The following is a 57,671-nucleotide window of genomic DNA, read 5'->3' on the forward strand; positions in this document are numbered from 1 at the left end:
GTGTCTACTCATGGCCATAGCTCCTTTTATTTTCCTGTTATCGTCCAATCATTTACTAGTACAGGATCTTGTACTTTAAAGGATTATTGCGAAATGGAAGCGCTCATGAATGCCGGAAACATAAAATTATGTAGTGGTCATATTCAAAAGATTAGTAGCTCTGGAAAGCTGTCGGCTGAAGGGAAATTACAGTGCGGGAAGCTCGATGCTATTGGAATTGTAAAGGCTGCAGAAATAACGGCTGAGCATTTTCACTTAAAATTGTCAGGGGAGAGTGAAATTAACCTGTTAACGGCTAAAAATATTTCGGTAGAAAAGGATAGGGTAACACTACTTTCATTTTTGAAGAAAAAATTAAGTTGCCATACTATTAGCGGCAAACACTTGAAACTAGCTTATACAAAGGCAAAAATTGTGGAAGGTGAAGTTGTTATTGTAGGGGAACATTGCCATATTGAAACTCTATACTATTCAGATGACTACTCTGTTGCTTCTAACGCAAAGGTGCAACACATTATACGGAGGGAAAAAGAGTGATATTTCTAAAATGGCTACAAGCTTTTTTTTGTTCATTAGCACTGGTTGTATTATCGGTATTATACGCTGGCCTATTGTTAAGTGGCATTCTTTCCATACTAGCTGGCTTTTTAAGAACATTTGGATTTCATCAAATTAAGATGAGCATCTGGTATGGCGTAGAATTACCTGTTATAATCAGCATTCCTCTATCCTTGCTAGTAGCTATACTGCTGTTCTTTTGTGCAAAATATGTAAAACTTCCTATAACTTTTTGCTTCTCAAAGATTAAAAGTTAATACGAAAGAGCGTTAAAGGAACAGAACTTCAACGCTCTTCTACTAGCTTATTTTGCATGTCTTTACTACCTATCTGGAAGAGGGAACGCATGAAGTAAATTTTGCTATATTATGAGAGTTCTCCTTCAAGAAATTGAATCAGGTACATTTCTGGCCTAGCAAGGAATTCTGTAAAGCTACTTAAATCTGCATATACCTCATGCTCCAAATCGTAACACCCTACCTTTCCCTTTGGGTTCCAAACCAATTGCAAATCAGAGTACTGATCGATAGTGGCTGAAAGACGTAGCATTTTTTGACGGCCAATCTTCATCTCAATTGTATCCGTTAGTTTGAAAAAATCGATGTACTGAATATCATAATTATTGACTGCAAGCTTAAGATGTAATTGATTGCCTGTCAGAAAATGAAGTAGCTCCTTCGGTAATTTATATTTTTTTAATGCATCTTTTTTATTTTCTACCTGATGAAGCTCAGCAGGCTCTAGCTCTTTCAAATATTGAACTAATTCTAAATTTTTTACACTTACTGCAATGGTGTACGCTCTTTCTCCATCTTTCTCCTTCAATGATATATCTGCCCCCCGCTCGACCAAATACTTCACCATTGCTAGATGACCCATACGTGTTGCAACCGTTAATGGTGTCGGCTCATACGGATAAACCATATCGGGCTTTTGATCATTAATATCGACTCCCTGATCAAGTAAATAGGTAACCATATTTTTGTCATAATTTGATACTGCCTGACGTAATACTGCCCCACCATGCTGCTTTATATCAAGCCCGAGTTCATGAATAAGTGGGATATTTTTCTTATTGCCATAGTAGGCTTGCGAGTAGGCACCAGAACCCACACGATTATGTCCATCTAATTTTGCCCCATGTGCAACAATATAGCGAATTATATTTTCTTTACAATATCGAACAGCTCTTAAGAAAGAAGGATTTTGATCAACATTCAAATTAACATGATAGTCGATTAATAGCTTTACAACATCCAACTTTTCAGCAATCAGTGCTAGATCTAAAGGACTTAACGATATGTGTTTACTTAAAATAATCTCTTCTTCAATATCCCAGCCATTGACTTTTGCAGCCTGTAATGCAGCTATATTACTAGAATAGATATGCATCGCAATTTCCGGCATTGCCGGAAATGTTCCGATATCTTTTAATTTAATCATCCCACTTAGCTCCCTTCCTACGTTTATAAAAAAGTATAGAAAATAACACCCTATTAAACAACGGGGCATAATGCTTACAGTTTAATGCCATTCAATGAGCGTGGAAAAAGATTTATATTAAAAAGGGAAACTATTTATCAAAAATTTCCCAGGAAAAGATGACCACAAAAAAGCTCCTAATCGCTAAGGATTAAGAGCTCTTTAAACATCTATATAATTGATCTTTACTTCAAACGAAGTGCTTCATCTGTTGTTGCATTAATTTCTTTTAGAAGCTCTGGGTTTTCTGCTAATGATAAACCGTAAGAAGGAATCATTTCTTTAATCTTTGCTTCCCACTCTTTAATGTGTTGAGGGAAACATTTATTAATAACTTCTAGCATTACATGTACAGCTGTAGAAGCACCTGGTGAAGCTCCTAGTAAAGCAGCAATTGATCCATCGGCTGCACTTACAACCTCTGTACCAAATTGAAGCGTTCCTTTACCGCCTGCTTCTGTATCTTTAATAACTTGTACACGTTGACCAGCTACGATAATATCCCAATCATCACTCTTCGCATTTGGAATGAATTCACGTAATTCTTCCATACGTTGCTCTTTTGAAAGCATAAGCTGTTGGATTAGATATTTTGTTAATCCCATTTCTTTAACGCCTGCCGCTAATAAAGTTGTGATATTATGCGGTTTTACAGAGGCAAATAAATCCATATTTGAACCTGTTTTTAAGAATTTCGGTGAGAAACCTGCAAAAGGTCCAAATAGTAACGACTTCTTATTATCAATATAACGTGTATCAAGATGCGGAACTGACATTGGTGGGGCACCCACTTTTGCTTTTCCGTACACTTTTGCATGGTGCTGTTCAGCCACTTCTGGGTTATTACATGCTAAGAATAATCCACTAATCGGGAATCCACCAATATGTTTCCCTTCAGGAATACCTGATTTTTGTAGTAATTCTAGGCTACCTCCACCAGCTCCAAGGAAGACAAATTTTGCTGAATGATATTCCATTTTACAGCCGTCTAAATCATGCACTCGTACTTCCCATGAACCATCACTAGCTTGTTTTAAACTTTCAACACTATGATTGTAGTTAACATCCACGTCTTTTGCTTTTAAGTGGTCAATTAACATGCGTGTTAAAGCACCAAAGTTAACATCTGTACCAGTGTCAATTTTTGTTGCAGCAATGTCTTCACCAGCTGGACGATTTTCCATAATAAGTGGAATCCATTTTTTTAGTGTTTCAGGGTCATTTGAAAATTCCATTCCTTCAAATAAAGGATTTTGAATCATTGTCTCATGACGTTTTTTTAGAAACTCAACATTTTCTTTCCCTTGCACTAAGCTCATATGTGGTAAAGGCATAATGAAGTCTTGTGGATTATTGATCAGCTTATTGTTTACAAGATACGACCAAAATTGTCTTGAAACCTGGAACTGTTCATTAACATTAATCGCTTTTTTGATATCGATTGATCCGTCTTTTTTCTCTGAAGTGTAGTTCAGCTCACATAGTGCAGCATGTCCAGTTCCCGCATTGTTCAATTCGTGAGAACTTTCTTCGCCTGCTTTCTCAAGCTTCTCAAACACTGTAATTTTCCAATCTGGTGCTAATTCTTTAAGGATTGTTCCCAAAGTTGCACTCATGATTCCGGCACCAATTAAGATAACATCTGATTTTATTTGTCTGTTACTCATTTTTACCTTCCTTATATGTTAAGATTTGCAGAAAGGATGTAAGCACTCCTGCTTTAGAAGTACTGTAAGCCATGGAGCAACCCTCGGAGCACACCATTTCTGTATCAATTATTACCTTATTGCAGTTTATCACAATTAGTTCAAGAATAAAATATCAACTATTTATATGAGAGTTATCAGCTTTTTTCGAGCCTTTATCATCATAATTCAAGCAAAAAACTCACTTTTTATTAGACACAAAACTAGGATATTTTAAGTTTTATGGAATAACGGGCCTAAAAATGGTTGACATTTTCATAAAAAATATATTCTATTTTATTATTATATTTATATAGTAACATAAAAACTGACACGCGTCTCATATCAGAATGAGGCAGATTAACCTTCTATTGGGCTTTTTACATGCCAGCCATCTATACAAAAACCACCCATTTGTTGTAACACATAACTAACCAATGCCTCCAATGATTTCAACATCTGTTCAGCATTGTTCTCTTTCAGGGCATGCAGAAACATTTGTTTAAAGCGCTCATCAGGAAAGGCTGACTTCATATACTTTTGCAGATAGATAGGATCTACAAGATAGGAATGAATTTGATGAATAGGAATTGTATCGATTTGTAAAAACTGACTATACTCCATAAACAAAAAAGCTAATGCATTATGATAAACAAAGATAAAGTCTCCTTTCTCTTGCTCGTAACAATCTTTTACATTATCCAAAGCATCCCATAATCCATATTTTTGTATTTCTTGAACTGTTTTATCAATTGCTTCATAATTTTTCTCTAGCCATGCATCTGCCTCTAATTTCAATTCATTTATTATTCCAGTATAATCAAATAAAATTTGCCCTGTTTGAAATTGTACCATCGACATTGTCCTATGTTTTTTAAAATCATCTTGGAAATAGCGCCGAATTTGACCTGGTGGATTAGCAAAGTATTCGATCAGAAAGCCATCAATTATTTGATTACCCCTTTCTCGCCATGTCACATCATTCGATAAAATAATATGCACATCTATATCAGACCGTTCGGAAGGATTTCCTGTAACATAACTCCCACAAACTAACGCACCTACAACTTCATCTCTGCTCTGCCAATCGTTTAAAAAAAGTTCTAGTGCTTTTCTCCAATTTTTCAAGAACATCCACTTCCCATCTTTATTATGCATTTGTTTGTCGTATTCCATTAACAAAAACAGATACCTAGGATTTTTAATAATTGCTTAGACCTCCTTCAAATAGTGGGTAGAATAAAGAAGGAAAACGAAAAATCCTTCGAGAGTGAACTTCTGGAAGGATTTTGATATGGTCTTTAGCTATTAAAATAAATCAGATAAAAAACTTTGCATAGATGGTGGCAATAGTTGATAGAATAATCCCTCATATTTGATATCGAATATACCCGCAATGATAATGACAACCACTACTACTAATAAAAAGGCCTTCTTATTTTTAGAAATCCACTTCAATAGATTCCACTCCTCTAACTTTATAGTAAACATGTTAAGTATAGATGAGGATCATGCAAAATAGTAATACCTATTTATGAGTCTGTCACCTCAACCTACAATGCTACATAAATTAAATAAAGGAACAAGAATGATTTTAGAAGGGAATGGCTATGGTAAATTTTAAATCGTTTCGTGGTATCATCACACAAATTAGTGATTTTCCAGTGGGGCAAAATGGGGACAGAGATGGTTGTTATAAAATGATGAGTGTCGAAGATGGTGTAGGCGGAGTCGTCAACTTTGTCATTTCTCCTTCTACTTATTTTGTGAATCAAGAAGTTGTTACAACAGGTGAATGGATCACTGGATATTATGATGGGGATGCACCTGTACCTATGATTTATCCACCGCAATATCGTGCATTAATTGTAGTAAAAGAAAGTAACCTTCAACATGTAAAGGTAGATTTTTTTAATCAACAATTGGTGAGCAGCGATGGGCAATTACAATTAAACCTTACTCCTTCAAGCGTTATATCACTTAAAAATGGGCAACCGTTTACAAAAAGTCCTGCTAATCGAAACCTAATTGTTATTTATGGTCCTACTACTAGAAGTATACCTGCCCAAACTACTCCATACGAGATTGTCGTTTGGTGTTAAGAAAAAGTTTGACGGCCTAAGTCCATTCACTTGGACTTAAGCCGTTTTTGGTTGTTACTGACCCGACATATTTTCTTTCATTTCATGTAGCTGCTGCTTGATCTGCTCTAGATAATCTTTATTTTGCTGCACTGTATCCAAATGTTCACCATATTGCTCTGCATTAAGACGCGCATTTTCTGCATGTTTGATTTGGTCAAATGCATGCTCGATAGCCATTTCCTCAGGATGTGATTTTGCATGCTTTAACATACGATCTGCCTTTTGCACCGAGTTACTAAATAATGTACTTGGATGATCCTGTTTCCAACTTGTGTCTGAGTGTTTTGCCAATCTATTCTCTTCCCTTCCTAAAAAAGTTTTCATTGCTCAACTGTAGTATTATGAAATGTTTAGAAAATATGTATGGAAAGTATATTAAAAAACACAATATTTCCCAGGCTATAAGTGAAGAACTAAGGAACCTACCCTAGTTCTTCTCATTGTGTTGAATAGTTGTCAAATATAAACTAGTGCCATGCAGTACGCTCACTGACTGGTTGTTTGATACCTGTTTTCCCTTTAGTTTCAGCAAAATTATTAACCTGAGCTGAAGATGTATCAAGTTCAAATTCCGAACCAAACTCTTCCTGGAGCATTTGTCGAGGTTGGTTTGTTATGCTTGCACTTCTCGTTTCTTTTACTTTTGCATTTTTACGATTTGTATTCATATTTGACATAACCATCCTCCACTAATTATTTGAAAAGCTTTAAAACATATATGTGTTTTAAGAACTTCTCACTGTAAAGTTTGTCCATGTTAAAAGAAAGCATGTGCCATAAATACAAAGTATTATTGTAGAAGCTCTTTCCTCGATGTCTCATTGTTATTCCTTTTATGTTGCTTGCAATCTTATTTTCTTTCTGATTATAATACTTGTATACAAGTATACTTATGATAAAAAAGGTGATAGTATGAGCGAATCTAAGGATTATTTATATCCTCAAAAATGGCTTTCTAAGGCATCAACTGGCGACCGTGTAGCTTATGAGCTTAGAATGCGTATTATTTCAGGATTAATTGAAAGCGGTACCATTCTTTCAGAAAACAAATTAGCAGCCGATTTTGAAGTAAGTCGTTCACCCATTCGTGAAGCCTTAAGGACATTGGCATCTGAAAACATCATCAGACTTGAGAAAATGGGCGCTGTTGTCATTGGTTTGTCGGAGAAGGAAATAGAAGAAATATATGATGTTCGTTTGCTGATTGAGACATTTGTGTTTGAACGTCTTATCAAGATGGATACAACTAACCTAACACTGGAACTTAGCAAAACATTAGAAATGATGAAGGTTGCCATCAAATATAATGATGCAGATGAATTTTCTTATCAAGACGTTATGTTCCATGAAGCTATTATTCGCTCCATTGGACATTCCTATATCGCGATGATCTGGAATAATTTGAAACCAGTAATGGAAGGGTTAATACTATTATCCATGCGCATGCGCTTTATTGAAAAATACGATGATTTCACTCGTATTGTGAAAAATCATGAGCTATATATAGATGCTATCCGAGCTAAAGATCGAAAGCTCATGATTAAGTCTTTACATGACAATTTTGACGATGTTCAAGGGACTGTGGAAGACCTATGGAGGTCACAGCAAATGCTATCAAAAGGGGTTGAGTCACACGATGACTAACTATATGTTAGGTGTGGATATAGGGACTACTAGCACAAAAGCTGTATTATTCAGCGAGCAAGGTGAAGTAATTCAACAAGAAAATATCGGGTATCCACTATATACACCTGATATTTCTACAGCGGAGCAAAATCCAGAAGAGATTTATCAGGCTGTACTACAAGCAATGTCAAATATTATGAAGGTCCATTCGGGCAAACCATTATTATTTGTATCCTTTAGTAGTGCCATGCATAGTGTAATCGCTATAGACGAAAATGACCAACCGTTAACTCCTGTCATTACTTGGGCGGATAATCGTAGTGAGGCGTGGGCACATAAAATTAAGAATGAATGGAATGGACATGAAATTTATAAAAGAACGGGGACCCCTATCCATCCAATGTCCCCACTAAGTAAAATTACATGGCTTGTAAAGGAACACCCTGAACTAGCTAGTAAAACAAAAAAATATATTGGCATTAAAGAATATATTTTTAAAAAGTTCTTCAACGAATATGTCGTAGATTATTCATTAGCCTCCTCTATGGGAATGATGAATCTTCACACTTTAGATTGGGATGAAGAAGCTTTATCAGTAGCTGGAATTACAAGTGCACAATTATCAACGCTCGTACCAACAACTAAATATTTCACTAACTGTAATCCAATTTTAGCTGAGCACATTGGCATTGAGCCACAAACACCTTTTGTAATTGGTGCAAGTGATGGTGTACTTTCAAATTTAGGAGTTAACGCCATTAGAGAAGGCGAAATTGCCGTTACAATTGGGACAAGTGGTGCCATTCGTACGATTATTAGTAAACCCAAAACGGATGTCAAAGGAAGAATTTTTTGTTATGCCTTAACAGAAAACCATTGGGTTATTGGGGGCCCCGTAAACAACGGTGGCATGGTTCTTCGTTGGATTCGTGATGAGTTTGCCTCTTCTGAGATTGAAACGGCTAAAAGATTAGGCATTGATCCGTACGACGTGTTAACGAAAATTGCTGAACGTGTAAGACCCGGTGCTGATGGACTACTGTTCCATCCCTACTTATCAGGTGAGCGCGCTCCTCTATGGAATCCAGATGTACGTGGTTCATTTTTTGGTTTAACCATGTCACATAAAAAGGAGCATATGATACGTGCTGCTCTTGAAGGGGTTATCTACAATTTATATACCGTGTACTTAGCATTACTTGAATGTATGGAAAGCCCCGTTACACGCATTCAAGCAACAGGTGGTTTTTCACGATCAGAGATTTGGCGACAAATGATGGCTGATATTTTTGAATCAGAGGTAGTAGTACCTGAAAGCTATGAAAGTTCCTGCCTTGGTGCATGTATTTTAGGCTTATATGCAATTGGCAAAATTGATTCCTTTGAAGTGGTAGCTGATATGATTGGTGACACTTATAAACATACACCTTTAGAAGAGGCAGCAAAAGAATATAGACAGCTACTTCCTATTTTCATACGTTTATCAAGGGTATTAGCAGACGATTATGCGTCTATTTCTCAATACCAAAGGAGCTTAATAAAGCCTGACTAAAAAGGAGGAAAATATATGCCTTTAGTTATTGTAGGTATTGGTATTATTGCGCTGTTAATTTTAATAATGATCTTTAAATTAAATACGTTTATCTCTTTAATCATTGTTTCATTTGGTGTCGCCTTAGTTCTTGGAATACCTGTAGATAGTATTGTGAAAACGATTGAAACCGGATTAGGCGGTACACTAGGTCACTTGGCATTAATATTTGGACTTGGCGCAATGCTAGGTAAGTTAATAGCTGATTCAGGGGGCGCACAGCGCATTGCTATGACCCTTGTGAACAAATTTGGAGAAAAAAATATTCAATGGGCGGTTGTTGCGGCATCCTTTATTATCGGAATTGCCCTTTTCTTTGAGGTAGGGCTAGTCCTATTAATACCTATTGTTTTCGCTATTTCGAGACAATTGAAGGTTTCTATCTTGTATCTAGGTATTCCGATGACAGCTGCTTTATCGGTCACACATGGATTTTTGCCCCCACATCCAGGTCCTACGGTGATTGCAGGTGAATATGGGGCAAACATCGGCGAAGTATTACTTTATGGTTTTATTATCGCCGTTCCAACTGTTATTTTAGCTGGGCCATTATTTACAAAGGTAGCTAAAAAATTAGTGCCTGAATCATTCAATAAAACTGGAAATATTGCCTCTTTAGGAGAGCAAAAGACTTTTGAGCTGGAGGATACTCCTAGCTTTGGTATAAGTGTCTTCACTGCATTGTTACCCGTTATTTTAATGTCCATCGCTACTATAATTACGCTGCTTCAAAAAACAATAGGCTTCGAAGATAACAGCTTATTAGCAGGAATCCGCTTCATTGGAGAGGCTGGTACTGCCATGTTAATTTCCTTATTAGTAGCTGTTTATACGATGGGTATAGCAAGAAAAATTCCAATTAAGCAAGTAATGGAATCATGTACAACAGCAATCTCGCATATTGGCATGATGCTGCTGATTATTGGCGGTGGTGGTGCCTTCAAACAAGTATTAATCGATGGTGGCGTTGGTGATTATGTAGCTGAACTATTCCATGGAACTACCTTATCACCCATACTATTAGCATGGATTATTGCTGCTATTTTACGCATTTCATTGGGGTCAGCTACGGTTGCCGCTTTAACAACAGCTGGGCTAGTAATCCCTATGTTAGGCCAACATGATGTGAACCTTGCATTGGTGGTTCTTGCGACAGGTGCGGGAAGCTTAATTGCTTCCCATGTTAATGATGCTGGATTTTGGATGTTTAAGGAATACTTCGGGTTAAGTATGAAAGAAACGTTTGCCACATGGACGTTGCTAGAAACAATTGTATCTGTAGCTGGTCTAGGATTTATTTTATTACTAAGTTTATTTGTTTAAAAAATGGAAAAGAAGGAGCGAGCATAAATGTTAAATACAATAGGCGTTATTGGTTTAGGTGTTATGGGCAGTAATATCGCCTTAAACATGGCTAATAAGGGCGAGCAAGTAGCAGTTTATAACTATACACGTGATCTAACAGACAAACTTTTACAAAAGGTCGAAGGACAAGCGCTTACTCCTTACTATGAAATAGAAGATTTTGTGCTTTCTTTAGAAAAACCAAGAAAGATCTTTTTAATGGTGACTGCTGGTAAAGCCATTGATTCAGTCATTGCTTCCTTAGTGCCTTTCCTTGAAACAGGCGATATCATTATGGACGGTGGTAACTCTCACTATCAAGATACAGAGCGTAGACATGATGAACTGATGGCTCGAGGTATTGGCTATTTAGGCATTGGCATTTCAGGTGGTGAGGTTGGAGCATTGACAGGTCCTTCTATCATGCCTGGTGGCAATCGAGAGGTCTACGAAAAGGTGGCTCCTATTCTTACGAAGATTGCAGCGCAATTTAAAGGCAATTCATGCTGTACGTATATGGGGCCTAAAGGTGCAGGTCATTTTGTCAAAATGGTCCACAATGGAATCGAGTACGCTGATATGCAGCTTATTGCAGAGGCCTATACTTTTTTAAGAAAAAATGTAGGATTATCTGTTGAGGAAATTGCTGAAATCTTTGAAACATGGAATCAAGGGGAATTAAAAAGCTATTTAATTGAAATTACAGCTGAAATTTTACGAAAAAAAGATGATGTCACAGGCTTACCTCTAATCGATATGATTCTTGATAAAGCTGGTCAAAAAGGAACTGGCAAATGGACGAGTATGCAATCCATCGATAATGGTATTCCAACATCGATAATTACAGAGGCTTTATTCGCTCGCTATATTTCATCATTAAAAGAAGAACGAGTTCATGCAGAAGCAGTATTAGCAGGTCCAAGCAGTACACAGCCAAATCTAGATAAAGATGTGTGGGTAGAATATGTCAGACAAGCCCTCTATATGGGGAAAATCTGTGCCTATGCACAAGGGTTTACACAATATAAAATGACCTCCGAGCTCTATAATTGGAACTTACCATTAAAGGATATTGCGCTCATTTTCCGTAGTGGGTGCATTATACGTGCAGAGTTTTTAAATGTGATAAGCGATGCTTATCACAAACAACCTACACTCGCCAACCTATTAATAGCTCCTTACTTTGCAGAAAAAACAAAGGACTATCAAAGTGGATTGAGAAAAATTGTATGTGAGGGTATACAGGCAGGGAATGCATTCCCATGCTTAAGTGCCTCGCTCACATATTATGATAGTTATCGGACTCGTTCATCTAATGCTAACCTGTTACAGGCACAGCGCGATTATTTTGGTGCTCATACATATGAGCGAACTGATTTAGCAGGTGTGTTCCACACAGATTGGTAAATAAAAAGCTAAAATATACATCATCGTATCATGATTGTATATTTTAGCTTTTTCATTATCTCTATACACATGTACTCGATTACGTTCTGCTTGTTTTGCTGAGTACTGTGCTTTATTTGCTTTGTTTAAGAGTTGATATAATGTCTCTTCCCCATTTGTACCTTCAGCAACCCCAAAGCTAATCGTAGTCTTAAGCGGTTGTAGCTCCATACTTTGATGATTCATATCCACTAGCACCACTGTAAATGGGGATGACGTCCCTTTCGCCTCACCATACGCTTGATTACATTGTTGAAAAAACACACAGCGAGCCTGTTTTTCTAACATTTTTTAGTAAGAACCAGCACAAACTCCTACCTCTTCACCACGCTCTCCCATGTAACGGGAATCGCTGCCCTGTTACCTCAAGTTTTTACCTTCGCAAAGCGCATACCGAACATAAATCTTGTTAATGGTGGGATTATCTTATTACAGGCTGGATCAAATTGTATTAATCTATAGCTTTCATCTAATACGATAACGCCATCATTGATACTATGAAATATAGCATCCTTAGCAACCGGCATTCCTCTAAATAAGCATGAGGAATAAATAGACCAAAAGGGGGAAGTCCAGAAAATAAACAAATGCTGTTATAATGGGAATCAACTGCCCACACATTAACGCAATTAATGGTGGTCGATAGGACCTAGCTGTTTCCTTCCAATGGGTCAGTACTAATAAAAGTACTAACCAACATGCTGGAAAAAGTAAATATGCCATGAATGATATCCATTTCCGGGTGAATATAAGGAGATCCTAAAACAGGGTCAATTTCAAAAAACTCGATAATGAAGATGATGGATATCATTTGTAGCAACGATTACTAAACTAATAGAAGGTATAACAAAAATTCCCATGAGCTCTTTTGTGGATGTATTTATCACAGCTACCACCCAAAAATTTAAGAAGTCAGGAGGGCAATATGACTAATAAGGACAGCCTAGATATCATCTTTTCAGATCCAATCGAAAGCCCTTCCCACCCCTTTTATCATAAGCAAATTGTGTTTACAGGTGCTCTTTCCAAGATGACTCGTTCAGAAGCAGCTAAACACGTAAAGGCTTGTGGTGGATTTTTACAAGGCACCGTTACACAGCAAACCGATTTTATTATCCTTGGAGACAAACGTCGTGGCATCAGTACTAAACAACGTAAAGCCGAGCAACTCATTAACCTTGGTCAGGATATTCAAATACTTATAGAAAGCGATTTTTTATGGATTATTTCAATGCCAAAGGTAGTTGAAAAATAAAAAAGAGTATGTGCGAGTTAATCGACATACTCTTTAATCCTAATTGATTTAGCCTTTTTAACTTTTATGAAAGGAATTACTTATTTACTTTAGGTGCTGGGTAATTAAAGCCCTTCATATCTACTTCTACTTTTTTCATTTGCTGATCTTCTAATGGTTTATCTGTAGCATCTCGCTCAGCAGCAACAATGGCATCCACCGTTTCCATTCCTTCAATTACTTTCCCAAAAGCAGCATATTCGCCATCTAGATTTGTTGTCTCTTTTACCATAATAAAAAATTGTGATCCTGCAGAGTTTGGATCTTGCGAGCGAGCCATTGAAATAACACCACGTTCGTGTTTCAGGCTATTGTCCCAACCGTTTGAGGAAAACTCGCCATCAATTGAATAGTCAGGTCCACCTGTACCATTACCTGAAGGGTCTCCACCTTGAATCATAAAATCAGGAATAACGCGATGGAATATAAGACCATCATAAAATCCTTCTTCCACTAATGAAATAAAGTTAGCTACAGTATTTGGTGCTACGGTAGGCTCTAATTCAATAACAATTTTTTCATCATTGCTCATCGTAATAGTGACAATCGGATTTTCTTTCACCTTTGATGCGTAATCCACCGTTTCTGTTTTCTTACTGTCCTTTGCTGTACCACAGCCCGTCAATACAAACATAATTGCTAGTAATGATAACACTACATAAATACCTTTATTACGTGTATACATCTTTTCAACTCCTCTTATTTACCATCAATTCATTATAAAACTATCCCATAGTTAACCACAATCAATCACACATCATGTCAGGACGATCTCTTGTTACAAACTCACACCTGTTAATTAAAATACGTTTTGAATAATATAGCATTCTAATAATCAGAATATTAAATTAGCAAAGGGATGAATGCTCATTTGTATAGAGGAATTTTTAATGGTCTGTAGAATAAAATTAGGAAGCACTCTAATGTTGTATTAATTCCCATGTTTGGAAAAATACTCTGAGGAGGATTCATTCTGATAGATGAAAGCAAATAGTAATAATAATATGTTACTATTCTTCATTAAGTTATGACGACCGTTTTAGAAACTGGCCCTTTATTTTCCCCTGACAATTCACAATTTACATGTACAAGCTGTTTGCATTTTTTTGGATGGAACATTTACTTTTCATTCCTAGTAAAAACCTAATAGATCATTATCGTCACTGTAGAATGTGTTTAATTTTAATCAAAGGATTCTAGTCCTACATAAAAAGAGTAATGGCTAAAATCGCAACATACTCTTAAGGAATTTTAACTAATTTATACATTTTTTACCTACCTGTTTATTACTACTGTAAAATACAATAATAAGACATTCGATACGAATAAAGCAAAAATTTAACATTTTTTCTACAGGACAATGACAAAAAATTGGGGGTTCATTTACATGTCTATAGAACAAACGAGATATTCTCGACTGGCCAATATAACGAAAATGATAAACATGAAGTTGGATTTACGTGAAGTATTGGAGCAGGTAACAATCGCAATATCTGAAGAAATCGTCAACTGTGATTCAGTGGGAATTTATTTGCCACAAGAAGATGGAACATTCAGAGGATATGTAGGAAAACCAGAGGTGATTAACGGCTGGACATTAAATATGCATGTCATTGAAACCGAAATAGATTTGCTGGCAAAGGAAGTGATTGAAACAAAGAAAACAATCTATATTCCTGATACTTCAAGAGATAATCGCCCTGACCCTAGAGCCGTTGAAGGATTTCATATTAAATCTTTATTAGCACTTCCTATTTCCTTTGAACAAGAGTTATTTGGCCTTGTTTTTTTATTTGATTATGGAATTCCAATGAATTTAACTGAGGAAGAAATTCAAACGGTTGAAGCCTATGTAAATATGGCTGCGGTTGCCATTCAAAACGCAAACAACTTAACTTATAAAGAGCATCTTATAAATGAAAAGCAGTTACTGCTCGATGTTACACGTGATTTATCCATGTGCTCTTCACTACAGGAGAGCCTTGATAAATGCTTTTTCTACTTAGAAAAGGTTTTAGATAATAAAAATATAGGTGTTCACTTATTAGATCCTTTAGCAGAAAAAAGTATTAAACCGGCTAAGTTGAGTAAGGATAGCGATTGGACCGAAGAGAATTGGCTTAAAACACATAACAAAATACAAATTGATGAGAGCAATGATTCTGTCATGCAGGAGGTTTTTGAAACGAAAAAAGCCATTCTTATTCCAAATGTATTTGAAGATGACAGGCCAAATCATGAAGTTTGTCGTAATTTCGGCATAAATGGTTTAGTGATGTTTCCTTTGATTTCAATGGGTGAAATTTTAGGACAAATTTCCATTGTTAATCTTGAAAATAAACCATTTTTCTATTCAGAGACTCAATTACAATTAGCTCAGTCCATTGTTGATACTACTGCGTCTGCATTATCTAATCAGTTATATATGGAAAAACAAGAGATTATAATCGAGGAGAGAACATCGGAAGTAAGAGACAAAAATAAAGAGCTTGAACGTGTTGTCGCTGAGTTACAGCAACTTAGCCGTGAAAAAGAGTTAATTCTCAACTCGGCAGGTGAGGGCATTTTCGGATTAGATCTTGACCGAAACATTACGTTTTGCAATCCAGCCGGTGCGCTCATGCTGGGGTATGAAACAGATAGAGATTTGATTGGAAAATCAGTTGAAATTATTATGAGTGGTTGTGAGGCAGAGGTCAACATTCCTGTTTCACCCTTTTTAAATACAAATTTTAACAGCTACGAAGTGTTTTTTAGAAAAGATCATACCTACTTCCCCGTCGAATACGTCACTTCTTTTATAAAAGAAGGCGATAAGGTCGTAGGCGAAGTGATTACATTTAAAGATATAACGCAAAGAAAGCAATTAGAAGAAAAAATTAAATACCATGCCTATTTCGATAGTTTAACGGATTTGCCCAATAGGGTTCTTTTATTAGACAGACTAACGCAGGGACTGAAGTATGCAAAAGTAAATGGTGAAAAATTAGCTGTGCTCTACTTGGATTTAGATCGTTTCAAGTTAGTAAATGATTCGTTAGGTCATAGTTATGGAGATTTATTGCTTCAAAGTGTTGCCAAACGTTTAAGTGCCTGCGTCCCAGAAGATGCAACTGTATCAAGGCAAGGTGGGGATGAGTTTACAATCTATTTACCTAATATTAAGTGTGAGAATGACATTTTAAAAGTTATAAATTGTATCAATGCTTCTTTCTCTCAACCATTTAATTTGATTGACAATGAAATATATATTAAAACAAGTATTGGTATAAGTTTATTTCCTGAAAACGGCGATACTACAGACACGTTAATCAAAAATGCAGACACAGCTATGTACAAATCAAAAGAAACGCCAGGTACTAGCTACCATTTCTTTAGTGAAGGAATGGATACAAGGACTTTTGAGAGTATCAAACTTGAGAATGATTTATATAAGGCTTTAGAGCGTGATGAATTGATGATCTTCTATCAGCCTCAAATAAATTATAAAACAAATAAAATTAAGGGTGTAGAAGCTTTATTAAGGTGGAATCATCGAGAACATGGCATGATTACCCCCGATAAGTTTATTCCACTTGCTGAAGAAACAGGATTAATCGTCCCGATAGGTGAATGGGTTCTTAAGGAAGCATGCAAGCAATTAAAAGAATGGCATAATCAAGGATTTCCTTTAATCAGTATGTCTGTGAATTTATCTGTCCATCAGTTCGAACAGAATAATTTATTTTCTATTATTGAAAATGTTTTACATGAAGCCGATCTGTCTCCTGAATATTTACAGCTAGAGCTCACAGAAAATCTAATTGTAAAAAATACAGAGGTAACCTTAAAAACGATGAAACAATTGAAGGGACTTGGGGTTAATTTAGCTATTGATGATTTCGGTACAGGTTATTCATCTTTAGGATATTTAAAAAATTTACCAATTTCCACATTAAAAATTGATAAATCCTTTGTACAAGAAATGTTAACGGATGATGCAGCAGCTATTACAAATACAATCATTACCCTAGCTCAAAATTTGAAACTGGAGGTTATTGCTGAAGGAGTCGAAACAAAAGAACAAGCGGACTATTTATTGGTACAAAATTGTCATTTAATGCAAGGATATTTTTTCAGTAAGCCTATGAAAGCTGGAGAAATTATGAAAAAATATTTCTGTTAGCCTATTACATTATTATGCAAAGGGGAAATGATGATGAAAGCAGCTCGCACAGTCTTAGAGTATTTAAAAAATAGTGGTGTGCAGTATATTTTTGGTATTCCAGCAGGCTCAGTCAATGCATTTTTTGATGAACTCAATGATATGAGTGAATTAACACCTATTGTCACAAAACATGAAGGAGCAGCATCCTATATGGCTGCAGCTTATGCAAAATACTCCAATCATTTGAGTGTTTGTATTGGTTGTAGTGGCCCTGGAGGAACAAATCTAGTAACAGGTGCCGCAAATGCTATGCGGGAGCATTTACCGGTTTTATTTTTAACCGGTGCTGTTCCTGTTAACACGATCGGTTTAAATGCCTCTCAAGAGTTAGATGCTGAACCAATCTTTCGTCCAGTTACTAAATATAGCGTAACGGTTAAAGAATCGAAGGATTTACTCAAAGAAATAGTAAAAGCCACAGAAATTGCCCTATCTGGCGTGCCAGGTCCTGTACATATTGCTATACCAATAGATATTCAACATGAAACAATTTCACATGTAGAAATACCAGCTCCACCAAAAAGAACAGCCATTGTTCCTGAAATAGATACCATTAAAAATGTAGCTGAAGAGCTATTAGCAAGAAGAAGTGGCTATATTTTGGTAGGGCAAGGCGTAAAAAACTCTGTTGAACAATTACTAGAGTTAGCAGAAATTCTAAATTGGCCAATTATAACAACACCACAGGCAAAAGGGTATATTCCAGAGGATCATCCTCTCCTAGTTGGTGTTTTCGGCTTTGCGGGTCACGAGGCTGCCTCAGAATTAATAGCTGATGGCGATGGGCAAGTATTATTAATTGTCGGTTCAAGTTTAGGTGAAACAGCCACGAATAACTACAACTTAAATCTTACTAAAAATCGTTTTTCGATACAGATGGACTTTGATCAATCCGTGTTCAACCGAAAATATGAGATTGACTTACCTGTGCTAGGTGATATCAATGTGAGTTTACTATTGCTTATTGAAGAACTACGAGCTAACGGTCTAGCAAAAACTCCATTTAAGGTTAAAGAAAATAAAGAGATTTATAAAGAAGTCACAGGGGAATATAACACGAAAAATGTATTGTTAACTATTCAAAAATATTTACCTTCCTCCACAAGGTACGCTATTGATATTGGTGAATTTATGTCCTATGTCATTCATCATATGAAAGTAGTAGATTATGATACGTTTAATATTAATGTCCATTTTGGAGCAATGGGAAGTGGGATTGGATCTGCCATTGGTTCAAAGTTAGCCGAACCTGAACGTCCTGTTGCATGTATTACAGGAGATGGTTGCTTTTTCATGCATGGGATGGAGATTTTAACAGCAAAAGAATATAATCTACCCATATTATTTATTGTCATGAATAATGCTCGTTTAGGGATGGTATACCATGGACATGCTTTACAGTTTAAGCGCACTCACCCATCCTTTGAGCAGCATCCCATTAATATTAGTGCTATGGCTTCAGCGATGGATATACCAAGCTTCCAAGTAACTGAGCTACAAGACCTTCATCATGATATGCTTCATCACCTAATGAATTTAAATGGTCCAGCTGTATTGGAAGTAGTTTTAACTGACAATAATACACCTCCCATGGGCGATCGAGTTAAATTTTTATCCTCTTTTGGAAAATAAACGTTATCACTAATGAAGAAAAGTCATATAGTTGGATGAATACATCCTCTATATGACCTTTTTGATTTATAAATGCGAGAATGACTGTTGAATGACTCCGAGTATTGCTCCCATTGTTTTTCCTTTAAAAGCATCTGAAACTGCTTCACCCGTGGGATTGGAGAAATAGTAGCTATCCATTGTATCATCGAAATAATATCCGATACTTGCTAGTTCATGTGTTAAATTAGTTGGTAACTCCTTAAGTCCAGTTTGTTCAAAAAAATAATTTGTAGAATAGACTTTCACATCTATATCTCCAGCTCCCGTATGTACGACAAATAAATCTTTTTCATGCTGAACAATCCATTGACCCTTTGAATATAAAGATATTCTTGCTCCTTCTAATGAGGATATGGCATCTAAATTAACACCAAACATTTCATTTAGAATACTCCGAACCCTTGCCCCTGTTATATCTCCCGCATATTGTTGTAGAAAGGAGTCTATTACCTCTCTTCCTGAGAATGCAGAGGTTCCTACCATCTCTTTATTTACAATAGGAGTTTCATCTAAATTAATCTTATAAATTAAATCTACAACATGCCAAATATCGGTACTACTAGCCTTTCCTTTATAAGTATCTAAATACTGATCCATCATTTCTGACTTCTTCATCTTCCGGTCCTCCCATAAAAACTATTCTATTGCTTCTCACATGTGTACCACTACGAGCTTTCATGAAATAAACTATAAAATATTTTAAATTGCACGCACATGTCTTTAATAAATCACAATTCCTTTATCTAGAGCGGATTGATTTTGTACCGGGTTTCCTAAAATATAAAGCTTTTTCAAATTGGGTAGATTCACTAAAGGCTCTATGTTTGAAATAGCGTTGTTTTCTAAATGAAGAACCTCAATTTGTTGCCAACTCTCCATAAAATTCAACGATTGTAATGAACTATCCTGTAAAGTAAATGAACGTAGAGCTGAAAAACCAGCAAAGAAAGGCATCACCTTATCATCCTCATGCACCCAATCACCATTACCTACTCGCATCGATACATCATTTAAAGTTAAATGCAACAGCACGCTGTTCGTTAATGGATGTTCACTATTAAATTGAAAATTACATTTTGAACAATTTAATGTTTTTACATGTTTTAGATTGAATAGTTCACTCGTTTCTTCATCAAAAAATGTCTCGTCTAAATGTAGTGTTTGCAAATTGGGTAAGCCATTTAAAGAGCTAATCTCTGTAAAAACCCCATACTCTTTCGCCGTCAGTTGTTCTAGCATTGGGTATTTAAGTAATTCTGCACCATTTAATGTCGAATCCTTTCCACTTATATAGACAGTCAAATCTTTTAAACTAGGTGCCTCTAGCTTTGGTATAAAAGAACCTGTAATTTCAGCCTTCTTCAAATGGGGGGCTACAATCGGTGATGTATCGCCATAATAATCAGTTACCGTTAACTCCGTTAGTAATGTTAGACTGTTCACAATATCAAGTAATTCCAATTGACCCGGAGAAGATAAACGTAGCTTTGTTAAAGATGATTTATTTCTTAATTTTTCTAAATTGGCGATGTTCATATATTCAAGATCAAGTGATTGTAGATTAGGCATGTTTTGTATAAAATCAAGTGTTTTTAAATTTCTTACCGATGTAAGCTTCAATTTCTGTAATTGATTCAGTGAATAAAAAGAGCTAAAATCTGTCGCCTCACTAATATCGATTGTTAATGATTCTAAATTCGTTAAAGTAGACAGCCAATTTAAATCATTGGTGAATTTTAATGACAGAGATTTTAGCGGCAATTTATTTAGAAGCGGGAAATCTGTGACCTCCTCCGTCATATACGATATTTCTAGGGATTGAAGATTAGGAAACTCTAACAATAAGGCAAGTTCATTATTATTTCGAATTTGGATAGAGAGTTCTGAAACCATTGATTTATCGCTAAAGTATTCCGCAATTTTACTAAAAGATTCATTAAAGCTTCCTGTATAGCTTTTCAAGTTTTTCAAATGTCGAAAGCTTACTTTTTCACTTTGCGATATTTCATAATCATTCATCAGCTTCAATACAGTCAATCCAGTAAATGCTTCGAAATCCTTTTGTTCAATTTTTTGCGTATTTAATAACTTATCCTGCATAGTATAGGTCACAATTTCTGCTTCCTTATTTGTAAACGGATCGTCCAGACTGTAATCAAAATGCCATTGTTCCTCCGAAAAATAGGCAGCCAAATAACGAATACTTGCGATTTCCTCTTTACTTGGCATTACTTCCCCCTTTTCAAAAACATCCTTTAAAAAGTGTAGTAGAACCTCACTTTCAGGTATTGTTCGTACAGATGTTACTCCATAATTTCCTTCTTCTTTTTGATTATTGGTTAAAAGTAAATAAGCAAAAAATATACATAGAAAGACAATCGGTATAAGAAGAAGTGCTTTTAAATTCGTTTTTGGTCGTATCGTAGTATGAGGAGCAGTTGTCCCATAATAGTTATTAATCGTTTGATCTACATAGTAGACTTTATTTTCTTTTAACATTATTTCAGTATCACAATACGGACATTTGAATGATTGCCCCTCTTTAAATTCAATTTTCCCATTACAATTAGGACAATGTAATGTCACAAATTCCACTGGCAATCCTCCTCCCTGCTCTATTTCCAATTAAGCTTAGTGGTCTGAAAAATAAATGTCAATATTTCTTATAAATACTAATTACATCCCCCTTTAGATTAACAATAAAAATGCTGTGAAGACCTACATTTAATCCTCACTAATTTAAAATAGAGCATCTCTGAAGTTTCTCGTATTAGGCTAGGCCATTTAATTGTGAAGAAATAAAGGAAATATGTTATCTTTTTGCAAGGTAGTATTTTGGAAAGAGAGGATATTCATCAATGAACGAAAATAATTTCTGGCTTGATTTACCACGGCCATTTTTCATTTTAGCACCTATGGAGGATGTGACAGATGTTGTATTTCGTCATGTCATTAGTGAGGCAGGTCGTCCCGACGTATTTTTCACGGAATTCACCAATACGACAAGCTATTGTCATCCAGACGGTATGGATAGCGTTCGTAACCGCTTAGCTTTCACAGAAGATGAACAGCCGATGGTTGCCCATATTTGGGGAGACACCCCTGAACATTTCCGTCAAATGAGTATCGGCATGAAAGAGCTGGGCTTTAAAGGTATCGATATTAATATGGGTTGCCCCGTCGATAATGTGGCTGAGCGAGGTAAAGGAGCCGGCTTAATACTTCATCCTGCATTAGCATCAGAGATTATCCAAGCCGCTAAAGCTGGTGGTTTACCTGTTAGCGTAAAAACAAGACTTGGTTTTACAGATGTAGCAGAGTGGCGTGAGTGGCTCACTCATATTTTAAAACAAAACATCGCTAATCTTTCTATTCATCTACGTACCCGAGAAGAAATGAGCAAGGTCCCTGCACATTGGGAATTGATTGCGGATATTAAAAAACTACGGGATGACATTGCTCCTGAAACTTTGCTAACGATCAACGGAGATATTCCTGACCGAGTAACAGGTTTAAAATTAGCTGAGCAATATGGTATCGATGGGATAATGATTGGGAGAGGTGTGTTTTCAAATCCATATGCCTTTGAACAAGATCCAAAAGAGCATAGTGCTGAAGAATACCTGAACTTGCTATACCTTCACCTTGATCTTCATGATCAATATTCCAAGGAATTTGAAACTCGTTCATTTAAAGCTTTACAACGCTTCTTTAAAATATATGTGCGTGGCTTCAAGGGAGCTAGTCAATTACGCATTCAATTAATCAATGCCCATTCAACTGACGAAGTACGAGAACTACTTGCAGCCTTCACTAGAAACGAATTAACAAAGTAACCCTCATAATAAAGGAGACTGGCTATTGCAAGCCAATCTCCTTTTTGGTTGCTTTGTCATATACTTCATTACATTTTAGAAGACTTCAATTGCTCTTCTAAACTTTCTTTTTGGATCATCTCCTTATTGTCACTATGAATCCTTTTCATCCCCTCAAAAAATGAATACTCACTCCTTAAATATTGTTCTAACTCTCCTTTATCGTGCGGAAGCTTTGTTAAGTAATACTTTGAGCTATCGATCCTTTTTTGAATTTCTTGTAGATTTTGTGTTGTTAATCCGTGACCAGGTATATGGGTTGTGATGGCATGAGTGAGTAAAATCTTTTCAGCCTTATTAATTGTATTTACATAATCCTTATAGCTGCTGAATATGAATGGAAATTCAACATCCGACAAGTAATCGCCGGAAACAAAAAACCCATATGGCTCTATCACTGTAAATAAACCATCATCCGTATGACCAGGGGCTTGATAAAAGGTCATCGTAATTGAATCCAACTCTAATGTATAACCATCCTCAGAAATGACAATATCAACTGAAGGGTATACTGGGGAATAACTCCTATGTAAATAATACTTTTGATCAAATTGATGAATTTTTTGAATGCTTTCTGCTTTATTCAAATTGTCAGCAAATCGTTTAGAGGCAATTACCTTGGCCTCTGGAAACGCTCCTGAACCAATTATATGGTCAAAGTCGCTATGTGTATAAATAATATATAGTTGCTTGTTACCTTGAATGTTATTTATAAAATCTTGAATTTCTTGAATTTCGCTAGGCAACCAATTAGGATCTGTCATAATGATTGCTTCATTCGTTTGAATGATTGCCGAAGTAGTCATATATAATGCACTTTGAAAAACTGTCATAGTATTGTTTTGGAATTGAATCATCTTGAACCTTCCTTTTCCCTTCTAAAGGTAGTATTTTTGAGTGAATATGGCAGATATTGAACAAGATTGCTTTATGTAAAGGTTCGTGCAAATTTAGTATATTCCTCCTTCATTGAAAATGGAGGTAGCAGGCATAATGTTTAACAATACTTGATGTAGCTTTTAAAATCAGTAGCTTTATCGAAAGTGTAAATCCAATAATCTCGTGATTTTTCTTGTAAAAATATTATGATATGATGTTTAGGTTGTTTATCTACTCTGTGACACATGTATATTCATCTAAGAAAGAGGTATCTATGCACCACACACAATTATCCAAGCGACATTGGTTACTTATTTTAACACTTACTTCATTAACATTTGTGCTGGGGACAAGCGAATTTGTAATTGTCGGAATCTTGACTGATATTTCTTCAAGTCTAGAAATGACGAATGCAAAAGCAGGCACACTCGTTTCTGCATTTGCCATTACATTTGCCGTTGCTACACCACTGGTGATGTCCGCAACAAGTCACTTTCCAAAGCGTAAATGGATGCTGTTTTTGATAGCATCTTTCATTGTCTTTAATGCTTTGTGCATTATTTCTACGAACTACATTATGCTACTGATACTTCGTATTATGACAGCAATTGTAACGGGCGTATTAATTTCTCTAGCCATGATTGTTGCAAGCGAAACCATGCCAATTAACAAACGGGGACTTGCTATATCATTCGTTTTCGGCGGTTTCACACTGGCAAATGTCGTGGGGGTACCGATTGGTATTGTCATTTCCAACTCGTATGGATGGAATGCCGCCTTCATGTTAACCACTCTACTGGGAGGGGTTGCGTTTATGGCATCCTTTTTTGCCTTACCAAATGGACTCAGTCAAGTACGGAGCTCCATACGGGATCAGTTTTCTCTCATACTCAAGCCGCGTATTTTAATGGCCTTTTTCATTCCTGCCCTAGGATTTGGTGCAACATATACAGTCTTTACGTACCTTGTTCCTATTTTGAAGGGGATGGGGGCCCCACATAATTCCATTAGTTTTATTCTTTTTGGCTATGGGTTTATTTCGATATTCAGCAATATACTCGCTGGTAAAATTGCCAATCACAATCCTATCGGTCGCCTTCGGTTTGTTTTTCTCCTGCAGGCAATTGTTCTAATATGCTTATTTTGGACCACCAATCAATTTATTTTAGGACTAGCTAACATAGGCTTAATGTCGCTAATGGCTATCCTGTTAACAACATCTACTCAGCTTTATTTAATTGATCTCGCTGAAATTTACCAGCCAAGTGCTAAAGGATTAGCCGCTTCACTAATGCCTGTAGCAAGTAACGTAGGAATTGCCTTTGGTTCTGCATTAGGCGGCATCGTCTATCATCAAGGGAATTTAATGAATGTAACATGGGTCGGTGGACTCGTTGCAGTCTGTGCAAGCCTGCTAACATTTTTTAGTCATCACTTAGATCAAAAACAATGATACACTTCATCCTGCACTAATAACTAGCGATTAAATAATCGCTAGTTTTTTTATTTCAAGATTACACTCTATAAAGATTCCCCTTCCAGCGCTCCTTCAAATGGTATCCCTCCTTTTCTCTAAATTACTACACAATCGACAGTACTTTGGTAGGATTATCCAGGTAAAATGTATTAGCATTTCTCATTTGAAAGTTATAACCTTTTATTCCATTACTAGGAAAAAAGATTCAATCTATCATTCATAAAATGATACTAATTATCAATATTTCAGAATATTTAAATATTCCGATATTCGAATTAGTTAGATTGTGATAAATTGGAAATATCACACTAAACAGAAAAGTGTGACAATTAAGGGTAGGGGAGGAAATGCGATTTGAAAAATTTTAAGTTTATGAAGTTTTTAAGTAGTATTCTAGTTTTCGTTATGGTGCTCTCTTTATTGGTTCCATTGTCGAGTGCTAGTGCTGAAGATTCGAAACCATTCAAACCGGATAGTCAAAATGAAAGTATTATCCAACTAAAAGCAGCTATTGCGGAACAGCTAAGCCTGTCTAAAGATGGTCCAACTCTTCACGAAAGCTTAGAAAATGTATCAGGCAATCAACAGGTTCCAGTCATTGTCCATTTATCTGAAAAGCCTGTTGCATTAGAGCAGGGAATAAGCGAAATCAATGGGGAAAAATTCTCTAAGGCTCAAGCAAAAGAAGTTCGCTCCAATGTAAAAGTACAACAAGCACAAGTAAAAAAAGAGTTAGCTACTAAAAAGGTACAGCTGACTCAAGGATACACATTTGATACTGTTTTAAACGGTTTTGCGGCAACTGTAAAAGCAAACGATCTTCCGAAACTGCTTACAGTAGAAGGCATTACATTAATCGAACCTGATGTTATTGTTCACGCATCCGAAGAGGATACGGCGAAATCATCAGAACTTATTAAAGAAGACCTATTAGAAGCTCAAATGAATACAAGTAATTCTTTTCTTGGCATCGAAGAGCTTTGGAAGGAAGGACTTGAAGGACAAGGAATAAAAGTAGCCGTGTTAGATACTGGTATTGATGTAGATCACCCTGAGTTTGCTGGAATTTATAAAGGTGGAAAAAACTTTATTCCAAATTCATCTACTTATACGAAGCCTCGGGCAGATAATGATGCATCAGAAACATCGCCTTCAGAGCGTCCAGCTGGGACACCTGAATTTAATGAAAAAGGAAGCGCGTTCTATACTTCTCACGGTACACATGTTGCTGGAACAATTGCAGCAATCGGTGCTAACGAATACGGCATTAAAGGGATTGCTCCAAAAGTAGACCTTTATGCTTACCGTGTTCTTGGAGCATATGGAAGTGGTGCTACATCTGGTATTGTTAAAGCAATTGAAACGGCTGTCATTGAAAAAATGGACATTATCAACCTTTCACTTGGCGGTGGAGCTAACACTGAAACAGATGCTGGTTCATTTGCTATAAATAATGCAATGATAGCTGGAACAATCGGAGTAGTTGCAACAGGGAACTCTGGTCCAAATCGAGGAACAATGGGCACTCCTGCAACCGCTCGCCTAGGAATCGCTGTTGGTAACACAACAAATCCAGAAACAATGTACAACGGGGAAGTGAAAGTTACAGTTGGCAACTACAACTTAACTAAACAGCTTCCATTAATGGGGACTACTTTCGGGAAAAATGTAGCTACACAACTTCAAGGAGAATTTGATCTAGTTGCTGTTCCTGGAAATGGAGAAGTAAAAGACTTTGAAGGAATTGATGTAAACGGTAAAGTGGCATTAATTTCGCGTGGCAGTATCGCCTTCGTTGATAAAATTGCAAATGCAAAGGCAAATGGAGCTGTCGCAACTATTATTCATAACTTTGCAGGTGGATCAAATGCACCGGACATTTCGGGCACATTCCTTGGTGATGCATTCGAATATCTACCAACATTTGATATGTCCCAAACGGATGGCAATGCAATTCGCGCTGCATTAGCAGGCGGAAAAGGCAAAGTAAGCTTTAGTAAATTTGCTTCCACAAAGACACTAGGAGATGATGTAAACTCTTCTAGTTCACGTGGACCATCTACTCCAAACTTTGATATTAAACCGGATGTAAGTGCACCTGGTACAAATATTATGTCAACGATTCCAATGTATAAAAAGGATTTCCCAGATGCGGATTATGCGGAAGCTTATGGTCGCAAAACAGGAACTTCTATGGCAACTCCTCATATCGCAGGTATTGTGGCATTAGTTAAACAAGCCAATCCTAATTGGAATGCGTTTGATGTAAAAGTGGCATTGTCTAATACAGCACAGGTATTAGATAAAACAAAATACGATGTGTTTTCTCAAGGTGCTGGGCGTGTCAATGCGTATGCTGCAGCTCATCCAGAAATTCTTGCTTATGCACTTGATAGCGCAATTCTAGATGGAACGGGTGCAGTTACAGAAAACTTGAAAGGTACAGTTACTTTCGGTCCACAATCAATTAAGGATCAGGATATTTCTGTAACGAAACAAGTTTTAGTAAAAGACATTAAAGGAAACGGTGGCAATTATAACGTATCCGTTGATGTGACCAAAACATTTGGTGATGCAACTGTTACAGTAGATCAACCAACATTTAACCTAAACGGTGAGCAAATTTTAAATATTACATTAACTGCTTCACAAGCTACGGCGCCAAACGGCTCTGAAATACTAGGATATATTTACATTAATGGAGGAGATACAGAAATCTCATTACCATTCGCTGCTGACCTTGGCGGTGAGGCAGTAACGGAAATTAAAGATTATAAGATTACAGAAACAGACCTATCCTTTAACGGAGATGGCGTGAAAGACTCAGCGGTCCTTTCATTCACATTAACTGGAGATGTAACAACTAACTATATCGAGCTTTGGGATATTATGAATCCTGAAGGTGGAGAATACGGAGACGGCTATATTGGTTATCTCCATGCAGGTACAGCGCTAGGAAAAGGCTCTTATACACTGAATGTTGGTGGGCAGTACAAACCATGGGGATCAGAACCTGCCACAAAGATTCCAGATGGTCTATATACAATTGACTTCACTGGTCTTGCAGCATCAGGTCAAGTTTCCGGTTATGTTGGACCTATTGTCGTGAAAACGACTAAACCAGAAATTACGGGTTCAGTGGCTGAAGGTGTCGCTACAGGACAAGTAACAGATAAATATATCGACTACAATGAAGAGTTAGCTTTATATGATTTAAATTACAATTTAAATGATAAATTAAAAGCTTCCTATATTGCGACGGTAAATGGCCAAGTAAAAGCGCCAGTTGCTTTTGAGTTAAATCAAGATGGTAGCTTTACATTCCCAGTAACAGCGGAAACTAATGCTGTCTCAGTAGTAATTACGGATGCTGCCGGGAATGTTGGTGAAGCAAAAATATATGAAAAAGAGATAGTAGAACCTGTAGTTACCCTGTCTGTAAATCCAACTGAGCTAGACCTAACAGTTGGGGAAACTGCACAGCTTAAGGTAACGGAAACCTCTACACCTGCAGAAGGTGATGCAACGGAGGAAGACGTAACGTCAAAAGCTACGTATGCTGTTGAGGATAAAAATGTTGCAACAGTAGCAAATGGATTAGTAACTGCCGTAGGTAAAGGCACAACTACAATTACTATTTCATACGGTGAAAATACTGTTACGTTAAATGTTACAGTTGAAGAACCTGTTGTAGTAGAACCAAACGTAACACTAGAAATTGACCAAGCACAGGTTGAAACTAGTATCGGTAAAGAAGTTACCGTTAAGATTACTGAAGTAACTACTGTCAATGGTCAAACAACAGTAAAAGATGTTACCAAGCTTGCAACCTACGAAGTAGCGAATGATCAAATAGCTACTGTCAGAGCAGGCATTGTAAAAGGAAAAGGTCCAGGGACTACGACAATTACGGTAACGTATGGTGACCACACACTAACATTTGATGTGTTAGTTGAAAAGCCAGGCAATGGCAATGGCAATGGTAACGGCAATGGCAATGGCAATGGCAATGGCAATGGCAATGGCAATGGCAATGGCAATGGTAACGGCAATGGCAATGGCAATGGCAATGGCAATGGCAATGGTAATGGTAACGGTAATGGCAATGGCAATGGCAATGGTAATGGTAATGGCAATGGCAATGGTAATGGTAATGGTAACGGTAATGGTAACGGTAATGGTAACGGTAATGGTAACGGTAATGGTAATGGTAATGGTAATGGTAATGGCAACGGTAACGGTAACGGTAACGGTAACGGCAATGGTAATGGTAATGGTAATGGTAATGGTAATGGTAATGGTAACGGCAATGGTAATGGTAATGGTAATGGTAACGGCAATGGTAACGGTAATGGTAATGGTAATGGTAATGGTAATGGTAATGGTAACGGCAATGGTAATGGTAATGGTAACGGCAATGGTAACGGCAATGGTAACGGTAACGGCAATGGTAACGGTAACGGTAACGGCAATGGTAACGGTAACGGTAACGGTAACGGCAATGGTAACGGCAATGGTAACGGTAACGGCAATAAAAATAATCTTGAAGTTACAAAACTTGAGCCATAATTCACCTCCATTCAAACAAAAAGGGAAATTGCTCTATGCAATTTCTCTTTTTAATTTCTTATAAGGACATGCTTACTATGACTTATTCTTATAGATGCTCTCACTAAATACTTTAAATCAATCCAAAATAGCATCATTTATTGTAGATGCTTTTTCGTTTTCAACATAATGCATATATACATACCGTACTTACTTATGATATGGTTCATCATATTTAGTGTAATGGTGGTTTTATTTAACTCTCTACCTCTCCCAAATTAATGTCATCTGTTGTAAATGTATAAACATTATCATATTTAGCCCTTAACGAATCAGGTATCTTCATTACAAAAATAGGATCATTTAATAGTAGCAATATTATTGCAATATAAATGCCATGAACGAAATCAAATTAACACCTCCTTGTTCTTTTTCTCAGAAAAATCTATGTTACGATGACTTTACATTAACAACTAAGAACGCACATGGAGGATTAATGAATGCTTAAAAAAATAATTTCAATTGTACCAGTTGCAATGCTTTCGGCAACTTTAGGTGCTAATGTTCAAGCCGCAACAATTACCGTACAAAAAGGAGATACTCTTTGGGATTTATCTCGTGCACATAATACTTCTGTAGAAAATATCAAAACATTGAATCATATTACTACTAACCTTATTCAACCTGGCGATGTCCTTACCATTGCACAACAATATACCGTTAAGCAAGGTGATACACTATGGGACATAGCTCTAAATCATCAAGTCACTGTTTCCCAAATTAAAGAATGGAACCAGTTACATACAGACCTCATTCATCCGGGTTTACATCTATCTATTATTGATGGGACAAAAACTAATACAGCTATAACTGACAAACCAATAAAGCCTGCAAAGGAAACTACAACTTCAGTAACAAATCATAAAACTGCAATGGAGAGTAAACCTGAAGAAACTGTTTCATCAACAAGTAAAACAGCTTCAAAGGATCGTGTCCCAGAAGTGACCGCTCCATCAACAAATAATACTGCTCCAAAAGAGAATACGCCTGAAGCAATTGCGCCCCCATCAAATACTACTGCTTCAAAGGAACTTATAGTAGAAGCTTCGGCCTATACGGCCTCATGTGAAGGATGTTCCGGTATTACTGCTACTGGAATTAACCTTAAAACAAACCCCCATGCGAAGGTCATCTCAGTTGACCCAACTGTCATTCCACTGGGTAGTAAAGTTTATGTGGAAGGCTACGGTGAAGCAATCGCAGGAGATACTGGCGGTGCCATTAATGGAAATCGAATCGATGTCTTTTTTCCTTCTCAACAAGATGCCATTAATTTTGGAGTGAAGCAATTAAAGGTCACAATATTAGACTAGCTTAACCAGCCTAATAAACAGCGAATGTTAAATTGTTAGAAGATGAGAATGATGGGTATAAGTTATCCATTAACTTACAGATTAATCGTAAAAATATTGAAATTAACAAATTGAAACATTATGCCACTAGAGAAATGGACCCTGAAGTATTGTTCTACAGGGTCTATATTTCGTTCATTTGTACATATCATCAAATAAAAAATGTAAAAGTTTAATACATTTCCCGTAAAACATAAGCCGCTCTATAAAAACTTAATACATATGACTTTTAACTATTTAATAGGTTTATACCTGCATATTGATAGAAAAATGAATGGAGTTGATAGCTTGGGAAAGTTCGACCCAGAAAAACTATTCGTTCAATATAGGCATGGTATAACTACAATGAAACCTGTCATTCCAAGACGTTATACACTTACTCACTCAGATGATACTGGCGATCTATTTTTAACGATAGGAAATGAGTATGCTTGGGATAAAGTGAATACTAAGATGAGAGATGAGGTCTTAGGTGAGTGGATTACTAATGGGGAATGCTTTTATTTCTATTTATATTTATATATAGAACAAGGAGAATACAATCAAAATGCAGCTGCAAAACGCAATGAAATATTTAGGCGTGAGTTACCACTTGCACTAACAGCCATTCGATATGGAGATAGATCACTATTTAATCAATACCCTAAACTTGATAGCGCTCATATTATCGTGAACTTTATATCCACTTATCCTCAATTTGCTAGGCAAGAGAATTGGGGTACATTCAGTAGTTATAGCAATCATTGAAGAAAACTCGCTATATTGATTTCCACCAACACAAGAAAAAGGACATAAAGGCGAAAAACAATGATAAATAAAATTAAACCACCTAAAACGCTGACATCCCAACGCTCTAGGTGGTCTTTTCAAAACCGATCTTACTTATGATACGGTTCACCGTAACAAGGATAAGTGAGGTTTTTATTTGAGTTACATTAGTTTCTTATTTTATAGACAAGTTTTTCTTATTTTTGTCCTCATTCAGACATAAACAACTCCAATTATCAGTAATAGCAAAGAGTTTACGATTAAACTGTTAGTACAGATCCATCTATTCAATCTACTACACTACTTGCTCTAAGTGATTCATTAATAATATCAGTTACTGCTAAATATAAATTTTCTGGTTGTTCTGCAATTCGATGACAAAGGTACAAATACCACTCACTTCCATACGTTAAATAGACTCTACAACGATATTCCTTCGTTCTTAATTCATTGAGTAACTCTGGACGTACACCATACAGCATCTCTACTTCAACATTCGATTTATGAAGATATTGACGTCGCTCTATCTCTTGAATAAGCATTTCATCATGCGTGGCGATTGATATCGGGTGATTTGCATTCACTAACTGTTCAACATACTCAAGATAACGGCTATTCAGTTCTTCTGATCTGATCATGGCTATATCAACAGGCTCTTGAAAAGCCCCTTTTACAAGTCTTATTTTTCCTGGATATTGAATAAGTTCTTGTAAATCTACCTCTGTACGATAAAGATGAGCTTGTATAGTTATTCCAATATTTGTGTAGTTTTTTGCTATTTTTTTATAAAGAGTGAGAATATCACTTGTCTTAGAGGATTCTTCCATACTTATCATTAAAGTTATTCCATACCATTGAGCTTTTCGTGCGAGCTCTTCAAGGTACTGATAAGCAATCTCATCGTTAATAGAAAGGCCTATATGAGATAAATCAAATGATACAGTTTGTTTTAAAGACAATATCCCCATTTCCTCAATTACTTGTAGAATCTCATCCTTTGCCCTTTTACATTCCGATAAATCGGTTGTATTTTCCCCAATATATTCTATGGAGATATTATAATTATCCTCGAGATATTCACGTGCAACCGTGATGGCATCCTCTCTCTTTTCTCCTGTTACATATCTTTTTGCTGCTTTCCATAATAACGGATAGAGCTCTGTTGATTGTTGCACAGCATATTTCAAGCGCTCATCTCGTGCTGCGCTTTTTAAGGCTTGAATCACTAATTCTTCTGCTTTTTTCATATTTATTCCTCCTCTTGGATATTGATAAATACTTTATCATGATATAATTGGTTACTGTAGAACCACTTTAAGGAGATTTTAAAGGTACCACTTTTATATCGGAGGGATGAAAAATGTTATGGATACCTATTGATCGAGCATTAGATATTCCTTTAAATCGTCAAATCTATCAACAAATACGCGAAAAAATTTTACGTGGACACCTCCATGCAGGAGAAAAGCTAGCATCAACACGCGAGCTTTCAGTAGAATTGAAAGTATCAAGGAATGTCATTTTAGAAGCTTATGATCAGTTACTGGCCGAAGGGTTTTTAATTGCACGAAGAGGAGCCGGTACATTTGTTGCAGAGGGGGCGTTATTAACACAACAGACAAAGCCTTTTATTACAGATAAAGTAGGAGATTTGATAGCAGGGAAAGAAGTTATAAATTTTCGCTCGGGTATCCCTGCACTCAACTTGTTTCCTCGTAAAACATGGGCTAAGATAAGTCATCAACTTTGGCACGATAGTGAACCCTCCACTTTGGGATATGGGGTACCAGAGGGGCGCATAGAATTAAGGCAAACCCTTGCCTATTACCTATTAAAAACAAGAGGCGTTGAATGTCATCCAGAGCAAATTATCATTACATCTGGTGCTACACAAGCAATGATGCTTGTATCGAGATTGCTGTTATCACCTAATGATATAGCTATTATGGAAGATCCTATTACAAATGATATTCAAACCATCTTTAAGAACTCTGGTGCCACAATCTATCCAATACCGGTAGATGAATTGGGAATGAAAACGCCTCTATTACCCGACAATATGGACCCTAAACTAGTGTTTTTAACACCCTCTCACCAATTTCCATTAGGAAGTACATTACCAATTCAACGTAGAATTCAATTAATTGAGTATGCTAGAAAGAATCATTGCTTTTTAATTGAGGATGATTATGACAGTGAGTTTCGCTACGAAGGCCCACCTGTTAGCTCTTTGCAGGGCCTTGATCCAGAGCGTGTTCTCTACATCGGCTCTTTTAGTAAAATTCTCTCTCCGGCACTACGAATAGGATACATTGTCCTTCCAACACAGCTTATCGAAAAATGTCGCCAATTGAAATGGTTTACAGACTTACACACACCTTCCTTGGATCAACTTACCCTTTCTCGTTTTATCCAGGAGGGCTACATGGAAAGACATATCACAAAAATGAAAAAATTTTATAAAAGTCAACGTGATTTTCTTATACAATGCTTACAATTAACTTTTTCACATAAAGTAAAGATATTCGGCTACTCTACAGGTATGCATTTAATTGCAGAATTTGAGAAGATAGAATTTACGCAAAACTTATTACTGAAAATTGAACAATTTGGTGTAAAGGTTTACCCTGTAGAGGATCATACAATTAAAAAGGGAATTTATAATAACAGATTAATTATTGGCTATGGTCATTTACAAAAAAATGAAATTGAACTAGGCGTCACTAGACTATTTCAAGCCATCAATAATTAGGAGAATATCTATGTTAGCTTCTATTGAAAAACCATGAAATCGCCATGTCATATTTCAGTAGATGCCTTAGGATGATTCTCCCATGCCGCTGTAGATTATATTCATTTCAAAATAAAAAAGCTTAAGCTGAAATATCAGCTTAAGCAAAAACCGCCTTAACTTATTATGATAAGGTTCTCCGTAACCAGTCTAAGTGCGGTTTTAACTAGCAACCTACTTTACACGGAAACGGTCAACACTCTGTTTCAATTCATCCGCCAGCCCATAAAGCATAGCTGCAAAACTGGCTACCTCTTGCATGGCTGCAAGTTGTTCTTCTGATGAAGCGGCGATGTGAGCGGAATCGGCTGAAGAAGAATCTGCGATACCCTCCAGCACTGTTAGTGAAGCTGCAACTAACTCACTTCCTGATGACAGTTGTTCGGAAGCAGCAGAAACTTCGTCAATCTGATCGGACACTTTCTGAATCGACTCCACGATCGAACTAAATGTTTGCCCTGCCTTATTTGCAATGTGTGTACCTGCCTGGGCCTCTGTCATTGATTTATCCAAAGAAACCACTGTTTTACTCGTGTGATCGCTGATACCTTGGAGGATGTCAGTTATTTTCTCCGAAGAGGTTTTGGACCGTTCAGCGAGTATACGAATTTCTTGAGCCACAACGGCAAAACCTTTACCATGCTCACCTGCTCGCGATGCCTCAATCGATGCGTTAAGTGCAAGCAAATTGGTCTGATTAGCAATGCTACCTATTAATGTAACCATTTCACTAACTTGATCGCTTAATTTCTTCAGTCCATGGATTGCTTCGACCGATGTTTTCAAGTTTTGTTCAATTGTGCTCATTTGAGCAACTGTTGTTTCTATATCCTTCATTCCTGCATTTGCGCTATCTGCTGTAACCGAAGCCAATTCTGAGACGACGGAGGATGCATCTACGATTCTATGAATACCCATTCCCATTTCCTTCATTGATTGTTGACACTCATTAGTGTGACGAAGTTGTTCATCGAGCCCAACAGCAATGTTTTGAATGGCATCTGTGATTTCTTGTGTAGCTGTTTCGGTCTGGGCAGCGCTTTCTTGTAATTGTGAAGAAGATACAGCAACTTCATTCGAAGATTTTTGTATGTTATGGGTCAATACCCGAAGTCCGCTAATCATCTGATTAAATGAACTTGCAGCCTTACCAATCTCATTATCGTTCAGTACAGGAATTTCAACGGTTAAATCGCCTTTCGAAGCATGTTCAGACACTTCAGCTAAACGTGCAAGCGGGCGCAACATTTTACGAAGAATAAATACAACCAACCCGATTAACATAAGTACAAAAAAAATACCAACCGTGATATTCGTCCATAGAATCCGTTGAAGTTCCTTTTTAACAATCCCGTAATCGAAATCGACACCGAACAACGCAACTGGTTTCCCACTTTCGTCATTAATCGGCGCTAAATACGAGATGAAAGTTCCACCTTCATCAGTGTAAACATCAGTTAATGTGCTACCGTTTCTCATTGCATCTTCGTAATTTTTAAGAAATTCCGAATCTATTTCATATAACGTACCTAACTCTTCAGCATATTCACCTGGATCTCGACCATACTCTGAGTTATATAAGTATTCTTTACCATCCTTACTGATAATGTCCGGTGTTAATAAATAGACATCCACTACCATTTGATTAGATTTCATGGAGTTCAAACTATTGGGGAGTTCCTCGAATGGTTTTCCCTCCAATGGTTGATGCTCAAGAATTGCCTTCGTTGCTTCGGCAACAAGAGGTTCATTTTGTTGAGTTATAGATTTGAATACTTTTCCATATTCATCAAATTGGCGAAAGTACGCTCCACGTTGATCGCGTATGGACAGGGAAATCATTAATCCTATAACAATAATTATGAGGGCGGAGAGAAATAACGAGCTCGTCAATACTAAACTTCTAGATTTTTCTTTTTTAGAGAACTTAGTGTTCCTCCTGGTATTTAATAATTTTTTTCTTCCAATCAAGGGAAAACCCATTTTCATTACACCTTCTATTTTAGCTTTTATCTATAATAATACACATAGTTACGATTTAGATCCCTGCCTCATGCAAATATGTAATCCTTTTTATTGTGATGGAGGGCTTAATATTCATAGTAATACACTGTTTCAAATCAACCAGTTATACATAAATTATACAATTATAAAATATTTGGAGCAAAGTTTATTTTAGTTCCGCTTTATCCCCTGCTCATCAAAGTTAGCAGCAAAGGTATTGAGCTATATTATAAAATAATTTAAATTTTCTTAACTTGAATTTTAGCTGTCAGGGAAGAACCAGGGTTTTCATTACAATCGGATAAAATTTAATAATAATGGAGAATGTACTTTCATAATCTCTATGTGTCATAGCATCATACTTAGCAAAAGAAAATAAAAACAGCCCAACTAATCTCTTAGTTAGACTGTCATCTCACAGCTATTTTCAACTTTATTAATAATTAATCTTCAGTACTGTAGAATACCTCACTTACTTATGATATGGTTCTCCGTAACTGATGTAAGTGCGATTTTATACAAGTTTGATAGTTAATTCTATTAAATTTTCTTCATTACTTATTCTTGTCCCTCTACAAATTATTGCAACAGTAATTTGTCATCATTGATATCCAAGTGTTAAAAAAGTATTACTATTGAATTAACTCTATTTTAGAATAGATTTCTATTACTCGAAAAATCAATTAAGTAATCTTTGTTGATGCCCTATTTAATCAGCTTCAACGAGAAAACATTCTGCAAATTCTATATGATTTAAATTTTATTTCGCTAATAGTGAATATATATTGAAAACTAGGCTAATTACCTTAAAATTTTTAGGCAACGTACATACAATAATTTGATTGGATTAAAAAGGAGCGAATAAATGTCTATGAACAAACTTAAGTCGAGTAAGGGGCAGTTATGGTAAGCGTCGTTTCCTGTTTTCTATCCGATAATCAGGGGCTGCCACTTGAACCAAATTTACCTGGAAGCATCATTTATAAAGAATTAACTTCAGTAAATTCACGTTCTGAAAAATGTGTAGTTCTCCCAGATGGATCCCATGTCAAACTTCAACAAGTAAAGATTCTAATCAGTGGCTTTGTGACTATTGTATTGGATAACGGAACACAACATACAGAACCTTTTTCTGAAACAAAACTAATAGTGCTATGTGCACCTAATGACACACAAATTACCTGTTCATATACTGATTTTCATTGTTTCTCTCAAACCGTTTATTCTGATGACATCTTCCAAGGACTATTACTTTTTGTGGATTTTTGTTTATCGGTACAATCTTCATTTAACACTGTTATAAATATTACAACTCAATTTTGTAATCCAAGGGAAAATATATCAATTATCAAGACTATTCTTCCAGACCAATACCCTTTAATTTTACTTGATAAAGATCCAAAAACATCTACACCTCAACAAGATGAAAATCTATGTATAAAAGTCCCTAAAGTATATGATTGGGTTACCACACCAATTAAAATTCCACAGATTAATATCCCCTTTTCTTGTGTATACGAAGTAGCGCTCACTACTGGTCCTTGTAATGGGATTGCCGTAGGAGATTTTATTTGTAAACCTTGTACAGGTATGTGTGAAGAGACTTTAATTTGTAGTAATCAAAGTTGTACATTATTTTTAACTAGTATTTCTACCGACTGTATGTTTTGCCCTATAGGTGGAATTATTCTCTCATCAGACTTTGTTTGTACTACACCAAGTGGACGTGTACTTAATGTTAATTCAGGTAAGTACTATAACGACATTCAACCAGCGATTAATGACGCTGCAACTGATAATACTCTTATTGTTTTTCCAGGGACCTTTGTTGAAGCTACTCCTATTACTGTAAGTAAGCCGCTAACAATTACAGGTCTTTCCGCACTAAATACAGTTGTTGAGTTTCCAAATCCACCAGTAGAATCGAATCTGTATATAACTGCAGATAATGTAACTATTAAAAATCTTCATTTTATTAGCCCGACCATTACAGCTGCTGATGATGTATCGTTATTGAGAATAGAACATGCTCCTGGAAATGGTCTATATGATAATATTACGTTTGATAACGTAATTATTGAAGGAGGACCAAAGCGTCTCGCCATTATCAATGCTTCAAATATTTCCATTATAAATTCAACGTTTATTCATACAGGTACTCGTCACGCAATAGAATTAAGAAGCGGAACAGGCACGATGAATATCTCTGGCAACACTTTTTCAGGTGGACCCAATAGCCAAGACGCTATTATATTTCAAGTTGACACACCTACAGACACTTTTAGCGATGCCACTTATATTATCCAAAATAACAACATGACACGATTTTCTCATTTCGTATTATTTAACCTGGCAGCTAGCCAGAATATCTCTATAAATGTATCCCATAATACTGTTAACCAACTAGATCGACCTGGACCGACCATTACATTTATTCCTCCTACAGATCCCTATACTTTTTCAACAATTACACCTATTCTCATTGAAAATAATCAAATTACAAACCCAAATCCTCCTATCGATAATATAGACCCGTTTTCAGTATCAAGTAACCTATCCGTTTATGTAGACTACACCTACACACTTGGGTTGCCGACATCCATCCCAGCAAATGGCCAGATACAAGTCTATAACAACAGTTTTAATGTCGCCTTACCATGGGGATTGGTAGCACCTCTCCCATTTGTTTATGATGTCGTTTTTCCAAGTGATCCAGTTGGTTATAATACAACTTTTGCACCTGGAACCATATCATTAAGTGCTTTTGATCTTATGGGTAATGTCTCAACAGCTATTGTATGATAGATTCATTAATATAGGCCTTTCAATGAAGGAAAGATTGGTCCTCTTGTTGATATACACTTTCTTTTAAATAGTTTTCTCCGTTGAAAAACCGCACTTACTTATGATACGGTTCACCGCACTATATTAACTGGGGGTTTTAAGAAATATTAAAATATTGTTTTTCAATCTTATTTCTTTTTTCTCTAACTAAATGTATATATCCTGAAATCTTTGCTCCTATACTCATCATACCGTTTAACTTTCTTAGAATTAGCTCCGACTCTGATTTAAAAACCGATAAATGATTAGAATCTATCGTTGTTACACACTTTTGGGTATTAAACATTTCATATAACTCATTCGTGATAGAATTAATTTGTCCATAAATATCCCAATCTACTTCTGCAGATTTGACTTGTAAATTTTTATTATCAAAAAGTTCTTTTGTTTTAAGTAATTCAACTTGTATCTGAGTAAATTTTTCATATGTATATTCAGAGCCAATTTCACCCAAAATATTTTTTATTTGTTCATAATTTGGTTTTATCCCTTTCTTATAAAAATTATTATCTAATTTTTCATTTACCAATAGAGCATATTCATGAACATCTATGGTATTAATTTTTTCCTCAATATATTCTGCTAGAATATCTAACTCTTTATGTAAAGTTGTAAGATTTAATTCTATCTCCCATAAAATTTTAATTGTATTTAAATTTTTATTTTTCACTTCTTCTTCTTTTCGCGTTGTTTCTTGCTGATTAAACTGTACCTTATTAAATTGAAGAGTTAAAAATACACCAGCTAGTGTTAATAGACCTCCTATTATTGTTCCATAAAAACCTATCCAATTACCAATATCACCTTGAACATATCCAGGAAATATTTCTAATGACATTATGGTGTTTGTAAATATTGCCAACATAAAGATAGATATGATACCTAGAATAATTGCTAATATTACTTTCATTATCAAATACTTTATCTCCTTTGTACTAAATTAGACAATCTTCATTAGTATAGTATTTTATTAATAATTAAAAAGGATATATGAAAGATATACTCTCATACATCCTTTATAAATAATACTTTACACTACTGATTCAAAGATTGGATCCAATTTAATTAAATTTGTTTTTTCTATGCCCCTCTTATTCATTTGGTATTCTCTCAGGCGCCAATAATTCAATTTTTTCTAGTGTACTATCTACACCATATCCATAAAATCCCCAGCTACTTACATCACACAATTAATCACCTCTCATAAAAATTTGCAAACCACAGTATATAAAAAAAACAATTTACCGGAAAGTACATTTCCAATAAATTGTTTAAAACCGCACTTACTTATGATACGGTTCACCGTGATATAGCTAAGTGCGGTTAATTTTTATAAGACGAATTACAATACGGATGCGCTAATTGACCATTCTCAACTTCTCCAGTACCTCCGTCTTGCTTTCGAATCTTGTGATCAATTGTAATCGAATTCATATGTAAATATCCTTTACAAATTGCACATTTAGTAGCATTTTTAAGAGCCTCTACAATAAACACACTGGATTTCCTACCATCTGAAAATCTATCACTTAAGACTTCTTCTTTTGTCATAACTTCTTTAGAGAGATAGCTAAACTCTTTAGAATTCACTATATTTGTCATAGTTTCCTCAATACTATACCCATTAGAGAGATTCTCCACAATTTGAATATAATATTGCGTTATAAATTTATGTCCTTTTGTAGATTGTCTATATCTTCTAACAATACTCTGAACTAAATATTCATAATATATCATAATATCTTCGAAATTTTCTCTAATTTCAATAAATTTATTAAAGCTATTATTTTGATCTAAGTACTTTATAAAACCTAAAATAGCATAATATGATGCAATTTTATGCATACCTCTTAAATTATAAAAATAAACAACTGGATGTAATCCCAATGAAGATGGATGTATAGAATTTATTCGTCTCACTATTTTTCTACATTCTTTTAAATACCTAATTGTTATTTCTCCAGTTTCATCTTTGGATAATTCCTCATTTTCTTTCAATCCATTGGCAATGTTAATCGTTTCTAAAATCAATTGTTGTCCTTGATCAGATAGCAACGGTCCACCTATAGGTAAATTTAATGTTTTTATTGGCGTTTTATATTCGGGTAAAAAAAGAATTTCATTTATTTCTTTTGCAATCTTATATATCTCATCCTGAACATCTTTTGGAAATTTTGACCAATAATTATGTCCTTTTCCACTTCGAACTATTGCTCTAGCAGCTAAACCATTAGGTAAATTTCTAGATTTTATTAACTTTATTTCTGTTGGACTAATTGGTGTGCCTTGTTGATTTATTCTAAAGAAAGATTCTTCTGCGCTCGATGAATTCCCTTCAACCCATTGTAATTGTATAGCTAAAGAACCTAAATTTTTTGCTCGCTTGTTTTTTTCCTCATCTTCTATAGGATTTCTAGTAATACTTTTCAATTCCTGATAACTTCCTATATTCTCATTTATAAGCACTCTAGTTCTTTCAGCTGCTTTTAATTGTTCTTTAGGAATATCATTATCAAAAAATTCTCTAGATATTGATCCATCTCCATAATCATCATTTACCCAAGCTGCTAACGCACTTATTCTATGAGAGCCATCAATAGCGAAAATATGATTAGACATACTTTTCCATAAAATAACACTCGGGATTAGTTCTCCGTCTACAAAACTAAGGATAAGTTGATGAATTTTTTCAGGTGTCCATTCATTAGTTTCTCTTTGGAAATCTGGTTTTTTTATCGCTGAATACATAAAAGAATTATAATCTAAATCATTTACGGACATAGTTAAAACATTTCTTGTAACAGCAACTCCACTTTCATCTTTCAAATCAAAATCTTGTCTAGGTATTAGAGCATCTAAAACAACTTTAGTAACCATATTTACAACACCTCAATATTTTTTAGTTAATTAAACTTTTTACAATAAAGAACAAAATATAAAGTATAAACCAACTATAATTTATATAGAAAACTTAATCAAATATAATAAAACAAATGGTGCCTTCACAAAAGTACATACACATAATTGCAGGATAAATCTTCAAAACCGCACTTACTTATGGTACGGTTCTCCTTACCGTAGAAACTGGTGATTTATATTTCTAAAATCTATTTATATATTGTACAATAATTGGGAATAAGTTGAAATTAAGTAAATTAGTACGGACTATCTAGCACTATTAATACAGGGGTGAATTTTGAATGTATATTTTACATCCGCCATTTTTTAAAGAAGAATACGGATTAAGTTTTGGTGAGTCTTGGGAGATTTTTTGTTTAAAACTTTTAAAAATTCATTATAAATCCAATGAAATAGAAAAAAGAAACCCACCAGAAAGTGGTATTGATTTATTTTATCCAAAAGAAAAAATAGCATTTCAATGTAAAAGTATTGCAGATAATAATGGAAAATTTCATTACACTAATGCTAAAAAATCCTTGGAAGATGCATTGAAAATTCAAAAAGAACTAGGTTGGGAAAAATTTATTTTATGTATCAATGGTGAAATTAACGGTAATCAAATAAAAAAATTAAAAGAAATATACGAAAATATTGAGATATACAGTAAATATTTTTGGATTCATATTTGTGAAAATCATCCTGAAACTATTCAAAATAACTTTAAAAAAATTATAGATGTCCCATCTTCTTATCAAACTAATAAACTTAAACATATTTCTCGAATTCCTGAAGAAATAAAGAGTGTAATGAAAAATAAGGGTGATTGCTTTCCAATTTGGATTTACTTAAATCAAAAAGATCTATTGATTCCCGTTGATATATACTCAAATATGACGGTAGGTAATTTACAAAACATAATAAAGAACTTATTGGGTATTACTGAAAAGACTTTTATTCATACTTCAGAAGTCCAAGTAATTTGCGAACTATATTATCAAGGGAATTTTATTGAAGATAATAATATGCTATTAAAAAAACTTCATATCCAGCCATATGATATAGTTTCTCTAAATTTAAAAATCGAACTTCCTGATATTGGAATATCCTCACTAATGTTAGATGAAGTTGAAAATATAATATCTACATATTTATTAGAAAGAGAACGTTTTCTTTTAAATTCAATTAAATCATATATCGAAAGAGGTTATTGATGAACAAAATTGATAAGTTAATGCTTATATCAGGGGTTACAGACTTTGCATTTTATAACTACAAAACTTTCCCTGAAATAAATTGTTACAGTTACTATAAACAGTATGTTCAATGTATAAATAATATTGTTAGATATGAATCCTTCTCTCAATATAAATATCGAAAACTAAATTTCCAATTTATTAATCGTTTTGATGTCAATGGATGTGCATTTTTGAAAAATGGTGAAGATTATATATATATTAATGAAGGAGCTCTATTTAAAGTTTATAGTACTTTTAACGAATTAGTTATAAACGGGGCTTTTTCAGATTATACATATATAAAACAAATTGTAAATAGTCAAGTTTATTTAAATAATGAAGATATAACCGAACAACAATTTACTTTTAATATTCCTACTGATTTTAATGCAAAATTATTAGCCGAATATTTAAGTATGTTTGCAATGAAATTTATCGTTTTGCATGAATTAGGACATCATATAAATGGACATTTGTTATATTTAGAAAACCAATATGGAATTAATATTTTGGATACAAAATTAAACGACAAAAAAATACCTAATTTGTTAATAAAAACTCTTGAAATGGATGCGGATGCATTTGCTATTAGTCAATTAGTGAGAGAATTTAAAGATATCATCTTGAATGATAACGAACTTTCTGCATTACCCATGCCTAATGAAATTAAAATTGGGATTTTAATTTTTTCCTTACATATCTTATTTATTATATTAGAAGAGGAATCAAAATCTGAAAATAATTCTGATAAGTATATGCCAAGAAAAATGAGATATATGCATAACCTTTCATGTTTAACAACAAATTTAGAAATTCAATATCCTGAATTTCTAAATTCAATTGATTTTTTTTCTATAGCCTCTTATTACTTAAAAAAATCTGAAAGTTTATATCATAAGGTTTTTAATTTCGATAACAAACTAATTAATGAAATAGAAGAAATCATTGATGCGTATACAGATTTTAATGAAGTAAAAAATACTTGGAATTTAATTTATGATGATTTAAAAAAATTCGCTAGAATTCCCATATCATTTAAATACAATATGAAGAATTAAAAATTTATATCACTAGTTTAAGCGTCTCAAATCATAATTATAAAATACGGTATAATACTTTCATTATTTAAATACCGTAAATCGAATTGTTAATTATATAGCAAAGTGCCTAACTCTAATTAGAGCTGGCACTTTGCTATCCTTATCTGAAAACCTCCTCTATTTATGGTACGGTTCACCCTTCATAATTCTAAAGCTTCGATAAACCTGCTCTACGAGTACGAGCTTCATGAGCTGGTGGGGTAAGGTCATTTTGCCGAAGGATTGTTGCTCGTCGGCTCTTTTTAGGACGTCTTCGTGTAGGCCCAGAGAGCCGCCGATAACGAAGGCAATTTTGCTTTTGCCGTAGGTCATGAGAGATTCAAGATCAGCCGCCATTTGTTCAGAGGTTTTCATTTTGCCATTGATAGCGAGAGCAATTACATATGTGTCTGTACTTATTTTGGCTAGTATGCGTTCTCCCTCTTTTTTCTTCACGATTTCCATTTCTGCATCACTAAGTTGCTCGGGTGCTTTTTCGTCAGCTACCTCAATCAAATCTATTTTTGCATAGCCACCAAGTCGTTTTACGTACTCATCAATCCCCATTTTTAAGTACTTTTCTTTTAACTTACCGACTGATACAATCGTTATATTCACACGTTATCCACCTTTACAATTCATTTACAAACAAATTATCCACAAAAGTTATCAACATATCCACAAGTCGTTGCTATATATTGTGTAAAGTTATTTACTTGATACAATATATTCTGCTGGCTTTTCACAGTAGCTACACTTTGTGGATAACTTTTTATCCTCTTCGATTTTATCCATAATTGGGAACACTTTTTGCTCTGCTACAAACATGTCTAAAGCGTGTTCTATATGGCTTTCACAGCTGTAATTTTCCATTTTTTGATGTCTCCTTATTTTCCGAAATTTCCACAAACTTATTCACATTTCGGTCTATGTTATCCACAATCTATTGTATCAAAGGAATAGCATCTATGGAAGAAGCCCCTTTTTCTCACTGTTTATTGTATAAAATCAGTATTCGCAATTTTCTAGTTATCCACAATATTTTATTAAAATACTTCTTTATCTCCACAAAAAAGCAGTGGAGATTATTTTTCAATCCCCACTGCTATTCATCTTTTTTACAATGAATTACCGTTTGTTAATGTAAGTGATAGTTCTACTAATTTACCTTGTCGGTAAACTTTTAATGTTAATTGATCACCAATTTTTTTCTCATTATATAGGTGTTTACGCAAATCAATAGCTGTTTCAATTTTTTGACCATCCATTTCCACAATCACATCATATTGTTGGACACCTGCTTTTGAAGCTGCAGAGTTATTCATTACATCTGTGATTACAACACCTGTTGTTACCTCAGCAGGTAATTTTAATGTTTGTTGTTGATAGAAGGCTGGGACATCTGTTAAGTCAGCTAATGAAATTCCCATAGTTGGACGTTTCATTTCACCATTTTTCTCTAGCTCCTCAATAATTGGAATGGCTGAATTAATTGGAATAGAGAAACCTAGACCTTCTACAGAGGATTGTGCAATCTTCATGGAGTTAATTCCTATTAACTCCCCAGCTAAATTGACAAGTGCTCCTCCACTATTCCCTGGATTAATGGCTGCATCTGTTTGTAATACTTCTTGTTGCCAGTCTTCTGTGCCATCACCGTTTAAGTCTACTGGTACAGAACGATCCTTACCTGAAACAACGCCTGTTGTCACAGAGCCATAGAAGTCTAAGCCAAGTGGATTACCAATTGCTATAACAGTTTCCCCTTGCTTTAACACATCGGAGTTACCAAATGTCGCTACTGTTTTTACATTCTTTGAGCTAATTGAAATGACAGCAAGATCTGTCCAAACATCGTGGCCCACTAATTCTGCTTGCTCTTTTGTTCCATCAGGCATTGTGACCTCTAATTGTTTAGCTCCTTCAATTACGTGATTATTTGTTACAATAAAGGCTTTATTACCTTCAATTTTATAAACTACACCGGAACCGCTTCCCGCTTCTTTTGTTGTTGTCGATTGAGGGCTCCAAAATCCTCCACTTGTTACTTCTTGGATATTAGTAATACCGACAACGGCCGGAGAGGCTTTATCAACGGCTTTTGTAACATCTGTCGTCACCTCTGTGGCAACTTGGTTTATGGTTGTATCATTTTTCCCTGTATTACTTGATGTTGTACCAGGCATTTGGTTGACCAGACCCGGCATCATCAGCCATACAAGTAAGGCACCAATAATGACACCGACCAAGCCACTAAAGAAATAACCACCTTTTCCTCCGCCTCCACCTTTCTTTTTATGACGCTTGGCTTGCATTTCTTGCTCCTCACGCTCTAATCTTTCTTGAAGAGGTGATTTCGGGATTTCTTCATTTTTTAGGAAATCACTGTTTTTATCATCATCTTGAAAGTAACTCATGTTCCTCATCCTTTCCTATACTGCTTTTGTTAATTGTTACCCTAATCTTACGATTCAAACATTAAAATCAGATGAAAAACAAATAAATTGGACATAAAAATAGCTGCTCGACACATTATTTCAAATGTGTCGAACAGCTTTAAGTCTTACCTAAATAAATAGTCGTTAAACCGTAACCAATTTTGTTGGCTCCTCTGCATCGGTATCAAAGAGATGAACATGCTCGCCAACCATAATGCCACAGGACTGTAAGGTTTGTGAGACACTCATGCGTGCTAGTTCTTTCATATTATTATCCTTACTTAAATGCGAAAGATAGATATTCGTAGTCTTATCAAATACAACCTCACTCATTGCAATCGCTGCATCTTCATTGGATACATGTCCTACATCGCTTAAAATACGACGTTTAATGGACCAAGGATAACGTCCCATTTGAAGCATATTAACATCATGATTACTTTCAAAAACAAACGAGTCAGCTCCGCGTATAATACCTTTCATACGATCACTAACATACCCTGTATCCGTGATAATAACAAGCTTGCGATTATCCTCATGGAACGTGTAGAACATTGGATCTGCTGCATCATGTGAAACAGCAAAGGATTCAACCGCTAAAGAGCCAAAATGCTTCACTGTATCCATATCAAATTCAAAGCGTTGCTCTACAGGAATTTCACCAATTAGTCCGTCCATTGCCTGCCATGTTTTGGCGTTTGCATAAATCGGTACACTATATTTTCGTGCCAGTACGCCTATCCCTTTAATATGATCACTATGCTCATGTGTAACGAAAATACCACTAAGCTGCTTCACATTACGATCGATCTTTGTAAATAGCTGCTCCATCTTTTTGCCACTAAGGCCCGCATCGACGATAAAAGCGTAATCATCATTCTCTACATAAATCGAATTCCCTGTACTGCCACTTGCTAAAACACTAAATCGCATTATTCAACTCCCCAGTCTTCTTCTTCGCCCTCTTGCTTGTCCTCCTGGATTTCAATGACTTTGCCTTCGACTGCATTGACAAAATACTCTTCTGTTTCTCCATCCGATAATTTCACTCGTATCTCCCATGTTGGCACTAATACCTGTGTACGAGTTAATTTAACAAGTGTTGAGTAACCTAACTTCATTTGCGTAATACGTGAGTCTGGCTTGAGCGGTCCTTTTGCATATAAAGTTTGAATAATTTGAAGTGGAGGAATGACAGTTTCCTGTTGTTCCATTTCTTCAATATTATCAATCATTGTTTGTTCATACATTGTTACTTCATTGTTGGTATTCCATTTAATTTTCAATGAACCATTATAATAGAACATTCGATTATTCGTTTTTTGGAAAAAAACAGCGACTCGTTCTTCACGGTCTACTTTCCACAAAGCATAGGATGCTCCTTCATTTACGTTTGCAAGAGCAAAATCCGTAAAGCTTGCATCATCACTCACATTACGTAATTTAACAGGCTTGATGAAAATAGCACGTGCCTTTGTATTATTGTCCCTAAATTTTATTTGTTGATTGCTATTACTAAATTCATCTGTTGTGAATTTATGCACTTGAGCTGTCATATACGAAGCAGATTCAATATTATTTGGTAATGTGCCGTACGTAATATTATCATCCTTTAAACGAGCTTCTATTGTTTTTTCACCTGGAACCTCAATATCTTTCGCCTCATTATAGCGATTTACATAAAGTGAATATAAGAAGATGTTTAGAATTAAAAAAACGAATATAAAAATAGATTTTGTTCTATTCCAATCCATTTTTAACACCTCCTAAAACTTCAGGGGTTAGTTTAATCCAAGATCCATTACGAATGACAAACCAACATGGTTCAAATGTAAATATATTTAGTTCTTGATTTTGTGTTAAATAATAGCCCAAAACAATTTCATCAATATCTGCTAAGGCAATATTATTCGCATTTTTTAATCTTTCAGCAATATCTGCACCCGAAGGTAATTCCTTGATTTCCTTTTCAGCCTCAATATCCATATCTAATGAGAAATATGGACGTTTATAATGGAAAATCCGGCTATCTCCCCAAATTGTCGTCATTCGGGTAATGACATGATTACTATAGACCGGTAATCCCTGCAAATATAATTGATAATCCATTTGATTTTTATTGGTGCTAGTTGAAGCATAGCGGAAATCTGCAGTAAATCCTCCATGCTCGTTGATAAATTCAAAGCTATCTTTTAGAAGTTTTGAAGGCTCAATTCTAATACTGCTTTCTGCAGCTGGATAAACATAGTTTAATGACTTTAGATTTGTATCTAACGTCATTAATGACATACCATCTGTATATTTTTCAGAAGATGCACTTTCAACATTACGTCGCACTATATTTGGATCTGTAAATAACACATTTTTAAATAATTCTGGTGTGATTTCTTCAATATAGTACGTAAATTTTACAGATTCCATTTTATTGCTATCTACATAAAGGGCTGTTTGATTTTCTCGCTCAATTTCTTTAAAAGCGCCATATTTTTTTGCAGGCTCTATGACTTCTTGTATAAATTGGCTCATGTTTGGCACGCTGACATGTGAGCGGAATAATGATTGGTTATTCCCACTAATGTAATAAACCATTAACTCTTTGGTGTTCGAATTACTCCAGTCAATAATCATACGATTGAAGGTTGTTTCTGGTAACTCTTTTTCAGCAAACTGAAAAATTGTGTTAAATGCTGAAAATGGAACCTCACCAGTGAAAAAGATGGTCATTCGATGATCTGCTCCAATAATTTGATTCACATAGTTTGGTGAAAGATTGTTGTTAACAGGCTCTAAATCTAGGACGTTCCAGCCTTTAAATGTTTTCATCAAATTCTTCATCGCATTGTTAGATACTGTGCCTGTAAATTCTTCATCAAAACGGAAAATAGCCTTGTATGGACGAATAATATCCTCCATTTCCTTTTGCGGCTTAATTAAAATTTCCTTTCGCTCTGTATTTTCAATATATTTATAATCCGGTGTGTAAGTCCAAATTAAAAAGGTTAGAATCACACTTAGCATGACAAGTAGAAATAAAACAGCAGATTTAACTGGCTCTATATATTTCATTCCCACTCACCCGCCTCACCAAATTCATCTGCATCGTATGGTAATGTGAAGAAAATTGTCGTGCCTTGCCCTTCCTCACTCTCAGCCCAAATCTTCCCGCCATGTGCTTCAATCATTTCCCGCGCAATAGCAAGTCCCAAGCCTGTTCCTCCCATGGAACGAGCACGGGCACGATCAACACGGTAGAAGCGATCAAAAATGCGGCCTACATTTTCTTTAGGAATCCCCATGCCATCATCTGAAATCATGACTTTCAACATATCGCCTTGTCCAGTGAACCCAAAGCGTATATTCCCACCGTCTGGTGAATATTTGATGGCATTTGAAATGATATTATCAATGACCTGTGTCACCTTATCCGTATCAATTTCTACATAAAAGGAGGTTTCAGGGAATAATCGTGCAAACTGTACTTTATCAGACTTGGACATTTCAAAACGATCGATAATTCGGTTAAAGAATGAATTGAATAAGACAATATCTTTATTTAACTCATAATCTGAACTATCCATTCGTGATAATTGCAATAAATCATTGACTAGTCGAATCATACGTTCTGTTTCAGTTTGCGTTACATTTAAAAAGGTAGGCGCAATATTTTCATCCTTCCATGCACCATCTGCTAGTGCCTCGAGATAGCTACGCATTGTTGTTAATGGTGTTCTTAATTCATGTGATACATTCGATACAAACTCTCGACGATCCATTTCTATCTTTTCCTGCTCTGTTATATCGTGTAGTACAGTTATAAGACCATTAATAAAGCCTGTCTCTTTTTGAATAACCGAGAAATTGGCACGTAATATATAAGGAGCATCTGACGTACTAAAATTTAAATTGATAGCATCGCTCATATGAATTAAATCTTCAAAGCTATATTCCTGATCAATCCCCAATACCGAGGCAATGGGACGACCTAATGTAATATCTCTTGAAATATGCAGTAACTGCAGCGCCGGGTCATTAATTAAAATAATACGTCCCTTGCGATCTGTCGCAATAACGCCATCCGTCATATTACTAAGGACTGAGTCTAACTTTCGCCGCTCTGCATCAGTAGTGGATTGTGCCTCTTGCAAGCGATTCGTTAAATGATTAAAGGTAACGGCAAGCTGACCTATTTCATCCGTACCATATACTCTTACCTTGCGAGAATAGTTGCCCTTTGCCATCGCTTGAGCCTGCTTTCGCATATCAGCAATTGGTTGTGTAATTGTTCGCGCAACGAGAATACCTAAAAAGATGGTAAAGACTAACGACATAGCTGTACCGCCAAGGAAAATACGGTTAATTTCATTCATTTGTTCAAAAACGGACTCAATATTCGCTTCAATATATAGAACACCAATAATTTCATCATCTGGCCCTGCACCAGCTCGAATTGGGTTTGCTAATACCCATACTCGATTCCTCGTTTTGTTATCAAGTTTAATGATATCAAAGAGCGTTTCAGCAGATATAGCACGACGCACAAGGTCTGTGTTAGAGCGTTGTCCTATTAAATTTTGATTCTCAAGCTCAGATGTTGCCAGTATCCTTTGTCTATCATCAATGACACGAATTTCTAAAATATCACCATTAGAAACATCTCTTAAACCAGTTGAAAACTCCATAACGATTGATTTCAAGCTTTCCTCTAGTTTAGGCATGCTTTCATCGCGTTCCTTTAAAATTTCCTCACGAAGACTATATTGCATCAAGTCAACTCGCTGAAAAATAGAATCTTGGAAGTTGCTCTTCAAATTTTGTTCTAACTGACGGGCGAAATAAATACCGATAATTTGTAAAGCAAGCAATATTAATAAAATATAAATTAGCACGAGTTTGACATGAATGGATTTAAAGAAGCTCACTTTCTGCATTCCTATTACTCCTGTTCAGGATTTCGTAAGTAATAACCTACACCACGTCTTGTGACAATCCAAGCAGGGTGACTAGGATTATCCTCAATTTTTTCACGTAAACGACGAATTGTTACGTCAACAGTACGAACATCACCAAAATAGTCATAGCCCCATACCGTTTGTAATAAATGCTCACGGGTCATTACTTGGCCAATATGTTTGCCTAAATAATGTAGCAGCTCAAATTCCCGATGTGTAAGCTCAATGGCCTCATCACGCTTCATTACTAAATAAGCATCTGGTTGAATAACAAGGGATCCTACAACAATTTCGTTTGATTCCTCTTCTGCCTCTTCTGCTACAGGTGCAGCAACCTGTAAACGTCGCATATTGGCCTTTACACGAGCAATAAGCTCTCGTGTACTAAATGGCTTAGTAACATAATCATCTGCACCCATTTCTAAGCCTAAAACTTTATCAATCTCAGAGCCTTTAGCCGTCAGCATAATAATAGGGAAGTCATATTTTTTTCGTACCTCTCTACACACTTCCATACCATCACGCTTTGGCAGCATTATATCTAGGAGCATTAAATCTGGTTGTTCCTCCTCAACCCTCTTTAGTGCCTCATCCCCATCATAAGCACAAATCACTTTATATCCTTCTTTTATTAAATTAAATTGCAGAATATCTGCGATTGGTTTTTCATCATCAACAACTAAAATTGTTTTGTTCATTCATTTTCTCCCTTTCGTTTTTTATCTATTCTTAAACATTTTGTAATTGTAAGTTCACTACTCTTAACTCTATCATGCTTTCAGTTTCCTTGCATTAATCGTTCATCAATCACTTTAAATACTTTGACATAATGGGCTATATTTCAACAAATATTTCTCGGGAAATAATAGAAAAGACAGCCCACTATTTGGACTGTCTACTATTCAAAATGTTTATCGACCTACATATGATAACGGGTTAACTAATGAACCGTTCTTTTCAACTTCAAAGTGTAAATGTGTGCCTGTCGAATTTCCAGTAGAACCCATAATACCAATAACAGAGCCCTTTTCCACTACTTGTCCCACTTCAACATTAATAGAAGATAGATGTCCATATAGTGTTGTATAGCCATTATTGTGATTAATAACAATGCGATTACCATAGGTACCAGACGTACCAGCTGCACTAACTACACCATTATCAGCAGCCAAAATATTATAGTTACTTGGACGAGCGATATCGATTCCACGGTGGAAGGCGCCCCAACGTTCACCCATACCACTTGAGATATAGCCTCCTACTGCTGGCCATGAAAATTCTCCTGTTCCACGTGAAGAGATTACCTTTGTCCCTACTACTTCAATTTGATCCACTGGCTCTTGGACAATAGTTTCTTCTAATGCTACTTTTGATGTTTGTTTACCATTTTCAGATGTTAAAGCGTATGTTGTTTCTTTTTTACCGTTAGCGCCTTCTTGCTTGACGACCTTTTCACCTTTATACATGGTAGGATCTTCTTCCACTACTTTTTTGAATGGAATTACATCTGCTACTTTCTTTTTCTTTTTAACCTCAAGATTTACAAATGGCTTAGCCACCGTTACATTTAATTCCTGCCCAACTTGTAAAACAGTATCAACTGTTACATCTGGGTTTAAAGCTAGAAGCTCACTTGTCGTTAGATTATGCTTTTTGGCAACAGAACCTAATACATCGCCTGATTGAATTTTATAGCTATCTTGTTCAAGGAAGCCGGTCATTAAATAGTTTACAGCTTGCTCAGGTGTTAAGATTTGAGTCGGTGTAACTTTTTGTGATATCCCTGAAACTTCCTGTTTAAACGAAATATCTAAAAGTCGTGATTCACCTGCTTGTAATTCTGGCAAATTAATGGTAGATTGCTGGTTTTTCGTTAATTTATCTAACTCTTGCTGAGAAATATATTGTAGCTTCAACAATTGAACTGTTTTTTCATAGGCCTCTGTATTTTTTAATGATACGACTGGCTTATGATTTACTAGTAATGTAAAAGCATCGGATTTTGCTACTAATGATTGCTTAAGTTTTGATAATGTTTCTGCATCTTTTGTTTCATTCGTAAAAACTTGTTCCGGGATTATTTTGACAGATGAGCGAGCATCAATTGATAATTCTTTGAATTGCTGACTCGCTTCTTTTTCTTTTGATGTAATAATTTCTTGAATAGCATTCTCGTTAGATACTGCACCAATATAGTCTTCTCCCACATAGACGTGGTATATTTTATTTAAATTTTCTTTCGTATGTTCTTTAGCAAAACCCATATTTATCGTTAGGCTCGTCATTAAAACTGCTATAATCGAAACCTTTTTGAAAGAAGAAAAATTGTAGGTGAATCTATTGTTTTCTTCTTTTTTATTCCAAAACGAATTCATCAATAAAGCCCCTTCCAACTTTCCCCTGTGGTAGGATGATTTACCCACAAGGATTTTTTGCACCCTTATAATGTACCATAAAGAAAAAAGCGTTTGAATGATTTCACTCTTTTGTAATGTAAATGTATTATTTATCTACTAATTGTTACATAGAAAATATTTTATATAGTTGATAAATACTGTATTTTTATTCATTAAATGGGTGTTGAACAATGTTATTTGTTTTATGAATAACCATATACTTTGCCATTGGTATAGTATTCTTTTGTTATTTTCAAGTGAATTTAGGCATAATACTTTTTACTTTTTTAATATTCCGATAAAATATAAAAGAAGGCACATTATGGATTGGAGCGATTAAATTGAGTGATTCACAGACCTCTGATATGGCAACTAAAATGTTGCGGCATCAGAAAAGTAACATGCGTAAAACATTGCTAAGAATTATTATGGTATCGTTAGGTGCAATCATTATGGCTTTGGGCTTAGAGTTATTTTTAGTACCCAACCATATTATGGATGGAGGCATTGTAGGTGTTTCCATTATTACATCTCATTTATTACATTTACCCCTTGGTATTTTCATCTTCATTTTAAACTTACCTTTTATTTTTTTAGGCTATAAACAAATTGGTAAAACCTTTGCACTGTCTACAGGTCTAGGTATTACAGTACTCTCTACAGCAACACTTGCCTTACATAACCTACATCCATTTACGGAAGACACATTATTGGCTACAGTTTTTGGTGGAATGATTTTAGGAGTTGGTGTCGGTATTGTCATCCGTTATGGCGGTTCTTTAGATGGAACTGAAATATTGGCTATTTTATTTAATAGTAAGACTCCTTTTTCAGTTGGGGAAATAATAATGTTCTTCAACATCATTATTTTTGCAGTGGCTGGATTTGTATTTAACTGGGAACAAGCCATGTACTCCATCATTGCTTACTATATTGCTTATAAAATGATTGATATTGTCATTCAAGGTTTGGAAGAATCTAAATCAGTTTATATCATAAGTGATGCTATTGATGAAATTGGACAAACCATCATGGATCGACTTGGCCGTGGTGTGACGTTTCTTCACGGTGAAGGGGCTTATACAGGAAATGATAAAAAGGTCATCTTTACTGTCATTACTCGTTTAGAAGAATCCAAACTGAAAACAATTGTTGCGGATATTGATGACAATGCATTTTTAGCCATTGGTAATATTGCAGAGGTAAAAGGTGGTCGCTTTAAAAAGAAGGATATTCACTAAGAAAAGGGCGTACCATATACGGCACGCCCTTTTTATTGTTTTTATTTAATTATGCTTCCCAAACATCTACTAAAACGTTTGTTTGCTCACGAGCAGGTCCAACTGAGAAAGTAGCGATTTGAATACCTGTTAATTCGCTAACACGCTCTACATAGCGTCTTGCATTTTCAGGTAGCTCTTCTAAAGTACGGCATGCTGTTACATCCTCAGACCAGCCTGGAAGCTCTTCATAAATTGGTTCACATTGTTCAATAATATGAAGGTTTGCTGGGTACTCTGTAATCGTTTCACCTTTATAGTTATAGGCAGTACAGATTTTTACTGTCTCTAAACCAGATAAAACATCAATTGAGTTAAGTGCCAGATGTGTAATACCACTTACGCGGCGTGAGTGACGAACAACTACAGTATCGAACCAACCTACACGGCGTGGACGGCCTGTTGTTGTACCATATTCTCGACCAACTTCACGAATTTGCTGACCTACTTCATCAAATAATTCAGTAGGGAATGGACCATCACCTACACGAGATGTATAAGCTTTAGATACCCCAATAACACTTGTTACACGTGAAGGACCAACACCAGCACCAATCGCTACACCACCTGCTACAGGATTTGAAGATGTAACATAGGGATACGTACCTTGATCGACATCAAGTAAAATCCCTTGTGCGCCTTCGAATAATACTTTACCGCCCTCATCAAGTACATCATTCAAAATTTTAGATGTATCTGTCACATATTTTGCAATTTCTTGGCCATAGCCATAGTATTCCTCAAAAATTTCTTCGAAAGTAAGACCTTCAACTTCATAGAATTTCTCGAACAATTTATTTTTAATGGCTAAATTATGACGTAGTTTTTCTTCAAAAATATCCTTATCAAGTAAATCAGCCATACGGATACCAATACGAGCTACTTTATCTTGATAACATGGTCCGATTCCTTTACAAGTTGTTCCGATCTTATTATCACCGCGGCTTTCTTCATCCGCAATATCTTGCTTGATATGATAAGGCAAAATCACATGCGCACGATTAGAAATACGTAAATTATCTGTATTTATGCCACGCTCTTGTAAGCCTTTTAGTTCTGTTACTAATGATTTTGGATTGACAACTAATCCATTACCAATAACTGAAGTTTTTTCTTTATAGAAGATACCTGATGGAATTAAATGAAGTTTATATGTTTCACCATCAATTTTAATAGTATGTCCTGCATTATCTCCACCTGCAAAACGAGCGATTGCATCGGCTTTTTGCGAAAGGAAATCTGTAATTTTACCTTTTCCTTCGTCTCCCCACTGTGTTCCTACAACTACTACTGATGTCATAATCAGCACCTCCGTTAGATACCTGTGTATCTCAATTTTTAAGCCTCAACCATTGTAACAATGATAGAAACACCTCGTCAATAAAAAACAGTGAAAAAACACGAACATAAAATCAAAAAATCTGATTTAACGTTCGTGTTTAATAACAGAATGGTATGAATATTATCGAACATTCAGATTAATTCAGTCTAAGGTTAATTTGAAAAGGCAATTTATCTGAATGACGAGCAACATGACTAATCACGTGGCGGTGGCGGTGGCATTTGTGACCAATCCACATTAATGAATTTATTGAACTCTTTTTTAAAGGCAAGTGTAACTGTTCCCGTTGGACCGTTACGTTGCTTTGCAATAATAATTTCGATCATATTTTTACTTTCAGACTCTTTATCGTAATAGTCATCACGGTATAAAAAGGCTACAATATCTGCATCTTGCTCAATA

46 protein-coding genes (2 of these 46 cut by a window edge) are annotated in these 57,671 nt (G+C 35.5%); 19 read left to right on the forward strand and 27 right to left on the reverse strand.

Annotated elements, in window-relative coordinates; all coding sequences use genetic code 11:
- Window positions 1–537, forward strand: the 3' portion of a protein-coding gene (locus ACOZBY_RS16720) for a hypothetical protein (RefSeq protein ID WP_031416775.1). 123 nt of this gene lie to the left of the window's left edge; the window shows 537 of its 660 coding nt (coding positions 124–660); its start codon lies beyond the left edge, outside the window; it ends in the stop codon at window positions 535–537.
- A gap of 387 nt (window positions 538–924) precedes the next feature.
- Here ACOZBY_RS16720 and ACOZBY_RS16725 read toward each other — a convergent pair whose 3' ends face one another.
- The 4 genes from ACOZBY_RS16725 to ACOZBY_RS16740 all read right to left on the reverse strand — a co-directional run bounded on the left by ACOZBY_RS16725 (window position 925) and on the right by ACOZBY_RS16740 (window position 5,183).
- Complete coding sequence (locus ACOZBY_RS16725; protein WP_036165131.1) at window positions 925–2,001, reverse strand: ankyrin repeat domain-containing protein; 1,077 nt, start codon at window positions 1,999–2,001, stop codon at window positions 925–927.
- A gap of 224 nt (window positions 2,002–2,225) precedes the next feature.
- Window positions 2,226–3,707 carry a malate:quinone oxidoreductase gene (locus tag ACOZBY_RS16730; protein WP_012296155.1) on the reverse strand — a complete coding sequence of 494 codons (1,482 nt, stop codon included), beginning with the start codon at window positions 3,705–3,707 and terminating at the stop codon, window positions 2,226–2,228.
- 378 nt (window positions 3,708–4,085) lie between these two features.
- Window positions 4,086–4,859 (reverse strand): nucleotidyltransferase domain-containing protein, encoded by a 774-nt coding sequence (locus ACOZBY_RS16735; protein WP_031416778.1) that lies wholly within the window; start codon window positions 4,857–4,859, stop codon window positions 4,086–4,088.
- A 174-nt stretch (window positions 4,860–5,033) separates the two neighbouring features.
- On the reverse strand, window positions 5,034–5,183 hold the full coding sequence (locus ACOZBY_RS16740) for a hypothetical protein (RefSeq protein WP_227256946.1): 150 nt from the start codon (window positions 5,181–5,183) through the stop codon (window positions 5,034–5,036).
- Between the two features lie 152 nt (window positions 5,184–5,335).
- Here ACOZBY_RS16740 and ACOZBY_RS16745 point away from each other — a divergent pair, with 152 nt between their 5' ends.
- Window positions 5,336–5,827 (forward strand): hypothetical protein, encoded by a 492-nt coding sequence (locus ACOZBY_RS16745; RefSeq protein ID WP_422762556.1) that lies wholly within the window; start codon window positions 5,336–5,338, stop codon window positions 5,825–5,827.
- 54 nt (window positions 5,828–5,881) lie between these two features.
- Here the strand turns inward: ACOZBY_RS16745 and ACOZBY_RS16750 are convergent, their stop codons facing one another.
- A complete protein-coding gene (locus tag ACOZBY_RS16750; RefSeq protein ID WP_031416780.1) occupies window positions 5,882–6,160 on the reverse strand; it encodes a hypothetical protein in 279 nt (92 codons plus the stop codon).
- A 176-nt stretch (window positions 6,161–6,336) separates the two neighbouring features.
- On the reverse strand, window positions 6,337–6,546 hold the full coding sequence (locus tag ACOZBY_RS16755) for a hypothetical protein (RefSeq protein ID WP_036162467.1): 210 nt from the start codon (window positions 6,544–6,546) through the stop codon (window positions 6,337–6,339).
- A 235-nt stretch (window positions 6,547–6,781) separates the two neighbouring features.
- On the opposite strand from ACOZBY_RS16755, the gene ACOZBY_RS16760 reads away from it, so the two are divergent.
- Genes ACOZBY_RS16760 through gnd form a run of 4 tightly spaced genes read left to right on the forward strand, consistent with a single transcriptional unit; the run spans window position 6,782 to window position 11,837 of the window.
- Window positions 6,782–7,513 carry a GntR family transcriptional regulator gene (locus ACOZBY_RS16760; protein WP_012296161.1) on the forward strand — a complete coding sequence of 244 codons (732 nt, stop codon included), beginning with the start codon at window positions 6,782–6,784 and terminating at the stop codon, window positions 7,511–7,513.
- Window positions 7,506–9,047, forward strand: a complete 1,542-nt coding sequence (gntK, locus tag ACOZBY_RS16765) for a gluconokinase (protein WP_036162469.1) — start codon at window positions 7,506–7,508, stop codon at window positions 9,045–9,047. Before ACOZBY_RS16760 ends, gntK begins: the two co-directional genes overlap by 8 nt.
- A 15-nt stretch (window positions 9,048–9,062) precedes the next feature.
- On the forward strand, window positions 9,063–10,409 hold the full coding sequence (locus ACOZBY_RS16770) for a GntP family permease (protein ID WP_375827868.1): 1,347 nt from the start codon (window positions 9,063–9,065) through the stop codon (window positions 10,407–10,409).
- 27 nt (window positions 10,410–10,436) lie between these two features.
- Window positions 10,437–11,837, forward strand: coding sequence for a decarboxylating NADP(+)-dependent phosphogluconate dehydrogenase (gnd, locus tag ACOZBY_RS16775; RefSeq protein WP_012296164.1), 1,401 nt, complete (start codon window positions 10,437–10,439; stop codon window positions 11,835–11,837).
- On the opposite strand, the gene ACOZBY_RS16780 is transcribed toward gnd, so the two are convergent.
- Complete coding sequence (locus ACOZBY_RS16780; RefSeq protein WP_230584506.1) at window positions 11,808–12,140, reverse strand: hypothetical protein; 333 nt, start codon at window positions 12,138–12,140, stop codon at window positions 11,808–11,810. The genes gnd and ACOZBY_RS16780 overlap by 30 nt on opposite strands.
- A gap of 101 nt (window positions 12,141–12,241) precedes the next feature.
- Entirely contained in the window at window positions 12,242–12,403 is a 162-nt protein-coding gene (locus ACOZBY_RS16785) for a hypothetical protein (protein WP_012296166.1), read from the reverse strand.
- A gap of 398 nt (window positions 12,404–12,801) precedes the next feature.
- Here ACOZBY_RS16785 and ACOZBY_RS16790 point away from each other — a divergent pair, with 398 nt between their 5' ends.
- Window positions 12,802–13,131 (forward strand): BRCT domain-containing protein, encoded by a 330-nt coding sequence (locus tag ACOZBY_RS16790; protein WP_375827867.1) that lies wholly within the window; start codon window positions 12,802–12,804, stop codon window positions 13,129–13,131.
- A gap of 76 nt (window positions 13,132–13,207) precedes the next feature.
- Here ACOZBY_RS16790 and ACOZBY_RS16795 read toward each other — a convergent pair whose 3' ends face one another.
- Entirely contained in the window at window positions 13,208–13,855 is a 648-nt protein-coding gene (locus tag ACOZBY_RS16795; protein WP_422762557.1) for a peptidylprolyl isomerase, read from the reverse strand.
- A 702-nt stretch (window positions 13,856–14,557) separates the two neighbouring features.
- On the opposite strand from ACOZBY_RS16795, the gene ACOZBY_RS16800 reads away from it, so the two are divergent.
- Together ACOZBY_RS16800 and ACOZBY_RS16805 are read left to right on the forward strand one after the other, a co-directional pair.
- Window positions 14,558–17,335 (forward strand): bifunctional diguanylate cyclase/phosphodiesterase, encoded by a 2,778-nt coding sequence (locus ACOZBY_RS16800; RefSeq protein WP_031416784.1) that lies wholly within the window; start codon window positions 14,558–14,560, stop codon window positions 17,333–17,335.
- Window positions 17,336–17,368: 33 nt separating this feature from the next.
- Entirely contained in the window at window positions 17,369–19,009 is a 1,641-nt protein-coding gene (locus ACOZBY_RS16805; RefSeq protein WP_180276580.1) for a thiamine pyrophosphate-binding protein, read from the forward strand.
- A 66-nt stretch (window positions 19,010–19,075) separates the two neighbouring features.
- Here the strand turns inward: ACOZBY_RS16805 and ACOZBY_RS16810 are convergent, their stop codons facing one another.
- Window positions 19,076–19,666 carry a hypothetical protein gene (locus ACOZBY_RS16810; RefSeq protein ID WP_012296171.1) on the reverse strand — a complete coding sequence of 197 codons (591 nt, stop codon included), beginning with the start codon at window positions 19,664–19,666 and terminating at the stop codon, window positions 19,076–19,078.
- A gap of 105 nt (window positions 19,667–19,771) precedes the next feature.
- Window positions 19,772–21,646, reverse strand: coding sequence for a leucine-rich repeat domain-containing protein (locus tag ACOZBY_RS16815; RefSeq protein WP_422762558.1), 1,875 nt, complete (start codon window positions 21,644–21,646; stop codon window positions 19,772–19,774).
- A 263-nt stretch (window positions 21,647–21,909) separates the two neighbouring features.
- Here ACOZBY_RS16815 and ACOZBY_RS16820 point away from each other — a divergent pair, with 263 nt between their 5' ends.
- Entirely contained in the window at window positions 21,910–22,887 is a 978-nt protein-coding gene (locus ACOZBY_RS16820; protein WP_422762559.1) for a tRNA dihydrouridine synthase, read from the forward strand.
- 68 nt (window positions 22,888–22,955) lie between these two features.
- On the opposite strand, the gene ACOZBY_RS16825 is transcribed toward ACOZBY_RS16820, so the two are convergent.
- Window positions 22,956–23,783, reverse strand: a complete 828-nt coding sequence (locus ACOZBY_RS16825; protein ID WP_375828010.1) for an MBL fold metallo-hydrolase — start codon at window positions 23,781–23,783, stop codon at window positions 22,956–22,958.
- A gap of 296 nt (window positions 23,784–24,079) precedes the next feature.
- On the opposite strand from ACOZBY_RS16825, the gene ACOZBY_RS16830 reads away from it, so the two are divergent.
- From ACOZBY_RS16830 to ACOZBY_RS16845, 4 genes are all read left to right on the forward strand, one after another.
- Complete coding sequence (locus ACOZBY_RS16830; RefSeq protein WP_036162474.1) at window positions 24,080–25,258, forward strand: MFS transporter; 1,179 nt, start codon at window positions 24,080–24,082, stop codon at window positions 25,256–25,258.
- Between the two features lie 378 nt (window positions 25,259–25,636).
- The gene (locus ACOZBY_RS16835; RefSeq protein ID WP_422762560.1) at window positions 25,637–29,851 is read left to right on the forward strand and encodes a S8 family serine peptidase; all 4,215 of its coding nucleotides are present in this window, start codon (window positions 25,637–25,639) and stop codon (window positions 29,849–29,851) included.
- A 479-nt stretch (window positions 29,852–30,330) separates the two neighbouring features.
- Window positions 30,331–31,203: a LysM peptidoglycan-binding domain-containing protein gene (locus tag ACOZBY_RS16840; protein ID WP_422762561.1), complete on the forward strand. Its 873-nt coding sequence runs from the start codon at window positions 30,331–30,333 to the stop codon at window positions 31,201–31,203.
- Window positions 31,204–31,530: 327 nt separating this feature from the next.
- Entirely contained in the window at window positions 31,531–31,989 is a 459-nt protein-coding gene (locus tag ACOZBY_RS16845) for a staygreen family protein (protein WP_031416817.1), read from the forward strand.
- Between the two features lie 308 nt (window positions 31,990–32,297).
- On the opposite strand, the gene ACOZBY_RS16850 is transcribed toward ACOZBY_RS16845, so the two are convergent.
- Window positions 32,298–33,257, reverse strand: coding sequence for a proline dehydrogenase family protein (locus ACOZBY_RS16850; RefSeq protein ID WP_031416818.1), 960 nt, complete (start codon window positions 33,255–33,257; stop codon window positions 32,298–32,300).
- Between the two features lie 113 nt (window positions 33,258–33,370).
- On the opposite strand from ACOZBY_RS16850, the gene ACOZBY_RS16855 reads away from it, so the two are divergent.
- Window positions 33,371–34,762, forward strand: a complete 1,392-nt coding sequence (locus ACOZBY_RS16855) for a PLP-dependent aminotransferase family protein (protein WP_422762562.1) — start codon at window positions 33,371–33,373, stop codon at window positions 34,760–34,762.
- Between the two features lie 213 nt (window positions 34,763–34,975).
- On the opposite strand, the gene ACOZBY_RS16860 is transcribed toward ACOZBY_RS16855, so the two are convergent.
- Window positions 34,976–36,790 carry a methyl-accepting chemotaxis protein gene (locus ACOZBY_RS16860; RefSeq protein ID WP_422762563.1) on the reverse strand — a complete coding sequence of 605 codons (1,815 nt, stop codon included), beginning with the start codon at window positions 36,788–36,790 and terminating at the stop codon, window positions 34,976–34,978.
- A 918-nt stretch (window positions 36,791–37,708) separates the two neighbouring features.
- Here ACOZBY_RS16860 and ACOZBY_RS16865 point away from each other — a divergent pair.
- Window positions 37,709–39,607, forward strand: coding sequence for a hypothetical protein (locus ACOZBY_RS16865; RefSeq protein WP_422762564.1), 1,899 nt, complete (start codon window positions 37,709–37,711; stop codon window positions 39,605–39,607).
- A gap of 139 nt (window positions 39,608–39,746) precedes the next feature.
- Here ACOZBY_RS16865 and ACOZBY_RS16870 read toward each other — a convergent pair whose 3' ends face one another.
- Together ACOZBY_RS16870 and ACOZBY_RS16875 are read right to left on the reverse strand one after the other, a co-directional pair.
- On the reverse strand, window positions 39,747–40,565 hold the full coding sequence (locus ACOZBY_RS16870) for a hypothetical protein (protein WP_036162480.1): 819 nt from the start codon (window positions 40,563–40,565) through the stop codon (window positions 39,747–39,749).
- A gap of 407 nt (window positions 40,566–40,972) precedes the next feature.
- Window positions 40,973–42,526 carry an HNH endonuclease family protein gene (locus tag ACOZBY_RS16875; protein ID WP_422762565.1) on the reverse strand — a complete coding sequence of 518 codons (1,554 nt, stop codon included), beginning with the start codon at window positions 42,524–42,526 and terminating at the stop codon, window positions 40,973–40,975.
- A 323-nt stretch (window positions 42,527–42,849) separates the two neighbouring features.
- On the opposite strand from ACOZBY_RS16875, the gene ACOZBY_RS16880 reads away from it, so the two are divergent.
- Together ACOZBY_RS16880 and ACOZBY_RS16885 are read left to right on the forward strand one after the other, a co-directional pair.
- Window positions 42,850–43,761, forward strand: a complete 912-nt coding sequence (locus tag ACOZBY_RS16880; protein WP_422762566.1) for a hypothetical protein — start codon at window positions 42,850–42,852, stop codon at window positions 43,759–43,761.
- On the forward strand, window positions 43,761–44,843 hold the full coding sequence (locus ACOZBY_RS16885) for a hypothetical protein (RefSeq protein WP_422762567.1): 1,083 nt from the start codon (window positions 43,761–43,763) through the stop codon (window positions 44,841–44,843). The genes ACOZBY_RS16880 and ACOZBY_RS16885 overlap by 1 nt, the downstream gene beginning before the upstream one ends.
- 159 nt (window positions 44,844–45,002) lie before the next feature.
- On the opposite strand, the gene rlmH is transcribed toward ACOZBY_RS16885, so the two are convergent.
- From rlmH to ACOZBY_RS16930, 9 genes are all read right to left on the reverse strand, one after another.
- Complete coding sequence (gene rlmH / locus ACOZBY_RS16890) at window positions 45,003–45,482, reverse strand: 23S rRNA (pseudouridine(1915)-N(3))-methyltransferase RlmH (protein ID WP_012296196.1); 480 nt, start codon at window positions 45,480–45,482, stop codon at window positions 45,003–45,005.
- 90 nt (window positions 45,483–45,572) lie between these two features.
- Window positions 45,573–45,737: a CxxH/CxxC protein gene (locus tag ACOZBY_RS16895; protein WP_036162488.1), complete on the reverse strand. Its 165-nt coding sequence runs from the start codon at window positions 45,735–45,737 to the stop codon at window positions 45,573–45,575.
- Window positions 45,738–45,982: 245 nt separating this feature from the next.
- Complete coding sequence (locus ACOZBY_RS16900; RefSeq protein ID WP_036163673.1) at window positions 45,983–47,281, reverse strand: S1C family serine protease; 1,299 nt, start codon at window positions 47,279–47,281, stop codon at window positions 45,983–45,985.
- Window positions 47,282–47,446: 165 nt separating this feature from the next.
- Complete coding sequence (locus ACOZBY_RS16905; protein ID WP_197223647.1) at window positions 47,447–48,235, reverse strand: MBL fold metallo-hydrolase; 789 nt, start codon at window positions 48,233–48,235, stop codon at window positions 47,447–47,449.
- On the reverse strand, window positions 48,235–49,056 hold the full coding sequence (locus tag ACOZBY_RS16910; RefSeq protein ID WP_012296200.1) for a two-component system regulatory protein YycI: 822 nt from the start codon (window positions 49,054–49,056) through the stop codon (window positions 48,235–48,237). Before ACOZBY_RS16910 ends, ACOZBY_RS16905 begins: the two co-directional genes overlap by 1 nt.
- Complete coding sequence (locus tag ACOZBY_RS16915) at window positions 49,043–50,368, reverse strand: YycH family regulatory protein (protein ID WP_031415815.1); 1,326 nt, start codon at window positions 50,366–50,368, stop codon at window positions 49,043–49,045. Before ACOZBY_RS16915 ends, ACOZBY_RS16910 begins: the two co-directional genes overlap by 14 nt.
- Window positions 50,365–52,230: a cell wall metabolism sensor histidine kinase WalK gene (walK, locus tag ACOZBY_RS16920; RefSeq protein WP_036162489.1), complete on the reverse strand. Its 1,866-nt coding sequence runs from the start codon at window positions 52,228–52,230 to the stop codon at window positions 50,365–50,367. The genes ACOZBY_RS16915 and walK overlap by 4 nt, the downstream gene beginning before the upstream one ends.
- 5 nt (window positions 52,231–52,235) lie before the next feature.
- Window positions 52,236–52,949, reverse strand: coding sequence for a response regulator YycF (gene yycF, locus ACOZBY_RS16925; RefSeq protein WP_031415820.1), 714 nt, complete (start codon window positions 52,947–52,949; stop codon window positions 52,236–52,238).
- Window positions 52,950–53,162: 213 nt separating this feature from the next.
- Entirely contained in the window at window positions 53,163–54,626 is a 1,464-nt protein-coding gene (locus tag ACOZBY_RS16930) for a peptidoglycan DD-metalloendopeptidase family protein (protein ID WP_197148790.1), read from the reverse strand.
- Window positions 54,627–55,024: 398 nt separating this feature from the next.
- Between ACOZBY_RS16930 and ACOZBY_RS16935 the strand changes: the two genes are divergently transcribed.
- Window positions 55,025–55,888 carry a YitT family protein gene (locus ACOZBY_RS16935; protein WP_051800251.1) on the forward strand — a complete coding sequence of 288 codons (864 nt, stop codon included), beginning with the start codon at window positions 55,025–55,027 and terminating at the stop codon, window positions 55,886–55,888.
- 49 nt (window positions 55,889–55,937) lie between these two features.
- Here ACOZBY_RS16935 and ACOZBY_RS16940 read toward each other — a convergent pair whose 3' ends face one another.
- Window positions 55,938–57,227, reverse strand: a complete 1,290-nt coding sequence (locus ACOZBY_RS16940) for an adenylosuccinate synthase (protein ID WP_012296206.1) — start codon at window positions 57,225–57,227, stop codon at window positions 55,938–55,940.
- A gap of 236 nt (window positions 57,228–57,463) precedes the next feature.
- Window positions 57,464–57,671, reverse strand: partial view of a replicative DNA helicase gene (gene dnaB / locus ACOZBY_RS16945; RefSeq protein WP_012296207.1) — the final stretch only. 1,154 nt of this gene lie beyond the right edge of the window; the window shows 208 of its 1,362 coding nt (coding positions 1,155–1,362); its start codon lies off the right edge, out of view — the gene reads right to left on this strand; it ends in the stop codon at window positions 57,464–57,466.

It is taken from the genome of Lysinibacillus sp. NPDC056220 (assembly GCF_049315265.1).
GTDB classification, from domain to species: domain Bacteria; phylum Bacillota; class Bacilli; order Bacillales_A; family Planococcaceae; genus Lysinibacillus; species Lysinibacillus pinottii.

What these genes read in the sequence shown, in the direction of transcription:
- ACOZBY_RS16725 (WP_036165131.1), bottom strand. Translation starts at nt 2,001, where the DNA reads ATGATTAAATTAAAAGATATCGGAACATTTCCGGCAATGCCGGAAATT.
- ACOZBY_RS16730 (WP_012296155.1), bottom strand. Translation starts at nt 3,707, where the DNA reads ATGAGTAACAGACAAATAAAATCAGATGTTATCTTAATTGGTGCCGGA.
- ACOZBY_RS16735 (WP_031416778.1), bottom strand. Translation starts at nt 4,859, where the DNA reads ATGTTCTTGAAAAATTGGAGAAAAGCACTAGAACTTTTTTTAAACGAT.
- ACOZBY_RS16745 (WP_422762556.1), top strand. Translation starts at nt 5,336, where the DNA reads ATGGTAAATTTTAAATCGTTTCGTGGTATCATCACACAAATTAGTGAT.
- ACOZBY_RS16755 (WP_036162467.1), bottom strand. Translation starts at nt 6,546, where the DNA reads ATGTCAAATATGAATACAAATCGTAAAAATGCAAAAGTAAAAGAAACG.
- ACOZBY_RS16760 (WP_012296161.1), top strand. Translation starts at nt 6,782, where the DNA reads ATGAGCGAATCTAAGGATTATTTATATCCTCAAAAATGGCTTTCTAAG.
- gntK (WP_036162469.1), top strand. Translation starts at nt 7,506, where the DNA reads ATGACTAACTATATGTTAGGTGTGGATATAGGGACTACTAGCACAAAA.
- ACOZBY_RS16770 (WP_375827868.1), top strand. Translation starts at nt 9,063, where the DNA reads ATGCCTTTAGTTATTGTAGGTATTGGTATTATTGCGCTGTTAATTTTA.
- gnd (WP_012296164.1), top strand. Translation starts at nt 10,437, where the DNA reads ATGTTAAATACAATAGGCGTTATTGGTTTAGGTGTTATGGGCAGTAAT.
- ACOZBY_RS16785 (WP_012296166.1), bottom strand. Translation starts at nt 12,403, where the DNA reads ATGCCGGTTGCTAAGGATGCTATATTTCATAGTATCAATGATGGCGTT.
- ACOZBY_RS16790 (WP_375827867.1), top strand. Translation starts at nt 12,802, where the DNA reads ATGACTAATAAGGACAGCCTAGATATCATCTTTTCAGATCCAATCGAA.
- ACOZBY_RS16795 (WP_422762557.1), bottom strand. Translation starts at nt 13,855, where the DNA reads ATGTATACACGTAATAAAGGTATTTATGTAGTGTTATCATTACTAGCA.
- ACOZBY_RS16800 (WP_031416784.1), top strand. Translation starts at nt 14,558, where the DNA reads ATGTCTATAGAACAAACGAGATATTCTCGACTGGCCAATATAACGAAA.
- ACOZBY_RS16805 (WP_180276580.1), top strand. Translation starts at nt 17,369, where the DNA reads ATGAAAGCAGCTCGCACAGTCTTAGAGTATTTAAAAAATAGTGGTGTG.
- ACOZBY_RS16810 (WP_012296171.1), bottom strand. Translation starts at nt 19,666, where the DNA reads ATGAAGAAGTCAGAAATGATGGATCAGTATTTAGATACTTATAAAGGA.
- ACOZBY_RS16820 (WP_422762559.1), top strand. Translation starts at nt 21,910, where the DNA reads ATGAACGAAAATAATTTCTGGCTTGATTTACCACGGCCATTTTTCATT.
- ACOZBY_RS16825 (WP_375828010.1), bottom strand. Translation starts at nt 23,783, where the DNA reads ATGATTCAATTCCAAAACAATACTATGACAGTTTTTCAAAGTGCATTA.
- ACOZBY_RS16830 (WP_036162474.1), top strand. Translation starts at nt 24,080, where the DNA reads ATGCACCACACACAATTATCCAAGCGACATTGGTTACTTATTTTAACA.
- ACOZBY_RS16840 (WP_422762561.1), top strand. Translation starts at nt 30,331, where the DNA reads ATGCTTAAAAAAATAATTTCAATTGTACCAGTTGCAATGCTTTCGGCA.
- ACOZBY_RS16850 (WP_031416818.1), bottom strand. Translation starts at nt 33,257, where the DNA reads ATGAAAAAAGCAGAAGAATTAGTGATTCAAGCCTTAAAAAGCGCAGCA.
- ACOZBY_RS16855 (WP_422762562.1), top strand. Translation starts at nt 33,371, where the DNA reads ATGTTATGGATACCTATTGATCGAGCATTAGATATTCCTTTAAATCGT.
- ACOZBY_RS16860 (WP_422762563.1), bottom strand. Translation starts at nt 36,790, where the DNA reads ATGAAAATGGGTTTTCCCTTGATTGGAAGAAAAAAATTATTAAATACC.
- ACOZBY_RS16865 (WP_422762564.1), top strand. Translation starts at nt 37,709, where the DNA reads ATGGTAAGCGTCGTTTCCTGTTTTCTATCCGATAATCAGGGGCTGCCA.
- ACOZBY_RS16875 (WP_422762565.1), bottom strand. Translation starts at nt 42,526, where the DNA reads ATGGTTACTAAAGTTGTTTTAGATGCTCTAATACCTAGACAAGATTTT.
- ACOZBY_RS16880 (WP_422762566.1), top strand. Translation starts at nt 42,850, where the DNA reads ATGTATATTTTACATCCGCCATTTTTTAAAGAAGAATACGGATTAAGT.
- ACOZBY_RS16885 (WP_422762567.1), top strand. Translation starts at nt 43,761, where the DNA reads ATGAACAAAATTGATAAGTTAATGCTTATATCAGGGGTTACAGACTTT.
- ACOZBY_RS16895 (WP_036162488.1), bottom strand. Translation starts at nt 45,737, where the DNA reads ATGGAAAATTACAGCTGTGAAAGCCATATAGAACACGCTTTAGACATG.
- ACOZBY_RS16900 (WP_036163673.1), bottom strand. Translation starts at nt 47,281, where the DNA reads ATGAGTTACTTTCAAGATGATGATAAAAACAGTGATTTCCTAAAAAAT.
- ACOZBY_RS16905 (WP_197223647.1), bottom strand. Translation starts at nt 48,235, where the DNA reads ATGCGATTTAGTGTTTTAGCAAGTGGCAGTACAGGGAATTCGATTTAT.
- ACOZBY_RS16910 (WP_012296200.1), bottom strand. Translation starts at nt 49,056, where the DNA reads ATGGATTGGAATAGAACAAAATCTATTTTTATATTCGTTTTTTTAATT.
- ACOZBY_RS16915 (WP_031415815.1), bottom strand. Translation starts at nt 50,368, where the DNA reads ATGAAATATATAGAGCCAGTTAAATCTGCTGTTTTATTTCTACTTGTC.
- walK (WP_036162489.1), bottom strand. Translation starts at nt 52,230, where the DNA reads ATGCAGAAAGTGAGCTTCTTTAAATCCATTCATGTCAAACTCGTGCTA.
- yycF (WP_031415820.1), bottom strand. Translation starts at nt 52,949, where the DNA reads ATGAACAAAACAATTTTAGTTGTTGATGATGAAAAACCAATCGCAGAT.
- ACOZBY_RS16930 (WP_197148790.1), bottom strand. Translation starts at nt 54,626, where the DNA reads ATGAATTCGTTTTGGAATAAAAAAGAAGAAAACAATAGATTCACCTAC.
- ACOZBY_RS16935 (WP_051800251.1), top strand. Translation starts at nt 55,025, where the DNA reads ATGTTGCGGCATCAGAAAAGTAACATGCGTAAAACATTGCTAAGAATT.
- ACOZBY_RS16940 (WP_012296206.1), bottom strand. Translation starts at nt 57,227, where the DNA reads ATGACATCAGTAGTAGTTGTAGGAACACAGTGGGGAGACGAAGGAAAA.